Source organism: Chitinophaga hostae (assembly GCF_018224885.1).
GTDB lineage: Bacteria > Bacteroidota > Bacteroidia > Chitinophagales > Chitinophagaceae > Chitinophaga > Chitinophaga hostae.
On sequence record NZ_JAGTXB010000012.1, the window covers coordinates 1 to 57,671 of the forward strand.

General features: G+C 45.4%; 50 protein-coding genes and 1 pseudogene (1 of these 51 running past the window's edge). 23 read left to right on the plus strand and 28 right to left on the minus strand.

The genetic code is table 11. From position 1 onward, the window contains the following. The 3 genes from KE626_RS22035 to KE626_RS22045 all read right to left on the minus strand — a co-directional run. The coding region (locus KE626_RS22035) for a hypothetical protein (RefSeq protein WP_211975164.1) at positions 1-431 on the minus strand (431 nt) is incomplete at its 3' end. Between the two features lie 28 nt (positions 432-459). Next, entirely contained in the window at positions 460-735 is a 276-nt protein-coding gene (locus KE626_RS22040) for a hypothetical protein (RefSeq protein ID WP_211975165.1), read from the minus strand. Between the two features lie 344 nt (positions 736-1,079). Then, positions 1,080-1,613, minus strand: a complete 534-nt coding sequence (locus tag KE626_RS22045) for a hypothetical protein (RefSeq protein WP_211975166.1) — start codon at positions 1,611-1,613, stop codon at positions 1,080-1,082. A 1,076-nt stretch (positions 1,614-2,689) separates the two neighbouring features. Here KE626_RS22045 and KE626_RS22050 point away from each other — a divergent pair. Then, positions 2,690-2,992, plus strand: coding sequence for a helix-turn-helix domain-containing protein (locus KE626_RS22050; protein WP_346344457.1), 303 nt, complete (start codon positions 2,690-2,692; stop codon positions 2,990-2,992). Between the two features lie 50 nt (positions 2,993-3,042). Here KE626_RS22050 and KE626_RS22055 read toward each other — a convergent pair whose 3' ends face one another. The 8 genes and pseudogenes from KE626_RS22055 to KE626_RS22090 form a co-directional block, all read right to left on the minus strand. Further along, entirely contained in the window at positions 3,043-3,510 is a 468-nt protein-coding gene (locus KE626_RS22055) for a hypothetical protein (protein ID WP_211975167.1), read from the minus strand. Positions 3,511-3,513: 3 nt separating this feature from the next. Next, positions 3,514-4,494 (minus strand): RHS repeat-associated core domain-containing protein, encoded by a 981-nt coding sequence (locus KE626_RS22060; protein WP_346344458.1) that lies wholly within the window; start codon positions 4,492-4,494, stop codon positions 3,514-3,516. A gap of 22 nt (positions 4,495-4,516) precedes the next feature. After that, positions 4,517-5,017: a hypothetical protein gene (locus KE626_RS22065; protein WP_211975169.1), complete on the minus strand. Its 501-nt coding sequence runs from the start codon at positions 5,015-5,017 to the stop codon at positions 4,517-4,519. Between the two features lie 16 nt (positions 5,018-5,033). Continuing rightward, positions 5,034-5,981, minus strand: a pseudogene (locus KE626_RS22070) (RHS repeat domain-containing protein); the annotation flags it as partial. 810 nt (positions 5,982-6,791) lie between these two features. Further along, positions 6,792-7,649 (minus strand): tyrosine-type recombinase/integrase, encoded by an 858-nt coding sequence (locus KE626_RS22075; protein ID WP_211975171.1) that lies wholly within the window; start codon positions 7,647-7,649, stop codon positions 6,792-6,794. Further along, complete coding sequence (locus KE626_RS22080; protein ID WP_211975172.1) at positions 7,646-8,545, minus strand: tyrosine-type recombinase/integrase; 900 nt, start codon at positions 8,543-8,545, stop codon at positions 7,646-7,648. Before KE626_RS22080 ends, KE626_RS22075 begins: the two co-directional genes overlap by 4 nt. 142 nt (positions 8,546-8,687) lie before the next feature. Next, positions 8,688-11,369, minus strand: coding sequence for a CHC2 zinc finger domain-containing protein (locus tag KE626_RS22085; RefSeq protein WP_211975173.1), 2,682 nt, complete (start codon positions 11,367-11,369; stop codon positions 8,688-8,690). Beyond that, positions 11,350-11,568 carry a SymE family type I addiction module toxin gene (locus KE626_RS22090; RefSeq protein WP_211975174.1) on the minus strand — a complete coding sequence of 73 codons (219 nt, stop codon included), beginning with the start codon at positions 11,566-11,568 and terminating at the stop codon, positions 11,350-11,352. The genes KE626_RS22085 and KE626_RS22090 overlap by 20 nt, the downstream gene beginning before the upstream one ends. 145 nt (positions 11,569-11,713) lie before the next feature. Between KE626_RS22090 and KE626_RS22095 the strand changes: the two genes are divergently transcribed. Next, a complete protein-coding gene (locus KE626_RS22095; RefSeq protein ID WP_142688496.1) occupies positions 11,714-12,049 on the plus strand; it encodes a helix-turn-helix domain-containing protein in 336 nt (111 codons plus the stop codon). Between the two features lie 56 nt (positions 12,050-12,105). On the opposite strand, the gene KE626_RS22100 is transcribed toward KE626_RS22095, so the two are convergent. The 7 genes from KE626_RS22100 to KE626_RS22130 all read right to left on the minus strand — a co-directional run bounded on the left by KE626_RS22100 (position 12,106) and on the right by KE626_RS22130 (position 19,547). Further along, the gene (locus tag KE626_RS22100) at positions 12,106-12,531 is read right to left on the minus strand and encodes a hypothetical protein (RefSeq protein WP_211975175.1); all 426 of its coding nucleotides are present in this window, start codon (positions 12,529-12,531) and stop codon (positions 12,106-12,108) included. Between the two features lie 4 nt (positions 12,532-12,535). Beyond that, entirely contained in the window at positions 12,536-13,579 is a 1,044-nt protein-coding gene (locus KE626_RS22105; RefSeq protein ID WP_346344451.1) for an RHS repeat domain-containing protein, read from the minus strand. 173 nt (positions 13,580-13,752) lie between these two features. Beyond that, on the minus strand, positions 13,753-13,920 hold the full coding sequence (locus KE626_RS22110) for a hypothetical protein (protein ID WP_211975177.1): 168 nt from the start codon (positions 13,918-13,920) through the stop codon (positions 13,753-13,755). Positions 13,921-14,770: 850 nt separating this feature from the next. Continuing rightward, a complete protein-coding gene (locus KE626_RS22115; RefSeq protein WP_211975178.1) occupies positions 14,771-15,628 on the minus strand; it encodes a tyrosine-type recombinase/integrase in 858 nt (285 codons plus the stop codon). After that, entirely contained in the window at positions 15,625-16,524 is a 900-nt protein-coding gene (locus KE626_RS22120; RefSeq protein ID WP_211975179.1) for a tyrosine-type recombinase/integrase, read from the minus strand. Before KE626_RS22120 ends, KE626_RS22115 begins: the two co-directional genes overlap by 4 nt. A 142-nt stretch (positions 16,525-16,666) precedes the next feature. Beyond that, the gene (locus KE626_RS22125; RefSeq protein ID WP_211975180.1) at positions 16,667-19,348 is read right to left on the minus strand and encodes a CHC2 zinc finger domain-containing protein; all 2,682 of its coding nucleotides are present in this window, start codon (positions 19,346-19,348) and stop codon (positions 16,667-16,669) included. Beyond that, complete coding sequence (locus tag KE626_RS22130; RefSeq protein WP_211975181.1) at positions 19,329-19,547, minus strand: SymE family type I addiction module toxin; 219 nt, start codon at positions 19,545-19,547, stop codon at positions 19,329-19,331. Before KE626_RS22130 ends, KE626_RS22125 begins: the two co-directional genes overlap by 20 nt. 145 nt (positions 19,548-19,692) lie before the next feature. On the opposite strand from KE626_RS22130, the gene KE626_RS22135 reads away from it, so the two are divergent. Further along, entirely contained in the window at positions 19,693-20,028 is a 336-nt protein-coding gene (locus KE626_RS22135; protein WP_211975182.1) for a helix-turn-helix domain-containing protein, read from the plus strand. A 56-nt stretch (positions 20,029-20,084) separates the two neighbouring features. On the opposite strand, the gene KE626_RS22140 is transcribed toward KE626_RS22135, so the two are convergent. The 3 genes from KE626_RS22140 to KE626_RS22150 are packed head-to-tail and all read right to left on the minus strand — an operon-like array spanning position 20,085 to position 28,663. Continuing rightward, positions 20,085-20,468: a hypothetical protein gene (locus tag KE626_RS22140; protein ID WP_211975183.1), complete on the minus strand. Its 384-nt coding sequence runs from the start codon at positions 20,466-20,468 to the stop codon at positions 20,085-20,087. A gap of 12 nt (positions 20,469-20,480) precedes the next feature. Continuing rightward, positions 20,481-24,788, minus strand: a complete 4,308-nt coding sequence (locus KE626_RS22145; RefSeq protein ID WP_211975184.1) for a DUF6443 domain-containing protein — start codon at positions 24,786-24,788, stop codon at positions 20,481-20,483. 20 nt (positions 24,789-24,808) lie between these two features. Next, positions 24,809-28,663, minus strand: coding sequence for a DUF5977 domain-containing protein (locus tag KE626_RS22150; RefSeq protein WP_211975185.1), 3,855 nt, complete (start codon positions 28,661-28,663; stop codon positions 24,809-24,811). Positions 28,664-29,056: 393 nt separating this feature from the next. Between KE626_RS22150 and KE626_RS22155 the strand changes: the two genes are divergently transcribed. Continuing rightward, positions 29,057-29,686 (plus strand): hypothetical protein, encoded by a 630-nt coding sequence (locus tag KE626_RS22155; RefSeq protein ID WP_211975186.1) that lies wholly within the window; start codon positions 29,057-29,059, stop codon positions 29,684-29,686. Here KE626_RS22155 and KE626_RS22160 read toward each other — a convergent pair. Then, entirely contained in the window at positions 29,663-29,941 is a 279-nt protein-coding gene (locus tag KE626_RS22160) for a hypothetical protein (protein WP_211975187.1), read from the minus strand. The two genes, KE626_RS22155 and KE626_RS22160, sit on opposite strands and share 24 nt — an antisense overlap. 100 nt (positions 29,942-30,041) lie before the next feature. Between KE626_RS22160 and KE626_RS22165 the strand changes: the two genes are divergently transcribed. Next, entirely contained in the window at positions 30,042-30,584 is a 543-nt protein-coding gene (locus KE626_RS22165) for a hypothetical protein (RefSeq protein WP_211975188.1), read from the plus strand. A gap of 49 nt (positions 30,585-30,633) precedes the next feature. On the opposite strand, the gene KE626_RS22170 is transcribed toward KE626_RS22165, so the two are convergent. Further along, entirely contained in the window at positions 30,634-31,440 is an 807-nt protein-coding gene (locus tag KE626_RS22170) for an SDR family NAD(P)-dependent oxidoreductase (RefSeq protein ID WP_211975189.1), read from the minus strand. A gap of 170 nt (positions 31,441-31,610) precedes the next feature. Here KE626_RS22170 and KE626_RS22175 point away from each other — a divergent pair, with 170 nt between their 5' ends. Then, positions 31,611-33,419: a serine hydrolase gene (locus tag KE626_RS22175; RefSeq protein WP_211975190.1), complete on the plus strand. Its 1,809-nt coding sequence runs from the start codon at positions 31,611-31,613 to the stop codon at positions 33,417-33,419. A gap of 67 nt (positions 33,420-33,486) precedes the next feature. Here the strand turns inward: KE626_RS22175 and KE626_RS22180 are convergent, their stop codons facing one another. Both KE626_RS22180 and KE626_RS22185 read right to left on the minus strand, forming a co-directional pair. After that, positions 33,487-34,128 carry a hypothetical protein gene (locus KE626_RS22180; RefSeq protein ID WP_211975191.1) on the minus strand — a complete coding sequence of 214 codons (642 nt, stop codon included), beginning with the start codon at positions 34,126-34,128 and terminating at the stop codon, positions 33,487-33,489. 157 nt (positions 34,129-34,285) lie between these two features. Then, a complete protein-coding gene (locus KE626_RS22185; protein WP_211975192.1) occupies positions 34,286-35,218 on the minus strand; it encodes a helix-turn-helix transcriptional regulator in 933 nt (310 codons plus the stop codon). 111 nt (positions 35,219-35,329) lie between these two features. Between KE626_RS22185 and KE626_RS22190 the strand changes: the two genes are divergently transcribed. The 4 genes from KE626_RS22190 (at position 35,330) to KE626_RS22205 (ending at position 41,526) form a co-directional block, all read left to right on the plus strand. Continuing rightward, complete coding sequence (locus tag KE626_RS22190; RefSeq protein WP_211975193.1) at positions 35,330-35,947, plus strand: class I SAM-dependent methyltransferase; 618 nt, start codon at positions 35,330-35,332, stop codon at positions 35,945-35,947. A 113-nt stretch (positions 35,948-36,060) separates the two neighbouring features. Next, the gene (locus KE626_RS22195; protein ID WP_211975194.1) at positions 36,061-36,792 is read left to right on the plus strand and encodes an ImuA family protein; all 732 of its coding nucleotides are present in this window, start codon (positions 36,061-36,063) and stop codon (positions 36,790-36,792) included. 1 nt (position 36,793) lies between these two features. Then, positions 36,794-38,293: a Y-family DNA polymerase gene (locus KE626_RS22200; protein ID WP_211975195.1), complete on the plus strand. Its 1,500-nt coding sequence runs from the start codon at positions 36,794-36,796 to the stop codon at positions 38,291-38,293. Between the two features lie 11 nt (positions 38,294-38,304). Next, entirely contained in the window at positions 38,305-41,526 is a 3,222-nt protein-coding gene (locus tag KE626_RS22205; RefSeq protein WP_211975196.1) for an error-prone DNA polymerase, read from the plus strand. A 105-nt stretch (positions 41,527-41,631) separates the two neighbouring features. Here the strand turns inward: KE626_RS22205 and KE626_RS22210 are convergent, their stop codons facing one another. After that, a complete protein-coding gene (locus KE626_RS22210; protein WP_211975197.1) occupies positions 41,632-42,048 on the minus strand; it encodes a hypothetical protein in 417 nt (138 codons plus the stop codon). 248 nt (positions 42,049-42,296) lie between these two features. Here KE626_RS22210 and KE626_RS22215 point away from each other — a divergent pair, with 248 nt between their 5' ends. The 13 genes from KE626_RS22215 (at position 42,297) to KE626_RS22275 (ending at position 56,215) form a co-directional block, all read left to right on the plus strand. Beyond that, positions 42,297-43,358 (plus strand): ferredoxin--NADP reductase, encoded by a 1,062-nt coding sequence (locus KE626_RS22215; RefSeq protein ID WP_211975198.1) that lies wholly within the window; start codon positions 42,297-42,299, stop codon positions 43,356-43,358. Positions 43,359-43,439: 81 nt separating this feature from the next. After that, entirely contained in the window at positions 43,440-43,841 is a 402-nt protein-coding gene (locus KE626_RS22220) for an HYC_CC_PP family protein (protein ID WP_211975199.1), read from the plus strand. Positions 43,842-43,947: 106 nt separating this feature from the next. After that, positions 43,948-45,381: an efflux RND transporter permease subunit gene (locus KE626_RS34920; protein WP_346344452.1), complete on the plus strand. Its 1,434-nt coding sequence runs from the start codon at positions 43,948-43,950 to the stop codon at positions 45,379-45,381. A 2-nt stretch (positions 45,382-45,383) separates the two neighbouring features. Continuing rightward, positions 45,384-47,318 carry an efflux RND transporter permease subunit gene (locus KE626_RS34925; RefSeq protein ID WP_211975200.1) on the plus strand — a complete coding sequence of 645 codons (1,935 nt, stop codon included), beginning with the start codon at positions 45,384-45,386 and terminating at the stop codon, positions 47,316-47,318. After that, positions 47,302-48,555: a TolC family protein gene (locus tag KE626_RS22235; RefSeq protein WP_211975201.1), complete on the plus strand. Its 1,254-nt coding sequence runs from the start codon at positions 47,302-47,304 to the stop codon at positions 48,553-48,555. Before KE626_RS34925 ends, KE626_RS22235 begins: the two co-directional genes overlap by 17 nt. Continuing rightward, entirely contained in the window at positions 48,533-49,723 is a 1,191-nt protein-coding gene (locus KE626_RS22240) for an efflux RND transporter periplasmic adaptor subunit (RefSeq protein WP_211975202.1), read from the plus strand. The genes KE626_RS22235 and KE626_RS22240 overlap by 23 nt, the downstream gene beginning before the upstream one ends. Before the next feature lie 4 nt (positions 49,724-49,727). After that, entirely contained in the window at positions 49,728-50,948 is a 1,221-nt protein-coding gene (locus KE626_RS22245) for an efflux RND transporter periplasmic adaptor subunit (protein WP_211975203.1), read from the plus strand. A gap of 29 nt (positions 50,949-50,977) precedes the next feature. Next, positions 50,978-52,018 (plus strand): DUF3347 domain-containing protein, encoded by a 1,041-nt coding sequence (locus tag KE626_RS22250; RefSeq protein ID WP_211975204.1) that lies wholly within the window; start codon positions 50,978-50,980, stop codon positions 52,016-52,018. A 64-nt stretch (positions 52,019-52,082) separates the two neighbouring features. Further along, the gene (locus tag KE626_RS22255; RefSeq protein ID WP_249207631.1) at positions 52,083-52,535 is read left to right on the plus strand and encodes a heme-binding domain-containing protein; all 453 of its coding nucleotides are present in this window, start codon (positions 52,083-52,085) and stop codon (positions 52,533-52,535) included. A gap of 207 nt (positions 52,536-52,742) precedes the next feature. Next, the gene (locus KE626_RS22260; protein WP_249207633.1) at positions 52,743-53,591 is read left to right on the plus strand and encodes a COG1470 family protein; all 849 of its coding nucleotides are present in this window, start codon (positions 52,743-52,745) and stop codon (positions 53,589-53,591) included. Between the two features lie 6 nt (positions 53,592-53,597). Continuing rightward, complete coding sequence (locus tag KE626_RS22265; RefSeq protein ID WP_211975206.1) at positions 53,598-54,614, plus strand: ABC transporter ATP-binding protein; 1,017 nt, start codon at positions 53,598-53,600, stop codon at positions 54,612-54,614. Beyond that, positions 54,556-55,581 (plus strand): ABC transporter permease, encoded by a 1,026-nt coding sequence (locus tag KE626_RS22270; RefSeq protein ID WP_211975207.1) that lies wholly within the window; start codon positions 54,556-54,558, stop codon positions 55,579-55,581. Before KE626_RS22265 ends, KE626_RS22270 begins: the two co-directional genes overlap by 59 nt. Before the next feature lie 58 nt (positions 55,582-55,639). Then, positions 55,640-56,215: a hypothetical protein gene (locus KE626_RS22275; protein ID WP_211975208.1), complete on the plus strand. Its 576-nt coding sequence runs from the start codon at positions 55,640-55,642 to the stop codon at positions 56,213-56,215. A gap of 78 nt (positions 56,216-56,293) precedes the next feature. Here the strand turns inward: KE626_RS22275 and msrA are convergent, their stop codons facing one another. Together msrA and KE626_RS22285 are read right to left on the minus strand one after the other, a co-directional pair. Continuing rightward, positions 56,294-56,785, minus strand: a complete 492-nt coding sequence (gene msrA, locus KE626_RS22280; protein ID WP_211975209.1) for a peptide-methionine (S)-S-oxide reductase MsrA — start codon at positions 56,783-56,785, stop codon at positions 56,294-56,296. A 167-nt stretch (positions 56,786-56,952) separates the two neighbouring features. Continuing rightward, positions 56,953-57,671 carry the 3' portion of a glycoside hydrolase family 16 protein gene (locus tag KE626_RS22285; RefSeq protein WP_211975210.1) on the minus strand. 109 nt of this gene lie beyond the right edge of the window, so 719 of the gene's 828 nt are visible here — the last part of the coding sequence; its start codon lies beyond the right edge, outside the window — the gene reads right to left on this strand; it ends in the stop codon at positions 56,953-56,955.

Sequence of the window (57,671 nt, forward strand, 5' to 3'; positions counted from 1 at the left end):
GTTTCGAGCCTTTTATTTATGGAAGGAAATGGGATAATATCTTTCATGCTATTAATAGTCGTGTCAATTATTAACGGATTTGTAGGTTTAGCCTTCAAGTAATATCTAAAATCAGAATAATCGTTCAATATCATCTTATCAAAATAATAAAATCCCCTGGAGGCCATAAAATATGCATCTTTCAGATAGGCAGCTTTTTGCTTCTCATGGTAGTTGTCTATTAACTCAAGAACATGATCTTCTATTATAATATCATTTGATGATACAGGGAGTGAGCGAAAATATTTTATCATTCTCGTCAATCGCTCCTTATCTGAGGATGTGGATTCCGGCAGCAACCCGCCACCGGATGCCACGATGGCAATTTGGTTGTTACTGTCTGTAAAATACCAATCCGTATCAATACCAGGTTCAATCATTGCTTTTTCCATTTTTCAGTGCATACTATTAGCTTTTTATTTAATCATATCCCATTGGATACCAAACACCACGATATATGGGAGGTTTCATATTGGGAATCACATGACCCTGGTCAAGTTCCCGTATATCCACGTTTTCAATTACCCGCTTGAAAGCAGGGCGACCGATTGCAGTAAATACATTTTCATCCAGGATTTTAACTGCATCATCATAATCAAATACAGTTACTCCGCAACCCAATCCTATTCCAGGAGGATAGTTAGAAGCAGCATCTATCTTAAACTCGAACCAAAATCGTTTGTACAAATCACTCATAGTCATTTTAATTTTCTCTTGGTATGATAGACGGACTTGCGATCTCCCACGATTCCATTAATTTCAACTTGCTAAATTTATCTAAAAAGCAACTATTTTCAATAGCTAATTTTAATGCTCGGAGATATTCAATTTGCTTAGGGCTATTAGAAAATAGTGCTTCTTCTATGGTTGGTTCTGCATTGAAATTTTTCTTAAACAATTGGTATAATTTTGCTCTACGACACCAACACGTCCACTTGCCAAGCCAATTGGGCCTTCGTTTCCTTCGGATGTGTTTTGTGCAGGAATATCGTCAGCCCAAACGAATAATAATGTGTTACTCCACGTAATAGAATCGGTAATTACAGCTGTCTTAAATAGTTGCCATCCAACTTAAACCGTCTCTTGTTCATAACGATGTAATCTCTGATTGAGACATCAGTCAGTACAGTAAGTACTATTTTCCTGTTATTGGATTTAATAGGAATCCATTCTGATGACATGCCATTCTCAAAAACAATTTTCACACTATCTATTTTCTCATATAAGCCGTTACACTTTCCAATCATTGGGAGACACTTTATTGTATCATTATTAACTGCCACAAAGGCATCTGTCAGAAGTTCGTGCTTGGTATTTTCTACAATGGCGATATCAAAACTATCAACAAATTTTCTATTTTCTCCATAACTCACCTCCGCGGGAATATTATTCGATTGAAATGTACTTTCTAGTATTATCAGATCTTTAGATATCTTCCATTTACCCTGGCTTATTTCATGAGTCGCACAGGTATTTAAACTATAAGAAAAGGTACTGTCCCTTTTTAATATTAAGCTAACAAGATAATAGCTATCTTTGGCTGAATAACTGAACTTAAGGGAAATACCTTTCATCCTATCATTTTTAGTAGTGAGTTCCTTTTTCAATCTTTGGCAGTTGCCATATGTCGAAAAGAAAGACACTAAACTAACTATAAAAAATATTCTCATATTATTTATAGTTAAGTAATTGACCTGTGTATTACGCTGGTTTGCCATTTAACTTTTGATTACTCTTATTGAGGAAATTAATCGCCTGTATCAATGTCATCTTGCTATTGTCTTAAATCGAAGTGCAAAAGATATACTACTAGCCGAATTATATTTATCAAATCTGCTGCTGAAGTATTGGTAGTAAGCTGCACGTTGCTACCTGCCAAGAAGGTGTAAGCACCTCTGCCCACTATTAAACTCGCTGCACTGAATAAAAATATACAACTTAAACAGGTTTACTATCTGTGGTAAAGACATTATTAACACTAAATGCCGCGGTTCTCAGAAGAAATTAACTTCCATTTAGCTTCATCACAAGAGTATTCAAATACTGTTCGCGTCCCTCCTCCATTAGAGAAATCATAATTGCGATTTTTATAGGTTATATAAAAATTGATAATAGTAACTACGAACTTATTGCTATTTAATGCAGTGAGTACTTTCCAGGCATAGATGCCCTTTGATAGTACTTTCCTGTTTCGGTCATCGTAGATATTAATAAATTTAAACTTACCATTGAATGATACATAATTTAATGGTTGATCTTGTTCATTTAGCAAATACAAATTTTCAATATAATATTCATTATTCTGCTTTTTACTCGTCTCCAGAAGTTGTGTATACTTAATGATAATGGCTGAATCAACCATTGAATTATAGTCGTCCTTACTTTGCTGTGCGTGGACCGCCAAAACATAGGCTAATAGAATCATCAGAAAAAAGGCTCTTCTCATTATATTACTTCTTCGGTGTTACAAAATTAGCTGTGGAATAGTTGCAGTCACTCCAGTATTATTGTAGATGTAGACTGTTTCATTGCTTCTTGAAAATACATAATTAATTTTACTTCCGCTATTAACGACATCCGCTCCAACATTTGATGGCGCGTTATTGAAACGCCCGGTTGTTGTTCGATCTATAGTTGTCCCTCCAAGTGGATTGTTTCCACCTGGTCACAAACAGACCTGGCTGTGGAGAGCAACGTATCCAGAGAGATTATAGGCAAGTATGAGCGCGGCGATGCTACGCCATCTATCGATTTCGCAAAACGGATTGCGGATGCGCTGGGCGTATCACTGGATTACCTGGTGGGTGAAGGGATTAACGCGCACTTTGATAAAAAAAACCTGCAACGCATCCAGGACATTGAGAAGCTGGACGAGGATACTAAAGAAAAGGTGTATTTCCTTATTGATAACATTATTCAAAACACCAAAGCTAAAAAAGCCTTTAACTCATAAAAAAAGTGCAGAGGTTCCCTGCACTTTTTTATGAGTTAAAGCTTTAAAAACTAAATGCCTCGGTTCTTGGAAGTAATTAACCGCCATTTACCATCATCACAAGAATATTCAAACACTGTTGTTGACCCTCCTCCATTAGAAAAGTTATAATTATGATTTTTATACGTTATGTAAAAATCTACAATGTTGATTGTAAACTGATTCTTCCTTAATGTTGTAAATACTTTCCAGGCATAAATGCCTTTTGAGAGTACCTTCCTGTTTTGAGCATCATAAACATTCATAAGTTTGAACTTATCACTGGACGGCACATAATTTAATGGCAGATTTTGTTCATTTAATAAGTACAAGTTATTAAGATAATAATCAGTATTCTGCTTTTTAATTACATCCGAATACTGAGTATACATAATACTAATGGCTGAGTCTACCATTAATTTATATTCATCTTTATTCTGTTGTGCATCTGCCTTAAAACAATAAGCCAATATACTAACGATAAAAAATATCTTCTTCATATTTTACTTCTTGGGTGTTACAAAATTAGCTTGTGGAATAGTCGCAATCACTCCGGTATTATTATAAATATAAACAGTCCCGTTCCCCCTTGAAAACACATAATTAACCTTATTTCCACTATTCCCTACATCACCACCGACATTGGAAGGCGCATTCCTAAATGCTCCAGAGGTAACTGAGCCACCTAATGTAGTTCCCCCCAATGGATTTCCCCCTGTTGATGACTCTGATTTTGTTCCGCTTGGATGTGAGTGAAAAGTTGATTGGAAGTCAAAACTGGCTATTTCAATATGGGCATCTTTATTCACCGTGGGGTCAGAAACTGGTCCGGCCGGAGATTGAGTCACCGTCCCATCGGTTTTAATAACACCTCCATATTCTCTATTATTTGCAGGATCTGTTCCCCCTTTGCCATTGTCTTGATTAACTATATCAACCATGGCTTGTCTTGTGTCTTTAGATCCCTCTATTTCAACGAAGTTCTCATAAATAGTCGGATTAAAATCAAAAAATGCGTAAGATCCGCTATGCACTTCAATAGATTTCTCCACTTGCTTTTGTTCGTCTTTGCTCATCCCTGCAGAAGGCGCCCCACTATCAAAATTTTTCTGACTGGTTTTGATCACATATACTTTCCCATCATCTTTCCCATCGTCACCAATCTTTCGTCCCTTTTCATTAAGAAAGTCGCCCGGCACCATTCCATCAGGATCAGTAAAACGTATAGGATTATTATATGAATAGACATAAGGAGACCAACGCCGCGACACTTCAGAAAGAGGATCCACTACATGCCATCTCCCAATCTGTGCATCATACATCCTTGCCCCATAGTCATACCATTCAAGCCCTGATCCATCCCCGAACTCTTTCGATTGAAGTTCCTTATCATTGTATTTCAGGCGATTTTCAGCATAGTTACTTCCCTTCAACGCATTGGAAGATATCCCACTCATTGTGAGTCCAAACGGGTAATAATATATCTCCTCCTAAAAGCATGGCTCTCTATTGGTTCATTCTGTACCAGTTCCCCTTTACTTTCGACCATCCTTCTTTATAGAATCCAGTCCGGTATTTCTCATCAGAAAACCGTATTAAATCTGGCTTTTCTTCATTTAAAAGGCCAATAAATACATTTCCATTAGTATCAACTTTCAGGCTTCTAACATGATAAGATAAAAAATGTATTGCCAGACGCTCCAATGATGTCTTGTTAATATTAATTGTATCCTTCATAAGAACAGTACTAGTCTTAACTACCTTCTTCGAATCTTCATCAACATATACTATAAATGGGCCGTCATTCTTTTCTTCCGAAAGATCATTATCTACAAATAATATAAGTAACTGTTCTTTATCCCTTCCCCGAAAGTATACGCATTTATTAATAAATGCCGTAAAATCAGCATCAGCATATTTATCAACAAATTGTTCCTGCCGTCTTGTCCCGCATGAACATAACGCCAAAAAAAGTATCGCTATTTGAAATTGTTTAAGCAACTGCATCTTTATCTTTTTATGCTTAAAAAACAGATATAGGTAACAAAGGTCCAAATTCAACCTTACCTGAATACTCTATCTCTTTATAGTAATTAATATAGCCATGTTCAAACCCTTTCATTATGGAATATTGGTCATCCATAGAATCTGGTTGAGAGCTATAGTTATTCTCTTTTGTATTTACGAGACTGTTGTAGTGCCCACCTCCCAACAGCTCAGGAAGACTTAATCCTAAAGCTGCACCGGCAGCTCCAAAGAGGAAGTTTCCAAAATTCATATGATTATGCGCAACACCATCCACGAGGAAAATCATCGATGATGGTTTATTAACAGGGCTTGCGCTTGCTTCAGGAAATTGCCTGTGAATTCCTCTATAAGAAAAGTCCAAGCCTCCGCCTCCTTGTCCTTGTTCGCGAATATATTCATATCGACTGTTTCGATTTTCCAGTTTATTCTCACTATCAAATACACCTGCACGAGACATCATATCTCTAATATCACTTTCCTTTACAAATTCTACCCGTTTAATAACTCCACTCTGAATATCTTTAACATCGTTCTTAGGATCAGCAAAGCTAAACTTCTGAGTAACTTGTCCCTGGTTATCCACTATACGCCCTTTACTGCCATGCCACAGGTTATGCCACCAATTATCTTTAGTTGTACCTGTATAGTTGCCCGCAGCATCGAAATTGATGAATTTCTTACCATTCGGATCTAAATAGCGAATCGGATTATTTCCCATTGCGACATATGGAGATAGGGGATAAAATTTAACTGCCAATGGATCTATTGATGCCCAACGACCTATTTGCGGATCGAGTGCCCGTGCTCCAAAGTCATACATCTCTAACCCACTTCCATCTCCGAACTCCTTATTCTGCAACTCTTTCCCGTTATACTTCATCCTATTCTCTGGATAATTCGCACCTTTGAGCGCATTCGAAGATATCCCCGCCATGGTCAACCCAAACGGATAATAATAGCGTCGCCTCCAGCACCGGTCTCAAAGAACTCCTACCACTAAAAATAACGGATTTTATTTTTTCATATGAAAGAAAAAAATCTAACCGGTCATAAAACGCGGTCACCGTCCGGGGGTAGATGATGTGTTACTGCTGCTGATTTTATATTCTCATGCTGATCATGGATTTATCGTCCAGCCTATGTTCTGCCGTCCCCCACATCATCTATCCCCGGACGGAAGCGCGATAGTCAAAAGCTGATCAGGGTACTAGCGCAGGTGTTCGCGCAGCTTATTCTACTCATCGCCGGGCCAGCGGTATAACGCTGATGGCTATATTCTATCGCCCGTGCAAAACGTCCTCCGCCCCACACCGCCATTCCCCCCTGGCCGCTGCGGCGGCAGCCAGAGCGCAGGCCCTGTAGCGCAGCGGAAGGGCCCAGCGAGGGCGAGCCGCAGCAGGCCGCGCCTTCGTCCTATATCTGGCCGGGAGCGCCAGCGGACGGCAAAATCAAAAATGGAAGGCCAGGGGGGAGAGCGGGGGGCGGACAAAAATGGACAGCGAAGGGATGGCGGGCATTAAGGCAACCACGATTAAAAGCAGCCCTTAGCCAGACCGGGAGCTGGACGAACGGAGGGCGCAGGAGCGCAAAAAGCGTGACAGGCCGCAGCGCAGCCCCTGAAGCGCAGCGGAAGGGGCAAGCGTAGGACTGGCGCGTCTTTTTGCCGACTAAGCCCGCAGTGAGACCGCTTTTCCTTTAACATAAAGGCTTTACGTTAACGGGAAGGGATATATTATTTTTGATAGCATCGGCATTATTTCAACGGATGGTACTGTCGCAGGGCATTTTGAAGATCATCTATGTTATTTAGTTTATAACGCTGCGTACTACTCACATACCGGTGGCCAGCCATATACTGCACCTGCCGCAGGTTGTACTGCTTTAACCAGTGGGTTATTACACTGCTTCTGATCTGTGTTGCATCGATCACTTTAACATTGAGCTGCCGTAGCTGCCGCATCATTACGCCCACCTGGTTAACGATGTTATTAGCACTGACTTTGCGTTTCTTATTTTCCTGCAGCAATGGACCGGTTTTAAACCTATTGGCTTTTATATAGGCTTGTAGTTCCAGCACCTGCGCAGCTTCCAGCCTTAACCACCTTTCATTACTATGAGTGCTGCCACTAATAAAAACCTTCCCCTCTTTTAAGTAAATATCTTTTACAAATAACCGTTTCAGTTCCTCCACTGTTACTCCCTGCTGGACAAGCAGACCAAGCATTATTTTCTTTGATGCATCTACCTGTAATTGTAGCTGGTAACATTCATACAGCTGGAGCATTTCATCCTGGCTTAACAGGTTATTAGGCAAACGTCGGGTAATACCTTTCATAAACAAGCCTGTAGCGGGGTTGTCGGTACGTTTTCCTTCCGCCACCAGGTAGTTAAAGTAATGCCGCACCGGGCATAGTATAGCATTTATCAGGGCTTTACTTTTATTCATGGATTGCAGCCACCGGATAAAGTCCAGCAGCTCCGTATAAGTGATAACATCGGCTGATAACTGTTCCTGCTGTAGCCATGCTGTAAAGTAGTCCAGGTACTTGCTGTAAGTGCTGATAGTGCTACCGCTGTGTTGTTTCTGTTTTAAATAATCAGTGAACATCATATCATGTCATTTACAAGGTGAGTATAAATCTGCGTACTGTCTAATACCTCATGTCCTAAAAGCTCCTGGATTTGTTCAAGGCTCATACCTGATGCCAACAGGTGCGTAGCAATACTGTGCCTCAGCGTATGTGTGCCAATATTTTTTATTAATCCTGCCTTTTTAGCCAGTCCCTTAATGCGGATGTATAAACTTTGCTTTGTGAGTCCTTTGCCCTTATTTGCGCCTATAAACAGCATTTGTGAAGATGTTTGCAACAACTGAGGCCGGGCGTGATCTATATATAATCGCAGTTGCTCGTAACTGCCGCCAGCTATAGGCACATACCTTTCCTTGTACCCCTTGCCTTTACGTACATAGAGTAACCTGCGATCAGTAATAATATCGCTTATCTCAAGACTGGCGCCCTCATTGAGCCGCAGACCACAACCATAAAACACCGCCAGCATAGCCTGGTCACGCAGCCCCAATACACTATCGTCCGTAGCTTCGTATAGTTGCCGGATTTCCTGCACGGTTAGCCATACAGGTTTATTTCTGCTATCCTCCATCCACTCCAGATTAAAGCCTATACCACTCTTACCGGTTTCACGCAGGTAACGACTGAACAACTGTAATGCCTGAACATACTTATTAATATGACCTGCACTATAACCGCGACCAGTACGGATACCGGTTTGTAATTTCAGATGATCTATATAACTGCTGGCATCGGCTGCCGTAAGCTGTTGTAACCCCATTTTACCGTGCCGCTCCTGATAGTGCAGGAACTCACCCACGTGACGCGGCAGGTTATATACGCTACTATCCGCATAATTCAACGTTTCAAGCCACTGCTTAAAACCTGCACATAGTAACACATGCTCACTACTGCGCAGTACGTACATTGTTTCCATAAACAATAAATTTTAATAATAAGAGAGGGGCTAAACGGAGTAAAAGAGAAGATAAATTTTTACTACTATAGTCTTTTTCACTGTCGCAGTTGTCGCAGTAGCCTAAAGCCTTTACTGTGGCACCTCTTACTGCGACAGTAACTCACTGTCGCAGTACTGTCGTAGTAGACGCAGTAGATTTTAATCCGGAGAGTATTACCTGTAATTGATCATCTATAAGGCGGGTAAGTTCCTTATATTCATTACCATCTAAGATAACATATTCAAAACCCTGACGGTGCTTATAACCGCTTACCTGACGGATATAACCGTATTGATGTAACTCCCTGATGTAACGCTGTACGGTACGGGGTTGTAGCCTGAACTGTTTCCGTACCTGCTGTGGAGTAAAACTACCCTCCCCATTATTATGCAGGTAATCCCTCAGCTGTTCTAAAAAGATCCTCGTAGCCTTTGCCAGTTCATCACCCTTACTAAACATCACCTCCTTTAACAACCCGAACGCTGCCGCAATATCATCCGGCGTAGTTTCAATATAGGGATGACCGTTACTATCACGCTTTACTTCCCGCTGATACTGATGATAAAAGGTAATCGTTTCTATAAACGACAATAACAACGTCATAGTTCTGCGCGGCTTAAAAATTTGTTCCGGTAACTGGATACAACCAGCGTAGGGATTCACTACCCGTACAGGTTGCAGCACCTGTTGCACATTCCTAAAAAGCTGTTTAATAGCCTGTTCCTGGCTGTAGTTAACCGCTCCCGCACTCTGGCGGGTTTGATATTCCATAATACGCCTGTCCTGTTCCTTACTGGCATCCACGTACAACAGCAGGCAACGGTTGGCGTTATCTTCGTATAGCTTTTCCCGTGTGGTGCAGCCACTCACACTTACCGGGCCATCCACTGTAACGGTAACCGTTTTCAGGTTGCCTTTATTATCTTTTAGTGTAACCGTTTTAGTGATACGCTTTTTACTTTGCAGTTCCCGCAAGGGATACAGGGACGTTTCCGCACCGTCCAGATCCTCGATCAGCAGCAGCTTATGTTTTAACTCGTCCTGCTTAAAGTAATAAAACGCATTCTCTGTTATCTGGGTAATCTCTATTTTATCTCCTGCAGGGATCAGGTCTGATACCCGTTCCTGCAGATAAGTTTTACCGCTGCCACTGCTGCCTAAAAACATAATATGCAGCGGGGTGTGTTGTTTGCGGCTGCTGTACACCAGGTAAGCAATCATCCGGTTAACTTCTTCCCCTACAAGCCCCGACCTGCCTATATCTTCACCGGTACGGCTTAACAAGCCAGGTGCTTTCAGGTAATTAATAGCCGCTTCACGCTGTGAGGGTGATAGCTCCGGTTTAGCCGCTGGCTTAGGTTGCATACTTTCCATACGTTGCACCCGGTAACCTTCCAGCGTATTTGTAAGCTGCGCAATAATAGCTATAACCACTTGCTGGCTCATATCATAGGACGCCGATACCTGGCTGATCAACCCTTGTGTATGGCTATGGTTATAAAGGTCCAGATGATGGCGCAGCGGCAATAACTGTTTCTGTTTATGTTCTATTTTCAGCGTTACCCGCAACCGGTCTAAACCGGTTATTTTGATGCCACCTAAAACAGTAATAAGCAATACACCACCATCATAAATTAACAACTCCGGATTAACTGTATTCAGCCTGGCATCACTCTCCACTAATACAGGTGTAGTAAGACTTTCAGCAGGTACGGCTTCTGGTGCAGTATAAAAAACTACTGGTTGCCTGCCTTCGATCACCTCCACCAGGACACGGCTATCATCATGGGATTGCAACACACTGTTTATATCTTCCCCATCAGGAAGCAGTACTGTAGTGATCTTTACACGGGGAAGTAACTGTAGCAATGTATTACTATGCTTTATAGTAGCTGCTTTCCCTGCATCATCACCATCCAGCATAAAGATGATTTCCTGTAAACCGGTGCTGGCAATGATGGCCTGCTGATGCTCTGTAGTTAGCCCATTAGTGCCATACAAGGCTAATACTTCATACGCTGTACTGATTTCCGCCTGCTGTAACAGGCTGGCAGCATCAATCACGCTTTCTGTTAGTATTAACCCTGTGGCAGCGGGTGTAGGATAACAGGGATATAGGCCAGACCGTCCGGTTAAATAAAAATGCCGCTGATCCTCATTATTACTGATACTACGGCCGTACAGGGATACTATTTTATTTTCATGATTACGTAAAGGGAAGATCACACACTCCTTTGCCCATACGCTGTAACCATGCACTGCATTAGCTTTCAGCAGCCCATACTTTACCATACTGTTAATCAGGTGGTGGTTTTTACTTTCAGTATGCAGCCCGCCACTGTTATAACCCATATCATGCAGACTGTAATCTATACTGCGCCCTTGCAGGTACTGGATCGCCTTTTTACTGGCAGGTAATGCCTTTTTAAAATAGCTGAACACCTTTGCCATTAATGCCTCCCGTTCTAACAGATCCGCTTCATTGCTTATTGGTCGCGAGGTTTCAGGCACTTGCTTTTGAGGTACTGCATTACCTCCACCTAATAAGGATTTAGCTTTCATGATGGCCTCATGTGTACTGCACTTTTCCATCAGCTGTATAAACCTGATTACGTCACCGGTACCAGCATTACAGTTACTACTAAAACAATGATAGGTGTCTGTTTTAGGGTAAAGTTGTAATGAAGGTGTTTTATCAGGATGGAACGGACATAGTACCCGCTGGTGCTTATCAGGCTGTAAGCCATAATGGGTAACAACTTCGCTGATAGATAGCTGCAGCTTAATGTCCTTTATCTCCATGACCAGGCTTTCTTTTTATCGTCAACGTTTCGTCCCCGACTGTGATCTCTACCTGATCCCCTACATTAAAACCTGCTTTCTCTAACCATAGCCCACTGATGTTGAGCCACGCAACATAGCGCCCGCCTGGATTGCGACATTCCTTTAATTCCTGATATTTGCCGTGTAACTTGACTAGTCGGATTTGTTTTGTTCCCATGTGGAAAAATATTTTATAGTACCAATTGGTAACAAAAGTAATGGATTGGTTTTAATTAACCAATACTTATTTATTTTGACTAGCATAAATAAGTAACTAAATTTGTTAACCCCCTGCTTTTACAGGGTATTTAAAGTACCTTTTTATGACTTTTGGTGAACACATTGCTACGCAGCGCAAGCAGCTTAAAATATCCCAGGACGAACTGGCTAAAAGAGTGGGAACTTCAGCGCCCATTATTGGCCGCTATGAACGTGGGGAGATAAAGCCCTCTATCGAGATGGCTAAAAAAATTGCAGATGAACTGGGCGTGACCGTGGATTACCTGATTGGTGGCTCTACCAGCATGGTACTGGACAAAAAATTACTTAAACGCATTGAAGATATTGAAGCCCTACCGGAAGAAGAGAAAGAAAAAATTTATTACTTCATCGATATGGCCATTACATATAACAAAACTAAAAAAGCATATTCACGATAAACAGAGAAGCCGCAGGCATCGCCTGCGGCTTCTCTGTTTATAATTCAAAAACCTTATTAGATTTGCTGATTACCACTCGATATAAAATGCAATACCTGGTAGAAGCCCTCATATGCATTCCCCATCTCTAAACTCAAGATATAAGTTCTATTATTTTTATCTTTCACTCGCAATCTTGTAAATCTACTTTTATCAGTTACCATATCCCTAAATTCCTCTTGTAAGGCAGGTGATACATCAATAATATCAGAGTTAAGAATAATAATATTTGAAGAGGTTAAAACTCTCCTGTTTGTTAATAGTACCCAATCTAAGGCATCTTTATAATATACTATTAATCCCTTTTCTCCTTGTTCCAAAGACGACAATAAATCGTTATACTGAGATTTACTATTTTCATCTACAATCTTTGTAAACTGCCCTTCAGAGCCTTTTCTCCTAAATATTGATAGCAATATCGATGATTTATCTTTCTCTTCCATTATATTAAGGTGTTAATACTTTTTGCATAAAAACTCCGCTTCCGGATTGTTCAAATGAATATCCAAAACGTTCTGCTATTTTCGGATTTAAAAATCCTTTATTTATTACAGATGAACCATAAATAGATATCTTGTTGGCACCAGCTCCAATGGCCTCAGCCTCCATATTATTTATTAACACCCGTAATCCTGATACGCTTTTTTTGGTCGCGTCTAGTAAAAAAATATTTCTATTAAAAGTATTTCCTACTAAACCTTTCGTACCCCAGATTTCATAATTCCCCATTTTCTCAGCACCTTTAAATAAGGCTTGCCCAAACGTTTCTTCTGTCATTGAGACTAAAGCCCCACCTCTAATAACCTTAGCTGCGCCTCCAAACAAACTAGCTATCGGGGGTAGTGGAACTAATAGTGACTCTACAGGAACATAATCCGCTCTGCCTGATGCTCGCATAAACTGAATATTCCCATGCTCATCAACCCTATGACTAGACCAAAAAGCAGCTTGTTGATCAATGTAAGCATTAGCTACAGCACTTCCTCCGTCAACCCTTCCATTAGACCTAAAATTCACCGTATGACCAATAGCCGTATTTATCGCTGCACCAGCAGCCTCACTATAGGTCTTCTCTATCGTAGTATAATTTACATGGATATTGCGGGAGGTCTTATTTACTACTTCTCCTCCGGTTTGCTCAGCAACTTCCCTTGCAGCTCTTCTTTGGGCAGATGTTGAACCAAACAATCCAAAAAAGTAATCACCAAGAGGGTCTATATTCTTTGCAGGGTCATTACCCATACTTACGTATGGACTCTCACTTAAAGAAGATTCCGTTTTAGGATCAATTTGCCACCATCTACCTATTTGAGGATCAAGGGTTCTAAAAAACGCATCATACTGATTCATATCTAAATCAGTGGTATGCTCTATCCCGTTGTATTCTTTCCGGTTCTTCGAGTATTGTGTCCCCTTCAACGCATTGGAACTTATCCCCGCCATGGTCAACCCAAACGGATAATAATGCGTCTCCTCCAGCAACCGACTCAAAGAACTCCTACCACCTAAAAATAACGGATTTTATTTTTTCATATGAAAGAAAAAATCCGGGAGCTGTTTATCCGTTGGGGTTACCGCGGTCACGAGGCCACCAGGCATAGTTTGCTCCACGATACGATTCCATAGGTTATAAAAAATCCGGAGCGTAAGCCCCGGATCTTTTCTTAATTACGCTTCATCAGCTCTCCAAACTTGATAATTACCTCCTGTATACTACTCCCACATGCTACAATACTATCCTCGTAAGCAGCCAGGAACGCGCTTTCCTGTTCTGGTTTCACCTGCATGATGGTAAGTTCTCCTGTTGCCTCTTTAACAATGTAATTTTTCATAATGATAATTTTTTGATGGTTAAAAAACGCCTGCCGGGTGGCAGCTTTTAAAAGAAAAAAGAGAAAAAAAGAAAGCCATCTCCCAGCACCCGGTGATTATCGAACCAAAAGGAAACGGAATAAATGCGTGGTATTCTAAAGCTGACGGCTTGATGGCGCTGGTGCAGGATATAAAGCTGATGGCTTATTCTGCCGCTTTATGCCGTAGTCTTTTGGTGAGATAATCTTCCGGGGGCTATCTTCGCTTTCTTCTTTTTCTTTTTTTCTTTTAAAGGGTGATCTACTAACCCGATCGCCTATACTAATCTCATCTACCGATCTTCTCCACCGATCTACCAGGTGGGCATCAGGGTACTAACGTCGGGCAGCTATAATCTCCCGCTTAACCGACGCACTGCCGCCCCCACCGCCATTCCACCCTGGCTGCTGTGGCGGCAGCCAGAGCGCAGGCCCTGTAGCGCAGCGGAAGGGCCAAGCGAGGGCGAGCCACAGCTAGCCGCGCCTTCGTCCTTTATCTCGCCGGGAGCGCCAGCGGACGGCAAAATCAAAAATGGAAGGCCAGGGTGGACGGCGGGGGGCGGACAAAAATGAACAGCGAAGGGATGGCAGGCATAAAAACGACCAATATTTAAAACAGCCCTTAGCCAGACCGGGAGCTGGACGAACGGAGGGCGCAGGAGCGCAAAAAGCGTGACAGGCCGCAGCGCAGCCCCTGGAGCGATAGCGGAAGGGGCAAGCGTAGGACTGGCGCGTCTTTTTGCCGACTAAGCCCGCAGTGAGACCGCTTTTCCTTCAACATAAAGGCTTTATACTAACAGGAAGGAATATATTATTTTAGAGCGGATCAGCACTATTTTAATGGATGGTACTGCTGCAGGGCATTTTGAAGATCATCTATGTTATTGAGTTTATAACGCTGCGTACTGCTCACATACCGATGGCCAGCCATATACTGCACCTGCCGCAGGTTGTACTGCTTTAACCAGTGTGTTATTACGCTGCTCCTGAACTGCGTTGCATCGATCACTTTAGCGTTAAGCTGCCGTAATTGCCGCATCATTACACCCACCTGGTTAACGATATTATTTGCACTGGCCTTGCGTTTCTTATTTTTCTGTAGTAACGGACCGGTTTTAAACTTACCAGCTTTCATATAAGCTTGCAGGTCCAGTACCTGCGCAGCTTCCAGCCTTAGCCACCTTTCATTACTATGACTGCTACCACTAATAAAAACCTTTCCTTCCTTTAAGTAAATATCTGTTGCATATAGCCGTTTCAGTTCTTCCGTTGTTACTCCCTGATAGATGAACAGACCTAATATAATTTTCTTTGATGCATCTACCTGTAACTGCAACTGATAACATTCATACAGATGCACCAGCTCATCATAACTTAACAGGTTATTAGGCAACCTCCGGATAATTCCCTTCATAAACAAGCCTGCCGCTGGGTTATCAGTACGTTGCCCCTCCGCCACCAGGTAATTAAAGTAATGCCGCACCGGGCATAAGATAGCATTAATCAGCGCTTTACTTTTGTTCAAGGATTGCAGCAACCGGATAAAATCCAGCAGCTCCGTATAGGTGATAACATCGGCTGATAATTGTTCCTGCTGTAGCCACTCCGTAAAGCAGGCCAGGTACTTGCTGTAAGTACTGATAGTGCTACCGCTATGCTTTTTCTGTTTTAAATAATCAGTGAACATCATATCATGTCATTTACAAGGTGAGTATAAATCTGCGTACTGTCTAATACCTCATGGCCTAAAAATTCCTGTATCTGTTCAAGGCTCATACCTGATTGTAATAAGTGGGTGGCTATACTATGACGCAACGTATGCGTACCGATATTCTTTATTAAACCTGCCTTTTTAGCCAGTCCTTTAATGCGAACGTATAAACTCTGCTTCGTGAGCCCTTTGCCCTTATTTGCGCCTATAAACAGCATTTGTGAAGATGTTTGCAGCAACTGAGGGCGGCCATGTTCTATATATAACCGCAACTGCTCATAACTGCCACTGGCTATAGGTACATACCTTTCCTTGTAACCCTTGCCTTTACGCACATACAATAATCTACGATCTGTAATAATATCGCCTACCTCAAGACTGGCGCCTTCATTGAGCCGCAGACCGCAGCCATAAAACACCGCCAGTATAACCTGGTCACGCAGACCTAATACACTATCGTCCGTAGCTTCGTATAGCTGGCCGATTTCCTGCACCGTTAACCATACTGGCTTATTCCTGTTATCCTCCAGCCATTCCAGATTAAAGCCTATACCACTTTTACCGGTTTCACGTAAGTAACGGCTGAAGAGCTGTAACGCCTGCACATACTTATTAATATGCCCTGCACTATACCCGCGACCTGTACGGATACCAGTTTTTACTTTCAGATGATCTATGTAACTAACAGCATCGGCTGCCACTAGCTGCTGTAGCCCGCTTTTACCTTGCTGTTCCTGGTAATAGAGGAACTCTCCCACATGACGCGGCAGATAATATACGCTACATGCCGCGTAATCCAACGTCACAAGCCACTGCTTAAAGCCTGCACATAGTAATACATGCTCACTACTGTGCAGTACGTAAACTGTTTCCATAAACAATAAATTTTAATAATAAGGGAGGGGCTAACAGGGTAAAAGAGAAGATAAAAAATTTACTACTATAGTCTTTTTCACTGTCGCAGTTGTCGCAGTAGCTTAAAGCCTTATCTGTGGCACCTCTTACTGCGACAGCAACTCACTGTCGTAGTACTGTCGCAGTAGGCGTAGTAGATTTCAACGTAGTAAGTATGGACTGTATTTGTGCATCTATCAGGCTGGTAAGCTCCTTATATTCATTACCATCTAAGATAACATATTCAAAACCCTGGCGATGCTTATAGCCGCTTACCTGACGGATATAGCCATATTGATGTAATTCCCTGATGTAACGCTGTACCGTACGGGGTTGTAACCGGAACTGCTTTCTTACCTGCTGAGGAGTAAAACCATCTTCCCCATTATTATGAAGGTAATCTTTTAGCTGCTCTAAAAAGATTCTTGTTGCCTTTGCCAGTTCATCCCCTTTACTAAACATCACCTCCTTTAACAACTCGAACGCTGACGCAATATCACCCGGGGTAGTTTCAATATAAGCCTGCCCGTTAGTATCCCGCTTTACCTCCCGCTGGTACTGATGATAAAAGGTAATCGTTTCTATAAACGATAATAACAGCGTCATGGTTCTGCGTGGCTTAAAAATTTGTTCTGGTAGCTGGATGCAGCCTGCGTAAGGATTCACCACCCGTACCGGTTGCAACACCTGCTGTACGTTCCTAAAAAGCTGCTTAATACCTTGTTCCTCGCTGTAGTTAACCATCCCTGCACTCTGGCGGGTTTGATACTCCATAATACGCCGGTCCTGCTCTTTGCTGGCATCCACATATAATAACAGGCAGCGGTTAGCATTATCTTCGTATAGCTTTTCCCGTGTGGTGCAACCGCTCACACTTACCGGGCCATCTACCGTAACTGTAACCGTTTTCAGGTTGCCTTTATTATCTTTCAGGGTAACCGTTTTGGTGATACGCTTTTTACTTTGCAGCTCCCGCAAGGGATACAGGGACGTTTCCGCTCCGTCCAGATCCTCTATCAGCAGCAGCTTATGTTTTAACTCGTCCTGCTTAAAGTAATAAAACGCATTTTCCGTGACTTGAGTAATCTCTATTTTATCCCCTGCAGGGATCAGGTCTGATACTCTTTCCTGCAGATAGGTTTTACCGCTACCGCTGCTGCCTAAAAACATAATATGCAGTGGCGTATGTTGTTTACGGCTACTGTACACCAGGTAAGCAATCATCCGATTTACTTCCTCTCCTACAAGCCCCGACCTCCCTATATCAACACCCGTACGTTTTAACAAGTCAGGCGCATTCAGGTAGTTAATAGCCGCTTCACGCTGTACCGGTAACAACTCCGGTTTAGCCGCTGGCTTAGGTTGCAGGCTTTCCATACGCTGCACCCGGTAACCCTCCAGCGCACCCGTAAGCTGCGCAATAATAGCCGTAACTACCTGCTGGCTCATATCATAAGACGCTGACACCTGGCTGATCAACCCCTGTGTATGACTATGATTATACAGGTCCAGATGATGACGCAGCGGTAATAACTGTTTCTGCTTATGCTCTATTTTCAACGTCACCCGCAGCCGATCCAGTCCGGTTACTTTAATACCACCTAAAACAATAATAAGCAATACACCTCCATCATAAATTAACAACTCCGCGTTAGCTGTATTTAGCCTGGCATCACCCTCTGATAACGCAGATGTAGTAAGGGTTTCAGTAGGTATATTTTCAGACGCTGCATAAAAAGACACGGGCTGCCTGCCTTCAATCAGCTCCACCAGGACACGGCTATCATCATGCGATTGTAAAACGCTGTTTATATCCTCACCATCAGGAAGCGCTACTGTAGTAATCTTTACACGGGGCAGCAATTGTAACAAGGTGTTACTATGCTTTATGGTAGCAGCTTTCCCTGCTTCATCACCATCCAGCATAAAGATAATTTCCTGTAGCTTGGTACTGGCAATGATTGCCTGCTGATGTTCTATAGTTAGCCCATTAGTGCCATACAAGGCTAATACTTCGTACGATGTACTGATTTCCGCCTGCTGTAGTAAGCTGGCTGCATCTATTACACTTTCTGTAAGTATTAACCTTATGGCACCTGAGGTGGGGTAACAAGGATATAGACCAGACCGTCCGGTTAAATAAAAATGCCGCTGATCTTCATTATTACTGATACTACGGCCGTATAGGGATACTATCTTATTTTCATGATTACGTAAAGGGAAGATCACACATTCTTTTGCCCATACACTGTAACCATGTACTGCATTAGCTTTCAACAGCCCAGACTTTACCATGCTGTTAACCAGGTGGTGGTTTTTACTTTCAGTATGAAGCCCACCACTGTTATAACCCATATCATGCAGCCCGTAATCTATACTGCGCCCTTGCAGGTACTGCATAGCTTTTTTACTGGCGGGTAGTGCTTTTTTAAAATAGCTGAACACCTTTGTCATCAACGACTCCCGTTCTAACAGATCCGCTTCATTACTTAATGGTGGCGAGGTTTCAGATACTTGTATTTTAGACATCGTATTACCTGCGCCCAGCAACGATTTAGCCTTCATAATTGCTTCATGTGTGCTACACCTTTCTATCAGCTGTATAAATTTTATCACATCACCGGTACCAGCATTACAGTTACTACTAAAGCAATGATAGGTATCTGTTTTAGGGTAAAGTTGCAAAGAAGGCGTTTTATCAGGATGGAACGGGCACAATACCCGCTGATGCTTATCAAGCTGTAAACCATAGTGGCTGGCCACTTCGCCGATAGACAACTGCTGCTTAATGTCCTTTATCTCCATGATCAGTCTTTCTTTTTATCATCAGCGTTTCTTCTCCTACTGTAATCTCCACCTGATCCCCTACATTAAAACCTGCTTTCTCTAGCCATAGCCCACTGATGTTGAGCCACGCAACATAGCGCCCGCCCGGATTGCGGCATTCTTTTAATTCCTGATATTTGCCGTGTAACTTGACTAGTCGGATTTGTTTTGTTCCCATGTGGAAAAATATTTTATAGTACCAATTGGTAACAAAAGTAATGGATTGGTTTTAATCTACCAATACTTATTTATTTTGACTAGCATAAATAAGTAACTAAATTTGTTAACCCCCTGCTTTTACAGGGTATTTAAAGTACCTTTTTATGACTTTTGGTGAACACATTGCTACGCAGCGTAAGCAGCTTAAAATATCCCAGGACGAACTGGCTAAAAGAGTGGGAACATCAGCGCCCATTATTGGCCGCTATGAACGTGGAGAGATCAAGCCTTCTATCGAGATGGCTAAAAAAATAGCCGATGAACTAGGCGTTACCGTGGATTACCTCATTGGTGGCTCTACCAGCATGGTGCTGGATAAAAAATTACTTAAACGCATTGAAGATATTGAAGCCCTGCCTGACGAGGAGAAAGAAAAAATTTATTACTTCATCGATATGGCTATTACTTACAACAAAACTAAAAAAGCATACTCCCGATAAAATAGAAAAACCGCAGGCAATTGCCTGCGGCTGCCTTATAATAAATTTCACCTATTTTAATCACTAAAAGCTCCTCTTAAAGTCCGGCCTATAGACTTAATGTTTATAATGATAAATAGCAGAAAAACCCATAAAGAAAAAGGTTGCACTTTTAGATCTAATCCAGCTTTATTTAAACTGAACCCAAAAGAATAGGCCTCTATAACAGGGGTAAACGCAATTAAATTAAGCGTACCAAACAATAGGGTAATAAAAGTAATGACTTTACCAATCTTAGGCCTCAATACTATTGCAACCATGCTTGCCAATACAAAAAACACACCCCAATAATGCTTATTAACCAATAATATATTGGTAGTTAACGTTGTGTAAATACTATACCCTAAAGCTATAATCAATATTGCAAGTGGTATATATTGTAGGATCCTTCTAAAATTCATAACCATATAATATTAAAACTTACGTTCGTATGATATACTTCCTCCAATCCTCGTTTGTGTTGCTGAATTAACTTTTACATTGTCGGTACTAATAATAGGTATTGTCTTAATTACCATAGTAGCATCAACAGCAACCTTTACACCAGCGGACTGTTGTCCTGCATTTGCTCCTGTCAACTGGCTTGTGTAATAAGCATCTGCGGCTACACTTGCTGTCGCATTTCCTGTTCCTGCAGTCTGCTTTACTCCCACAGATACAGTAGCACTAGTGCCATTCGCATCAGTGGAAGTTTTTCCCGCCGCAGATAACGGAACTCCACCAACATTACCACTTACAGCAATTTTCTCTTCAACTTTATTTACAACATTACTGGACGCTTTTACCTCAACAGGACTAACCTGGCCTGCTGTCTTAAAATATTCTCCCAAATTCAACTTTGCTTCCACTTTATTCTCACTTATTGTGGTTGTAGTAGTAGATTGGACCGGTCCTGCCTTGACCGTTACTACCTGTTCCTTATTTGCATGCACTTCTCCTTTAAACGATAATAAACTTCCAGCCGCCGCAAAATACTGTCTAAAAGCATCATTTATATATGCCAATGGATTGGAGTTCTGATTAATCGGAACACTTTCCAACCCTTCCAACTCAATATGACTTGTTACTTTATTCTCCGAAAAGGCATAAGGAGAATTATACTCATACTTGCTTGCTAATGGATCTATTTCCGTAAATCTACCTATTTGCGGATCGTGGTTCCTCCATTTAAATTGATACCAATCCAAATCTAATTCGTTATCAAAATCCTGTCCCTGGAACTTCTTGCGGTTCTCAGGATAATTACCCCCCTTCAACGCATTAGTACTTATCCCCGCCATCGTCAGCCCAAATGGATAATAATGCGTCTCCTCCAGCACCGGACTCGCCGCCTTCGCTACCACAATGTTATCAAAGAACACATCCTGCTGCGTTTCATTACTCGTGTAAACATACAGGAACCCATTCCGTGTAACAGGCATTTTATCTACGGCCAATGTCTGCAACTCATCAGGTGTACCTTTTACCTGTCGTACGCCGCTATTGGCATCCACTAATTTAAACTGATCGTCGAACAATACAAAATTTAGATAGGCTTTGGGTCTGTTTTGATTATTCTGATCCGGATCTTTTTCTTTGAGCTGCTGGTAGTTATTGTTGTAAAAATCCGTATTAAAAGGAGTATTGTTTTCTGTGGTTACACCATGTTGTGCATCGCCGGGATTGGAGCTGCCAAAAGCCTGGATCAGGCCTGCTACCATATCTTCCACTGGTGGAGGGGTATTGCTGGTAACCGGGGCCTGCGATTTGTAAAACGCCCTGGCGCCAATTTGGATAGTATCACCCGCCATAACTCTTAATACCAGCGAAGGACCGATCTTTTTACCGCCCGATTGAGCGTTGAGTTTAGCTACTGAGGCATTTTTACCGGCGCTTTCGTCCTGGGGATAGCCTATCGGTTTGGGTACCCGGCTTTCATCAATGTTGCTGAACAGGGCTGTCTCCACAGGGGCTTTGTCGGCTTCCATGGTGGCGGTATAAATGCTTAGGTCCTGTTGTTCGGTAAGTACCAGCCTGACATTACCCAGGTGATCTTTCTCAAAGTAGTCGTAGGTATAATCTATAGGCTGACCGGTGACGTACAGGGGGCGGATACGGCCTTCTTCATGACTGATGAATTCCAGTGTATCATTTTCAAAGACAAAGTTATCCATATAGTCTGTGGTGGTTACGCGCCCGGCTCCGGTAATATCTGTTACTTTCTTTCGTAGTTTATTCCCTGCGGCGTCATAAACATAAGTGATGTTCCCTTTACCCGCTATTGTGATACTATCAGGGAGGTTCAGATGATTATACCTGTTTATGGTCAGTTGTTTATTATTGTCCTGTTTCAGATTACCGTTTGCGTCATAGGCATAATCGGCGCTTTCGTTATTGGTAGTTTCCCTGAAGTCTCCGAGTTTACTCTGGGAGTCATTACGCCGGTCGGTGACAGCAGACAGTTTATTGCTGTTTGTAGGATAAATATACTTCAGGCTATCAATCATTTGACTGGCACCTGCTTTTAACCCCTTTTGATTCATGAATAGTATGTTACCATTCTGGTCATAGCTGAGTCCACTTACGGAGAAATCAACCTGGTTGTTGGCCCAGGTGGTACTGCCCTGCGGTTGTTGAAGAAAATCGGCGGCAGTAAGTCTGTTTACATTATCGTATGCAAAATCATATTTTCGGCTTGCCTGGTCGCCTTTACTACGCCATATGGTACCGCTGATGTTACCGTTGAACTGGGGTCGTGTATAAGTAGCGGAGGGAATAATCGCTGCCGCCTGGTCATAACCCAGATCGAATCCAAAGAAATTACTGGCGCCTGTTTTTACAAAATTCCGGTTGGCGCCGAGTACCCATCCCCGGATATTGTAATCGTATTTCATACTGTCCAGGCTGGCCCCCAGTGTTTTAGTCAGTAGTTGCCCCAGCGCATTATACCTACTCTGCGCAATTACTTTTAAACTGCCGGTCTCATTGATTTGTTTCGCAATAGTCAATACATGATCTGCATGGTCATAAGTAAGCACGGTTAGGAATCGTGTTTCAGGAGTTGTCCCGCTGCGAGGGTTTTTCTTTCGTTGAAAAGTACTTAATACTTTACCTTCAAAATCGTATAAGTTGCTGACGATATCTTTCCCATTATTCAAGTTATCGGATACTACCTGTATCTTCCTGCCTTTATCGTCATAATAAATAGTGGTTGTTAAATATTGTTTTGTTCCCAGTACCAGTGTTTTAGTCCCGGTCACGAGTCCTTTGGTCATGGTGCTGTTGGTGGTAGCTGGTTCAGCGGTTGTACTGCCCCCGGTTTGCAGTTTTGAGAGATCTGCAGCTACAAGCGGCTGGGCGTCATTGAAACTATAGTCATCGTAATAGTTATAGGTTAATGGAGTGAGCGCAGCTGGATCAATGGCAGGCATGGTATAAGTAGCAGCTATGACCGTACTCCCATTATTCCCCGTTGGATTGATGACGATCTCCGTTTCACCTCCCGCGCCGCTGTCAAACCCGTCGCTCAATGTAACACTGTTGGTTGCTTCGTATTTGCTGCTGCCATCATAATTGGCAACGGTCAGCTCTGCAATACCCGGAAAGGTAAATGGAATAGAGGTGGTACTCCTGGAGCTATTGAGTGTTGTTTGCAACGCACTGCGCGTTGCAGGATTTTTATATAGCGCTGTCATGGTAACGCGGTTCTGACTGTCATAGAAGGTGGCCAGCCACTGATCGCTGACTTTCAGATTCCCATCCTGCGAAAACGCCAGTCTGTCACGCAGATCATATACCATTTCGATGAAAGCAGCGCCGGGTACTTTTTTCCGGATTAATCTACCCCGTTCATCATATTCATAGATAAAACAAAGTTCGTTAACAACATCCGGCAGTGCGTTGAATGACCAGCCTGCCATCACCGCAGTCACTGCCTTGGGTGGAATTACAAAGCGCAGGTTATTAAAGTCGTCGTATACATAGTAGGTGCAAAGCCAATCTTTATGAGGATCCTGTATAGTGTTGCTAAGCTGAGATTTCTTCAAAATTAGCTTCCCTTCCTTGTCTTTGAATTCAATCTGTTGTTTGCCCTGTTCGTCCGTAGCAATGGTTTTATACAAATCGGCTGCCGGATAGTTCCCTGCTACAGGAATAGCGCCGGATACCGTGCTGATAGTCCATTTTTTTACAGAATCTGCGCCGGTGTTGACGGCATTAACAAGTTTAATGACATGTCCGCTACCTGGCTGCCAGCTTTGACCTGCTGCGCCTTTTTCTACCACGCGGTTAAGTGGGGAAAACTCGACCAGGCTTTGTTCATAAGGCTTAGTGTCCTTGGCAATATCGGTAACAGTGCTGTTGGAGGGATTGTAGAAATTGATCTGTTTGGCATAGGCGTCTACCCTGAAACTTCCATATGAGGTGCTGGTCAGGTCCGAATATGGGAGGAGTTTTTTTACGGTTCGTCCATACACATCATATTCAATAGGAGTCACCAGGTCTTTTTGGCTGGTAGCTCCTTTGATAATAATATTTTGGACCGGGCGTCCCAGTCCATCGAAGTAAGTGACGGTTTTATTGCTTTTTTCAGGCGTTAATGCATCCACCTGCGCCTGTGTAGTAACGCCGGCGGTATTGACAACTGTTTTGAAAACAAAGTTATTCCCGGTACTTACCTGCGCCTGCGTGGTAATGGCATTTAACAGGATACAACTCAGTAATATATTTATAATAGACCTCATGGGGAAACTATTTGAATGGATTAATCGATAGGGCATGGAGATGGTTGACGTTCTGAATAGGTTTCAGTATGGCTGCCGTCACTCCATATATAAACAAACAGACACTTATAACCTCCCTGCGGATCTGGCAATGACGAAACATATTGTTTGACCCCTGTTTCGCAGATGCCTTTTATAATCTTTGTATGCAGTCCTTCACAAAAGCAATGACCATGAGCATTGGCTTCCCACTGACCATTATTGAGAATATCCTGCTGGGCCAGGTAATTGGCCGACGCCTGACTTATGGTGCTGCGGTGCTTCCTGGCTTCAACAATGTAGTCATATGGTAATCCATCACCTCTGTCCGGAGGGCAATCAGTCTTGGTAAACACTCTCGACACCCTCACATTGTAAAACCAGCACGGCGCATTGGCATTGGCATATGCCTGTCCGTTAGTATTAAGATCCTGTTGGGCCTTTGCATTTGCATCTGCCTGGCTGATGGCTGAAGAGTATCTGCCATAAGGAACCGAATAAGTGATGATGCCTGCTTCCCCACTGTCGCAGGAAGCCCTGGTGAAATTAGCCTGCAATGCGGCGTTATAGTAAAGCGATGTATCGGGCGCTGTCATTGCCAGGCCCGGTCCATAGTTGTACCGGTAGTTTTGAACAATCTGCCCTTTGAAGTCTTTCGCATTTACCAGTCTCCCCAAACCATCATACTCAAAATAACTGCTAAGATCAGCGGGACCGGTTTTACTGGTAAGACCAACAAATGGAGCATAAGAGTACGTTTGCATCTGGGCATCGGCAGGGTATAACCTCAGTTCGTCAATGGTTGCGTTGGCAGCAGTTAATTTCACCTGCTGGGTTCCCGCGGGTAAAAGGTGTTTATACAATGTCCAGCCATTAAAGGTGGGGCCAGTGACTTTTACAGGGATGGCTGTACCGGCGTTTTGTGTAACGGTAATAGCCCCATTTCTGGACCAGTAAGTGACCATCAATGGCCTGGTGATAGCGATACTGTTTATTTTGCTGATCAGCCCACCGGTTTTAAGATTATAAGACCTTGCGCCAGTGAAGGCATTGACGGTATCCTTAGCGCCTCCCGTTACAGTCCAGTATGCATCGGGATTGGCGTCTGTTTCAAAGCCAGTGTAGGCGATTACGTTAGTATCCGCGTTGGATACTTCTGCTACAGGAAATAGTGATTTATAATCCCATATATAACTTGTGGTAATATCATCCGTTTTAGTCTGTTCAGTCAGGTTACCGGAAGTATTGTATTTAAACGTAGCCATCGGTTTATACCGGCTGTCTGCAGAAAACACACCGGCAGCACTCACCTTTGTTTCCTGGAAGTTAGTTAAAGGAGTAGCGGTTTCAAGACGGAATAACGATAACGGAGCAGGGATAATATTTGAATATACGGTGTAGCTGCCACTCAGGTACCGGGTATTGCTGCCATCAGCATTTTGCCGGTATTGAGCAGATTCAATTTCTGCACCATTGATATTTTTAGATTGTAGCAAACCAATACCCTTCGAAATGATGTCTGCGGTGCCTGGAATTACGTAGTCTGCCGCATACTTTTTCTGGGTAAATGCCTTATCTCCACTGGTGGTCAGCTGTTCTATAAGGGAAGGATAGGTATGTTTGAGGCTCGTGTAAGTATTCCGGGTAGAAGTAGTGATATAAGCGTTGGTTGTCTTATCAAATTCCTTCACTGTTACCAGTGCGAGGTCCTTTGCCTGGCAAGGGAACTGTGTTAAACCCGCCAGCAGATCAATGCTGTAATTGCGGGTGGCGACACAGCCTGTAACAGTTTCTGAAGGCGAATAGCGTTGATAGGTATAGCCGCCGTTGGGATTTACTTTTTTACAATAAATTGTTTTGCTGGACTGTGCCGATGATGGTGTTGTTTTGAGCATATCCAGCCACTCCACATCGGTATAATTGTAGCTGTTCGTCGTTTCCTGTAATAGTTTCCCGCTGTTGTCATATATCGACTTCCGTTCCAGGTCGCCGCTGCTGATATCATCAAAAAACCAGTTTCCAATATGATATTCGTATACCGTTTTCCCTAAAGACTGACTACTTACCGGATCGGTGACATATTCCGTCACGGTTTCATAACCGATATGACTGCCCTGTACCGTTCCCAATCCAAAAATAGAGGTGGCCGAAACAGTGAATTTACCTGACGATGCCGTTTCAGTGTGCCCAACGGAGAGTTCATAATCTATATAACCGGTTGTTTTGGTATAATCCGGGAATCGCGGGCTGACGCGGCCGCTGGAGCTTCCATCGGAAGAAAGATACTCGTAGGTCCTGGTAACTGCTTTGCTATTGGCGGTTGGCATGTCGGTCATCGATTTTATCCTCAGTCCGCCAATGTCTCCTGACGGGAGATCCGCGGAAGTAGTAGTTGCCTTGTTACCTTCATACTCAAAAACAGTAAATCCTCCGGTTGGATATTTTATTTTTGTCAGCAATCCAAATTTGGCTGCGTTGGATGGCGTGCGATTTGCACCTTTTCCAACCGTTACTTCGCCATATGGTCTGTTAGGCACCAGGCTATTATTGCCGTATCCGTTATAAAACCCCCAGTGATCAATGCCACCGGTGGAAATGTCGGGCATCTGATAATCCTGGTTATAGCTAAATTCATAAGGAGGAACAGTCGCTGTTCCACTTACCGCTATTTCCTTTAAGCTGTCCAGCCGGAGCCTGTTCTTTGATAATTGGTTACCGGGATTGGTAAAGTATCCGCTATAGAAAATGTATTTTTTGATCAGAATACTATTGTTATTTACGTTGTTGTAAATATTGATGCCCTGTACCAGCCGGTCCTCCGGGAAGCTGGCATCACTTCTTGTATTCGAGGAGATGATATCTGCGTAAGCAACTACCTGCCCTTTGCGGATAAGGCTGATACGTTTCAGGAATTTCCGTAGTATATGTATCTCGGGAGGAACAGCTTTATAGCTCTCGGTACTTTTTGTTACTTGTGCCCCCCTGGTGGTAACGGTATAAGTAACTGATTCATTCTGTAAAATGTTCTGGTAAACGGGTTGTTCGCCAGTGGTGCTATAATATTCAAAAGTCAATTGCTCATTGCCGTCAGCAGAGGTGACAGCAGACAGGAACCAACTGGACGGAAACGTATAACTCAGTACGGTAGGACCTTCCGGTTCAGCGTCATCATTTAATACCATCCGGGTGGTTTCCTCGTCAGAGAAAGTATAAACATTTCCCTGTTCATCGGTAATAGTGGGGGAGGTACGGTCATTATGGTTAATGGCCAGGTTGTTTTTTGTTTTTTTGAGCACCACACCATTGGGCCGGATCAGGTATTTTCCTGAATTATTCCCGAAGTTGTAATAGTAATAATCAGGTTGTGCATCTTTCTCCGCCACTTGTGTACTCCGCTGGTAATCAAAGAGGGCGAAAAGATCATTGAGCGGTGGAATGCCAAGTGTAGAATCATTCCTATAGTAGTTATTGTCGTTATCCGGATTCCCCATTACAGCGCGGGTAACCACGCCTCCGGCATTTAACGACCAGTTTTGCCCGACCCAGGAGGCCAGTTCCTCGGGCTTAAACCCGGTCGCGTTAAAACTGAGCGAAATTGGCAAAGAAAGACTTTGTCCTTTAAGTTCGTACAGGGGAATGTTGATATTAGGCGTACCGGTAAAGAGATTCATTGGTAAATTACCATATTTCCCCAACTCGGAAGCTTCGGGACTCGGAGGTATTACTTGCCTGGCTTTGAATTCGGCCCGGGCAATATTTACATTCAGATCATGCTGTATATCCTGTGCAGAAACAAACCCGGGTAAACAAAACAGTAAAAACAACAACAATACAGGTAGGGTAAAATAGATTCTCATTATATGTTATTATTTATTTAATTCAGATAGAAAAGGAACAAACTTGTTCCTGCCTAGTATATCTATACCGGGAATGGAGTTGAGACAGCTAAGAATCTTACCGGCAAGTTTTCAAGTGCATATATGTTCTGCGGAGAGCCATATTTACATGATAGGTAAAAGGAACGGCTATAGGGATATTGGATCATGGGTATTTGGATGAAGTTTTTAAGGTATAACAAATAGTTTTCAGGTTAAACAATCGCACAAATTTACAGGAATAATTAATTGGAAAGTACTCCTTACAAAAAATTATTTCCGGTGACACATCTTTATAGTTAACCGATATTTGCGTAATGATATCAAGATTTTAACGATGATATTCATCACCCATCTCCCAAAACAACTACTCCCATGTTACAAAACAGGGTAAACCCATTTGGCCAAATCATCAAAACCAGCGCACGCGGCGCCTGGATGGGCAATCGCGGCGTTTTACACGACGATCAGCAACAGATCCGGCGGACTTATAAAACGATCGCGTGGATTACCTGCTTGCTGCAGTTTAAAAACTGGAAACGAACGGTGATGACTCCACGTCGTTATACGGAGCTATTTTTTATGGATGAAGCTACTGCCTTTTCCGCCGGTCACCGCCTATGTTTTGAATGTCGCAGAAAGGATTATGATCGCTTTAAATCCTGTTGGCTAAAAGGGAATGCAGCTTACGGCTTTGATGACTCAGCGTCGATAAAGGAAATAGATAAAATATTGCAGCAGGAAAGAATAGACCCACAGGGAAATAAAGTTAGTTATATGGATGGTGTTGGTAACTTACCGGATGGAAGCTTCATTGTATACCATGATCAACCGTATGTGATAGTGAAACCCGCGATGTATGCCTGGTCGCCTGCCGGTTATACCGCCCGGGAAGCGCTGCCGCCGCCGGAAGAAACGGTGAAGGTATTAACGCCGCTGTCAATTGTAAATACCTTTCGCGCGGGTTATGTACCGGAGATACTACTTCCGGAAGTATTGCAGTAATCTTAAGATGATATAGGTAAAGACAAATATCAGCAACATATCTGCTACGAGGAGCAGCCATTTGAAGCGGGTGTTTGTTTGCATTGACTGGCTGTTGATATTGAAACCAGCATGTTGATTATAGAACTGAAAAGGAAAGCCCATAACGGTAGCGCCATCATACGCCATGCCATCATGATAGGAGATGCCGGTAACGACACAGCAAACAATCACAGAAAGGATCAGCCAGGTGAAAGTGAAATTTTTTTTGAGCATGTTGTCATTTAAACGGATGAAACAAGGACTTCCGCAACAATATCCGGAAGCGGGATGTTACCATTGTAGCATCCAAGGTAAACAGAAAATATAAGCTGATATGAAAAAGATACTATTTTTTTTATTGATCCTGCCGCTTTTCAGCGCTGCGCAAAGCAACAAGCTGCTGAGTGGTTATGTATACGGCATGGTGCACGATGGTACAGGGGGCGGAGGTGTTATTGGAAATGTATCGTTGCTGCATAATACTATCGCAGTAGGGCCTGGGGTGGAAATAACCTCCTACAGCGATCATGTGCTGATCCCTGTGTTTGCGGATCTTAAGATCAAACATCGCTTTGAGAATATTGAACCCTGGATCACGGGGCAGTTTGGGAGGAATGCGTACAATGTAAGCCGTACCGCGGAGGTGAATGCTGCCGCCGGCGGACAACAACAGATCACGTTTAATGAATCAGGGAAATACTTTTATGGTGTTGGCGCAGGCGTGGCCTGGCATTTTGCTAAAGTAGGCGTTTTTGTTTCCTATATCTACCGCGGATATAAGTACCGGTATCCCAGCCAGGTGGAAACAGACGGGCAGGTGAGTTTTGGCGACAAGCCCGTAAATGCCAGCCTGTTTGTGGCAGGTATTGTATTCTAGGGCATTAGCCAACGGCAGAAAAAAGGGCGCGCTTACTTTAAGCAGCGCCTTATTTCAGAGGAATGGTCATCATGTTGTAATTCAATGCAGCCGTGGTGCCGGCAGTAACGTCCAGCGTAATACCGGTTATTTTTCCAGCCATCTCTGACGACAGGAACACAGCCGTGTTGGCGATGTCGGCCATAGCAGGAAGTGTTTTGAGCATCGTATCGTTTTTTAACTTGTCGAGGAATAGCGGTACTTCCGGTGCATTGGAGTTGATGGCATCCAGGAAAGGATGTGAGTCGGGTGAACCGGCAGATCGGATGTTGACTACCCGGACGCCATATGGTCCCAGTTCTGATGCCAGTCCGCGCGAAAAACTTTCTATCGCACAGCAGGAGGGACCAAAACCGCCCACCAGCGGGTATCCTATGCCACCTGGTGTAGCGGTCAGCGACAAAATAACTCCTGAGCGTTGCTTTACCATTTGCCGGCCCGCAGCCGTGGCAGTGATAAAATGTGTTTCCATGTACGTTTTTACCGGTACTACAAAATCATCCAGGGTCATGTCTATCAGCGGGATATTTTGTTGCACTTCCACACCAATCAGGTTGAAGGAAATGTCTACCGATCCTGCATTATCTACTACCTGGCGGAGATGTGCCTCCACAGCCTCAGGATCCAGCGCATCTACGATGGCAGCTTCCGCAATGCCGCCGGCTGCAACAATATCTGCTGCCACTTTTTGTACCGGCTCCATCCGGCGGCCAGTCACAAATACCCGGGCGCCCGCGCGGGCAAATGCATGGGCAACAGCGCCGCCAAGAGAATCACTTGCTCCATATACGATGGCATTTTTATGTTGTAGCATCATAATCGTTTTTTATACAAACAAACCTAACATATAATCACTGGTTTTATGGTGGGTGAAAGAGACAATAAGGGTGGTGTATTGCGCCAGAATCGTCTTCACAGAAAATTCCGGATACGCTGTTTGCTTAATCCGGTAATTTGCCGTAAACTTAGGCCTGGTAAATTAGCCCGATGATACAATCCTTACACCGCAGATGGCTTAGCAGCCTGTTTTGCCTGAATATAATGGCCATAGGAGCCACCGCCCAGACTTCCAACAACAAACTGGAAAAAATAGATGCCACTTTATCGGAAATTCTCCGTGATGCCCACGGCGCCGGTTTTGCCGTAGCCGTAGTGCAGAAAGACAAAGTAATCTTCTCAAAAGGTTTTGGCTACCGCGATTATGCACGTCAGTTGCCTGTCACCCCGCATACGCAGTTTGCCATCGGCTCCTGCACCAAAGCATTTACCAGCGCCTTACTGGGCAACCTGCGTAAAGAGGGAAAAGTGGATTTCGACAAACCTGCTGTTACCTATATCCCCGCATTGGACTTTTCAGATCCCGCGCTCAATACACAGATCACCCTGCGTGATATGATGTGTCATCGTACCGGTTTTTCCCGCTACGACCTGGCCTGGTACCTGTTTGCGACTAGCTCCCGCGATACGTTGCTGGCGCGGATGCACTATATGAAGCCTACTGCTCCTTTACGTGCCCGCTGGCAATACAATAACTTTATGTTTATGGTACAGGGAATGGTAGTGGAACGCTTAACCGGCAAATCCTGGGAGCAGAACATCACCAGTCAACTCCTGCAGCCGATGGAGATGAGCGAGTCGTCCATCGGTACCATTGCACTGGCCGCGGCCGCCGAGCCATCACGGGGTTACGGGGTAAACGATAAAATGGAGATCGAAGAAAGAAAATACCATCCCATTGTAGCAATGGGGCCCGCCGGCGCTATCAACAGCACGGTAACGGATATGTCGAAATGGTTGGTTACCTGGATCTATGGAGGCCGTTATCATCAACAGGAAATTATACCTGCTGATTATGCAAATGAGGCGATCTCCTCGCAAATGATTATGGAAAAGGGAATTCCCGGAAAGGATAAGCCGGAGGAACAGTTTGGCAACTACGGCTTTGGCTGGATGATGTCTTCCTACCACGGGCATTACCGGGTAGAACATGGCGGTAATGTAGATGGTTTTACCGCCTTAACTACTTTTTATCCGACTGATAGTATAGGGGTGGTGGTGCTCAGCAACCAGACTAATTCCCATATTCCTTCCAGGGTAATTGATGCGATATCTAACCGGCTTTTTGGTGTGCCGGAAGTGAAGACAAAGAAATCGGCGGAGAAACCCGATGATAGTGAACCGGTAAGGGATTCTTCATTTAAAGCCCATCCTGCTACGCATCCGCTGTCAGCATTTGCAGGGGTATTTAAAAATGAAGCCTATGGTAATTTTGATATTTCCATTAAAAAGGATTCGCTGTTTGCTACATTCCCGGATACGAAATGGTACCTGTATCATGAAGACTATAACATTTTCTCTCCCTTTGATGCAGCGGATACAGTAATCGATGTAAAATACAAGTCCAATATGAGGTTGCAGTTCCTGATGAATAATTCAGGAGATATTGACCGCCTTAGTTTCTTCTATGATCCGTCCGGCGACCCGGTGATATTTGAACGGATACAACCGGCTGTAGCTATAGCTGCGGCAGCGTTGGAACAGTTTACAGGTACCTACCGGATTGCTTCCATGGATGCGGTGATTAAACTTTCTGATGCCAGGGTTCTAACGCTAAGTGTTGCCGGTCAACCGCCATATACACTGGAAGCTATTGATGAGGAAACATTCGGTTTGAAAGGCCTGAAAGGATATAAGTTGAAATTTGTAAAGGATGCAGGTGGGAAGGTGATTGCTTTAATATCGATGCAACCCGATGGTAATTTCAGAGCAGAAAAAGAAGGAAAGAAAACCCCTTAACTATAGTGCAGATATTTTTTGATAAGCAACCCTCCGGCCCGATACCGGAGGGTTTGTTTTTGCATCGTTATTTGCCACGGCTGAAGAGCAGCCAGTTAGAACAGGCCACAGCGCAGATATTGATCACACCAAGGTATAACACCCAAAAGTTAAAACCAAACAGGTAAATAACCGGTATCCAATAACTAAACGTACTCCAGTAGGAAGCCATGCAGATAGGGCATCCGATCACCGGCTTTCTCAAGTATTTGTTAAACCTGAATTTTTCATACACTTTGTAAAAGCGTACCCCTTCGTCGTCAATAGCTACCTGTACCTGGTTATCTACCTGGGATAAGGTATTGTTTAACGCCTGTAAGATGGCTACGCGCCGGGGATCCTGCCTGTCCAGTCTCAGGGCGTTACCGCTTACCTGCAGGTCGAAGCCCGGCAACAGTATCCGTAATCTGCGGATAAGATTTTCAAATTGATCGCCTTCAAAATATACGGATCTTTTGGTGGACTGATGCAGGTATTTGAATACCGGGAATAGTATCATCTCGCTATCATCATCTTTGCCATCAGGCATTTTTTCCGTGACGCCTTTTGCGGCAATGCGTACACCGAGAATAAAGAGGGACTGTAATAATACGTAACCGAGTGCGCCAAATACGGCATAAAAAAGATAATGAACATCCGGATAGATGTTGTTTAAAAAGAAATCTTTCATTAGTATATATTAGTTTTTACGCTTAAAATGTTTGCCTGTCTTTCAGAGGTGGCAATTACCTGTTACAAAATTACGGGCAGCGGAGGAGAGCATTGTTTTACTTATCGTAGGAATAATGTGACATTATGCAGATAAGGGAATAATCAGCGTAACGGTGTTAAGAATTGTGCTGGTGTTGTTGTCTGAATTGCCGGGGAGTAACGCCGGTATGCTTTTTAAAGAAGCGGCAGAAATAGGACTGGTCTGTAAAGTTAAGCGTGGCGGCTACTTCGGAAACGGGATCATCGGTTTGTATAAGTTGCGCTTTGGCGCCGAGCACCAGTTGATCGTAAATGAATTTACTGGCGGGTCTGCCGGTTAATTCTTTCACTGTATCATTCAGATAATGGGCGTTTACATACAACATGCGGGCGTAATCTGTTACCTGCTTGTATTCCACATAATGCTTCGCTACCAGTTTCCTGAAACCGGTAGCCAGTTTCTCCCGTCGCGGTACGATGGCAGCTGCTTTGGGGTGTTGCTGCTGATGTATTCTTTCTGCTTCAATAAAGAGAATGTTCAGGTATAAGCGCACCAGGAGATCGTCGTTATGACTTTTTCGCGCCGCATACTCCACGCTCATTTTTTCGAACAGCTGCTGCAGCTGGGGCCTGGCGGGGCCGGAAAGTTGTATAAATGGTTTTGCCTCCGGTTGAAAAAAAGGAAATTCATTGAGCTTTACCTGGTTCTTGAGACATAATAGGAAATAATCGGCGTCAAAAATGCAGTGGTATCCTTTGATATCGTTGCTCCATTGGTGGATGCTATGCCATTGGTTTTCGCCGATAAAATACAATGTGCCGGATTTAAATGTATAGGTACTGTCGTTGATTGTTTCGGTTATACTTCCGGAGGTGATGAATACAATCGTATAGAAATTTCTTTTAGTGGTATCAAAGGATGCGTGTTTGTGCCGGGATCTTAATGTTTCCAGGCTGGTTACTTCGAGGAAACTGGCGGTTGTTTCCTCTTCAGGGATTACACCCGTATCACAGGCGCTGTTTTGGGTGAGGTAGTGGTGTTTAAATTCAGCCGGGTTGCTTATTTCCATACATGCTATTTAAATTATCAGGGCAAAGATAGGCAATATTTATTAAATGCAACAATGTTGCATTTAATAAATATTGAAGATGGAATATGGCTAATCACTTAATATTGTGTTATGAGCAGTAACAAGGAACATTGGGAACATATTTATCTCCATAAAAATTCGGATGAAATGAGCTGGACGCAGGACATGCCTGCTGCCTCACTTGATTTTATAAATAGTTTTGATATACCCCGGGATGCGGCTATTATTGATATAGGCGGAGGCGAGAGCCGGTTGGTGGATTACCTGCTGGAGCAGGGGTATACTGATATTACAGTGCTGGATATTTCTGAAGCGGCGTTGGAACGCGCTAAAAAAAGGCTGGGTGATAAAGCAGCCGGAGTAACCTGGCTGGTGCAGGATATTACCGCTTTCCGGCCTTCACGGAAGTATACTGTTTGGCACGACAGGGCCACCTTTCATTTTCTGACGCAGCCGGAACAAATTGATACCTACCTGGCTATTGCCGCTGCTGCTGTTGATGGTTATATGGCCATTGGTACTTTTTCAGATAAGGGACCTGACAAATGCAGCGGACTAACTATCCGGAAGTATACGGAGCAGGAGCTGGTAACGCAGCTGGAACAGTCGTTTGAAAAGATTCGTTGTATCACCGAAAACCATACCACGCCCTTCAATACAGTACAAAACTTCCTGTTTTGCAGTTTTCGTAAAAGAGCTACTGCCTGATTTTCAGGCAGTAGCTGACGATAAATTTTCCCTTTTTTTCTTTCCGGATTTTCAGGTAAATGTCAATAAATTTAGTATTTTTGCTAAAAATATTAGCATTTAAATATCCTGTTATGTTAAGTGAGAAAAGTGAGATTATAGCACAGTTGAAAAAGGATATGCTGCTTTTGCAGGGATGCAGGCCGCCATCTGCGGCTACAGTGAGTGTTAACCTGGGAGCAGTAAATGCGGCCTTCCCAAATGCTGTTTTTCCCACCGGCACTATACATGAATTTCAAAGTAATGCCATAGAAAGTACAGCCGCCACCGGAGGCTTTATTGCTGGTTTGCTTTCCACACTGATGCAGCAGGGCGGCGTATGTGTGTGGATCAGCACTGCAAGAACGCTTTTTCCGCCGGCATTAAAAAATTTTGGGATAGAACCGGACCAGGTGTTATTTGTAGACCTGCAGCGGAAAAAGGAAGTACTCTGGACCATGGAGGAAGCATTGAAGTGCGAGGGGATATCTGCTGTTATAGGAGAACTGAATGATATAGATTTTACTACTTCCCGTCGCCTGCAACTGGCCGTAGAAAAAAGCAGGGTGACGGGCTTTATTATCCGTCAGCATCCGCGGGATAACAACGCTATTGCAGCGGCGGCACGCTGGAAAATCAGCCCGCTGCCCAGTCAATTGAGTAATGGTATGCCAGGTATCGGTGCGCCGAGGTGGGCTGTAACGTTAACAAAGGTGCGCAACGGTCAGCCGGGTACCTGGCAGCTCGAATGGCTGGATGGCCGGTTTAATACGATTACAACCGAAGTGGTATTACAGCCACTCATTGCCGAAAGAAAAATTGGGTAATATGAGGAAGCGGTTTGTGGCCATATGGTTTCGGCATCTTATTACGGATTGGTTCATCATCCGCCAGCCTGCACTTAAAAATCAGCCCTTCGTAATAGCTGCACCCGATCATGGTCGTATGCTGATCACTGCGGTGAGTGCGGCTGCGCAGGCACAGGGCCTGGAAACAGGCATGGCGCTGGCTGATGCCAGGGCGATGGTGCCTGGTTTGCAGGTATTTGACGACCAGCCGGAACTGGCGCAGAAACTGTTGCTTGGATTAGGAAAATGGACCATCCGCTATACCCCTTCGGCCGCAGTGGATTTGCCCGACGGCCTGCTCCTGGATGTAACCGGTTGTGCTCATTTATGGGGCGGAGAATTGCCTTACTTACAGGAAATTATCGCCAGGCTGAATGCCTTTGGTTATGGCGTAGGCGCTGCCATGGCAGACAGCATCGGTGCTGCATGGGCTATCGCAAGATATGGTAAAACAGGCGCCGTTGTTGGCAGCGAGGAACAAACCGCCGTGATATTGTCTTTACCACCGGCCGCCCTCCGTCTTGAAATGCAGGTACTCAGTTTATTACAAAAGCTGGGACTGCACCAGGTCAGCAGCTTTGCCGCCATGCCGCGTTCCGCGCTGCGCCGGCGTTTTGGCCCCGCTTTGCTCAACCGCCTCGACCAGGCCTTAGGCAGGGAAGAAGAAATGATCCTGCCAATTGAAGTGATTCCGCCATACCAGGAAAGACTGCCTTGCCTGGAGCCTATATTAACAGCTACAGGTATTGAAATTGCGCTGCAACGTTTGCTGGAAACACTTTGTAAACGACTGCAACAGGAAGGTAAAGGTTTTCGTACAGCATTGCTGAAAGCCTACCGGGTAGATGGTAAAGTGGAAGAAGTAAGCATCGGCACCAACCGCGCTTCTCATAACGAAGTACATCTATTCCGGTTGTTTGAAGACAAGCTGCGCAGCATTGAACCGGCTTTGGGCATTGAACTGTTTGTACTGGAAGCCACCAAAGCGGATGATGTGGCAGCAGCCCAGGAAACGCTGTGGACCAGCGGTTGCAGGATGGACAGCATTTCTTTTGCAGAACTGGTAGACCGGCTGACCAATAAAATAGGCGCCAACGCTATTCGCCGCTACCTGCCGGAGCAACATTACTGGCCGGAACGTTCCTTTAAAGCAGCTGCATGCCTGCAGGAGAAAACAACCACAGCATGGCGTAACGAAAAACCCCGGCCCATGCAACTGTTGCCCGTACCCGAGCCTATAGAAGTCAGTGCGCCTATACCGGATTATCCGCCTATGCTTTTCCGCTACCAGGGGAAACTGCACCGCATCAAAAAAGCAGATGGCCCCGAGCGTATAGAACGGGAATGGTGGCTGGATGAAGGCCTGCACCGGGACTATTATGCGGTGGAAGATGAAGCCGGGCAACGGTACTGGCTTTTCAGATCCGGGCATTATGATGAGGATAACTACCGCTGGTTTATTCATGGTTTTTTTGCCTAAACAGATGTGCTATGAGTTATGTTGAATTACAGGTGACCAGCAACTTTAGCTTTCTGCGCGGCGCTTCACATCCTGAAGAACTGGTAGAACAGGCACTACTGTACGGGTATAAGAAGATCGCGATAACAGACCGAAATACATTAGCAGGTATCGTACGTGCACATGCTGCCGCAAAAAATAAAGATATCAGTATTATTCCTGCCTGTCGCCTCGACCTGCTCGATGGGCCCAGCCTGCTGGCTTATCCTGTCAATAAAGAAGCTTATGGCCGTCTTTCCGGTTTGCTCACCACAGGTAACCTCCGCGCGGAAAAAGGAGATTGCCACCTCTATAAAGCAGACGTGTACCAGCATGCAAAAGACATTAAATTTATCGTAGTGCCACCGGATGCCTTAAACGCCGCATTTGATTTTGAGCCGGCATTTAAAAATACCGTGGCAGAATACCGGGAAGCACTGGGTACACAACTATACCTGGCCGCCAGCAAATCCTACCTGGGGGATGACGGGAAAAAATTATTCAGAATTGCTGAACTGGCAGAACAGCTGAACATCCCGATGGTGGCCACCAATGATGTGCATTATCATAACCTGGCCCGCCGGCAACTACAGGATATCTTAACCTGTATCCGCGAAAAATGCACTATTCATAACGCCGGCTTCCGGCTGCATCCCAATGCGGAAAGACACCTGAAACCGATCGCGGAAATGCAGCGTTTATTCAGACAATACCCGGACGCCATCCGGCGTACCACCGAAATCGCCGATGCCTGTGAGTTTTCGCTGAATATGCTGCAGTATGTTTATCCCCGGGAAATAACAACGGAAGGCCGTAGCCCGCAGGAAGAATTAACCATGCTGGTATGGGAAGGTGCAAAACAACAGTTCGGGGAAGCGATTTCTGAAAAAGCAATAAAGACGATCAATCATGAACTGGCATTCATCGAAGAAAAGAATTATGCGGCCTATTTTCTGACTGTACATGATATTGTACGCTATGCCAGGTCACAGGAGATATTATGCCAGGGAAGGGGCTCCGCAGCTAATTCTACGGTATGCTATTGTTTGGGCATCACCTCCATTGACCCGGTAAAGTTCGACCTGCTCTTTGAACGCTTCCTTTCTGCTGCCCGTGATGAACCACCGGATATTGATGTCGATTTTGAACATGAACGGAGAGAGGAAGTAATTCAATACATTTACCGGAAATACGGACGGGATCGGGCAGCGATTGTAGCCACCGTAACCCAGCAGCATCACCGCGGCGCCGTTCGCGATGTGGGCAAGGCCATGGGCCTTTCCGAAGATACCATAAAATGCCTCTCCGGCTCCGCACTGTGGGAGTTCAGGGATGAAGGAGTTGATAAAGCGATGATTGCAGAACAGGGTCTCAACCCGGAAGATAAACATCTGCAAAAAGTATTACAGCTCACAGCAGCATACATCGGTTTTCCCCGGCAACTCGGACAACATACCGGCGGCTTTGTTATTACGGAAGGAAAATTATCAGAGCTCTGTCCCATCCTTAATGCACGCATGGAAGACAGAACCTGCATAGAATGGAATAAAGACGATATCGATGCATTAGGCTTCCTGAAAATAGATGTACTGGCGCTTGGCATGCTTACCTGTATCCGTAAAGCTTTTGATCTCGCTAAAAAACATCACGGCCTCGCACTTACATTGGCAAATGTACCCCAGGATGATAAGGCAGTATATGAAATGATCAGCCATGCCGATACCATCGGCGTTTTCCAGATAGAAAGCCGCGCACAGCAGTCCATGCTGCCACGATTAAGACCCAGTTGTTTTTATGACCTGGTGATTGAAATCGCCATCGTAAGACCCGGCCCCATACAGGGCGATATGGTGCATCCTTACCTGCGCAGGCGGAATAAGGAAGAACCGGTGGAATATCCCTCACCGGAGCTCGAACAGATTTTAAGTCGTACACTGGGCGTTCCCTTATTCCAGGAGCAGGCTATGAAAATCGCTATCGTGGCAGCCGGATTTACTGCTACCGAGGCCGACGAACTTCGTCGCAGCATGGCCACTTTTAAAGCAAAAGGAATGGTGAGCGGTTTCCGGAAAAAACTGATCGATGGCATGGTAGGCAATGGCTATGAGGCTGACTATGCAGAAAGGGTGTTTAAACAACTGGAAGGCTTTGGCTCTTATGGCTTCCCGGAAAGTCATGCCGCCAGCTTCGCTTTGCTGGTATATGTATCTGCCTGGATCAAATGTCACTACCCCGACGTGTTTGCCACCGCATTGTTAAACAGTATGCCCATGGGCTTTTATCAACCGGCGCAAATAGTGATCGATGCCAGGAAACATGGCGTGGACGTGCGCCCGGTAGATATCAATTATTCAGACTGGGATAACACATTGGAAGAACGATCAGGAAAATATTGCGCGGTTCGCCTGGGATTCCGGCAGGTAAAAGGGATCCGGGAAGAAGAGATACAACTGCTCGTAACTGCACGTACCACTCCCTATACAAATATTCACTCCCTCCGGGAAGCTGGCGTGCCGCAAACCACCCTGGAAAAACTGGCCGATGCAGATGCGTTCCGTTCACTGGGACTCGACCGGCGACAGGCACTATGGGAAGTAGCCGCATTGCACGACCGGCCTATTGCATTGTTTACCGGCACACCCGCTGAAAGTGTAAACGAAACATCCATCACCCTGCCGCAGATGTCTGCTTCCGAACACGTGGTACATGACTATGCCGCTATGGCATTGTCACTGAAAGCACACCCGGTGAGCTTTGTGCGGGATAAACTGGCGATGTTGCATATTGTTCCTAACAGTGAGCTGACTAATCTCTGTGACGGGATGCCCGTAAAAGTAGCCGGACTGGTACTGGTTCGGCAAAGACCCGGAACTGCCGGCGGTGTTTGTTTTATTACTATTGAAGATGAAACCGGGTGCGCCAACCTGGTTGTTTTCAGAAACATATTCGGCCAATACCTGAAAGAAGTACTGCAGTCCAAACTTTTAATGGTACAGGGAAAACTGCAACGGGAAGGAGAGGTGATCCATGTAGTGGTAGAAAGCTGTTATAATCTCTCAAAGTTATTACGACACCTTACGGCAACCAAAGCCGCAGACCCACCCGTGCTTACATTATCACGCGCAGATGAGAACACGCCATTTTTTAGTGAGCCTAAGAAAATACGGGAGAGTGAACAAACCAGCATGTTCCCGAAATCAAGAGATTTTAAATAGCACCATGATAATTTAAACATTATTATGCTGAATAAATAGCAGGATCCCGCAGCCATTAGCGGCGGGATCCCGATGTGTTGCAGCGGCAATGCTGATCAGCGAAGCTTAGTTATGCCCGGTGATCACACACTGACTGTAGCCATTTCCCGGCCAGTAGAAATAATAACTTACACCACCGATGTTCATCGTATAGCTGGTGTTAGCCGTCAGCGTATAACTGGTACCCGCCCAGTAAACATAATTCACCGCAGTAGGCGTAACGGTTTGTGTAACGCCCATGAATGTAAATTGAACAGGCCCGAGTCCGGGTAAACTGAAAGAAGGCCAGTTCAGCGATACCAGGGGCAGGTCTTTCATGTAGCTGATACTCCAGTTGATATCCCGCGGAAAAGACAACCGTTTACTCACTGCAGGAGCAGCGGCAGCAGATGGCTGTTTTTTAACAGGCGGTTCCGAAGGCGTGGCGAATGACAGGCAGATGGCGGCGGCCGTGAGGGTCACTAGTGTTTTCATTGTTCGCATGAGGATAATTTTTAGGTACAGTGAACTTAAATAATAAGTGCCGCCTGTGCAATAGCAAAATCGATTTTACGCAAACGCTTGTGTGATCCTGATAACTTCAGGAAAGCCTCGTTGTGTGTCGCCAATAATTATATAAATCATTCCCTGAATTCTGTAACGGTGTACCCGGTGCTATCATTCACCTTTGCGCAGGCTTATGCCGGCAGCTGCACAGCGCCGGAAGCCGGGTTCAAAAAACAACTGATTACATGCACAACACCTATATATGGAACACCCGCGCAATAATAAAAGAAACCAACGATGCCGTTACCATCGTTTTTGATACGAAAGGAATGCCGTTTCTCTATTTGCCGGGCCAGTTTGTAAATGTTACACTTACTATCGCCGGCGAACCGGTAACAAGATCCTATTCATTGAGCACCGTACCGGGAATAGATGCACATCCGGCCATCACCGTAAAAAGAGTACGGGGTGGAATAATGAGTAATTATATCGCAGACCGGGTGAACGAAATAACCAGCTGGAATATAAGCGGGCCTTATGGATCCTTTGTATTCCCGGATCATGCAACGGATACAAAGCACCTGGTATTGCTGACAGGCGGCAGCGGGATAACGCCATTGTTTTCAATTGCCCGTTCATTTATAAGCCGTTTCCCCGAGGCCATTGTAACGCTTGTTTATTCCAGTCGTACCGCAGCAGATATTATTTTTAAGGAACGTATTATGGAATGGGCAGCGCAATATCCCGGAAGAATTCATGTTCATCATGCGCTATCTGAACCAGGCGATGATACTGCAATAGGCAACGCCACACTGATCCGCGGCAGGATGAACAAACTGGTAGCCAGGAAGCTGATCAAAATGCCGGCAGTGGATCCCCTGGTGGATACCTGCTATTTTATTTGCGGTCCTTCCGGGTTAATGACAATGCACCAGGAAATGTTGGAAGCGATGCAGGTGCCGGCGGAAAATGTGTACCTGGAATGGTTTGCACCATTGAACGACGCCGCGGCAGCTGTCTTACCGGAAAATCAACAGGATGTGTTGCTGCATTTTTATGAACAATCCAATTTACTGGAAGTGCTACCGGGGAAAAGCATCCTCGATGCTGCGCTGGAAGACCGCATTCCGCTTCCGTATTCCTGTAAGGCAGGTACCTGCGGCATTTGCGCCGCCAGGCTTATTGCCGGGAAGGTAACGATGGCCAATAATTATGCGTTACGGCAATCCGACCTGGACGATGGGCTGGTACTGCTTTGCCAGAGTTACCCGCTTACAGACGATGTTACCGTGGAAATAGCTGAGTAGTGAATACTTATATTGCCATATAACATCTAACCAAAATTATGTAACAATTTATCGGGGAAGTACTTTTACTTTTGTATCGAAATGAAAAAGATCCTTACGCTTTTACTGGCTGTTCTCTACATGAGTTCGTCTACCGGCGCTACTTTTCACATGCATTACTGCATGGGAAAACTGATGCAGGTAGAACTGTGGCATGCAGATGATAACAAGTGCAGTAAATGCGTGGCAGGCCATAGTAAAACCTGTGGGAAGAAATGCTGTAAGGATGAGCATAAAATGGTGAAGCTGGAAAAAGACCAGCGCCAAAGTGCAGAAAACGCTATACATTTTATGCAGCTGCCGGTATCAGCGGCTCCCTTTACCTGGGGAGAGCTTCCGCAGGTACACATTTCCTCGCTGGCAGCCGCCTATCCCGTCAGCAACGCGCCGTCACGAAGTCACAAAATACCCGTTCATATTTTGCATTGCATATTCCGTATCTGATTCCCTGACCTTCCCGCGTATTTCCTCTTATCACTCCGCAGCACTTATACGCGGGCTACGCTGCCACATCAATACCTGATTTCTCAGCACAACAATTATGATCTCCGTGACCGGAGCCCAGGCTGCTATTACCTGTAACGCAGGAAGAAGACTGGCTGCATATCACTGTTCACGGACGTCTGCACAGCATCATCACTCATTAACAGCAGGTGCAGTAGTACAGCAGCACCTGTTGCTGAAAAGAACAGATATGGTACATCGTATTATTGAATGGTCATTACGCAACCGGTTTATCGTATTGGTTATGTCGGCCGCATTATTTGCATGGGGGATCTTTGCGGTAAAGAAGAACCCCATTGATGCCATTCCCGATCTGTCGGAAAACCAGGTGATTGTATTCACCGAATGGATGGGACGTGGTCCCCAGCTTATAGAAGACCAGGTGACATACCCGCTGGTCACCAATCTGCAAGGCCTTCCCCGTATTAAATATGTGCGCGGCGCTTCCATGTTCGGCATGAGCTTTATCTACGTCATTTTTAATGATGATGTAGATATATACTGGGCACGGGAAAGGGTGTTGGAAAGACTCAGCACGGTTGCCAGAACATTACCCACGGGTGTAACGCCGCAGCTGGGGCCGGACGGCACTGGCGTAGGACATATTTTGTGGTACACCCTCGACGCACCCGGTATGGATTTGGGCGAGCAGCGCGCGCTGCAGGACTGGTATATAAAATTTGCCCTGCAAAATGTAGAAGGCGTAAGTGAGATAGCTTCCTTTGGCGGGTTTCAGAAACAATACCAGATTACCGTAGATCCTAACAAACTCCTGTATTACCGCTTGTCGGTGGCAGAAGTGATGAGCGCCATCCGTACCAATAACAATGAATCCGGTGGCCGCAAGTTTGAACTCAGCGATATCGGCTATATCATTAAAACCTCCGGTTACCTGAAGTCGGTGGCAGAAATAGAGAATATCCCCGTTAAAACCCAGAACAGTATTCCCATCCGCATAGCAGATGTAGCGGCGGTTCAAATGACCGGTGAAACCCGTCTCGGTATATTCGACCAGGATGGCCGCGGAGAAAGGGTGGGAGGTATTGTAGTGATGCGCTACGGAGAAAACGCCGATGCCGTGATCGATAAGGTAAAAGCCAAAATGAAAGAGGTGTCGAAAGGTTTCCCGGAGGGCGTAAAATTCGACATCGTTTACGACAGGGGGGCACTTATCAAAGAATCGGTGGATTCCATCCGGCATACTCTGATAGAAGAAATGATCGTGGTATCTGTGGTGGTCATCATTTTCCTGTTCCACTGGCGCAGCGCGCTGAGTATCATTATACAGATCCCCATTACGCTGGCGGCCAGCTTTATTCTGCTGAATGCCTTTGGCATTTCTTCCAATATTATGTCACTAACGGGCATTGCGCTGGCAATAGGCGTGATCGTGGACAATGGCATCATCATGAGTGAAAATGCCTATAAACATCTTGCCGAGAGATACGCCTTGTGGGAAGCACAACAAAAAAGAAAGTAAATATGAAATGGCTGAAAAATATTTTTAAAAAACCAACGCAATGGATCAGCGAAGAAGAAAGGCTGAAGGTGATAGAACAATCCAGCAAACAGGTTTCCCGCGGGGTGTTCTTTGCCACCATTATCATCATCACTTCTTTCCTGCCCGTTTTTATGCTCACCGGCCAGGAGGGAAAATTATTTCACCCGCTCGCCTATACGAAAACATTTATCATGATCGTAGATGCGTTACTGGTAATTACGCTGGCGCCGGTACTGATTTCCTTTTTTATGAAAGGAAAATTCCGGCCGGATCATGATAATCCTGTAAATCGTGTACTGGAGCGCATTTATGAGCCTATTATAAAAGGTGTGCTGAAGTGGCGTAAAACCACCATCGCCATCAACGTGATCGCATTGGTGATCACCATCCCTTTGCTGAAAAGCCTGGGCAGTGAATTTATGCCGCCGCTCGATGAACAAAGTATTTTGTTCATGCCTGTTACGCTCCCGGATATTTCCAATGCTGAAGCAAAACGTATCCTGCAGGTGCAGGACAAGATCATCAAAAGCGTACCGGAAGTGGAAAAGGTATTGGGTAAAGCCGGCCGGGCCAGCACAGCTACAGATAATTCTCCCATCAGCATGATTGAAACCATTATTATGCTGAAGCCAAAATCGAAGTGGCGGGAGGGAAAAACAAAGAAAGATATCATCAACGAACTGGATGCCAAATTACAGATACCTGGTGTGGTAAATGGCTGGACACAGCCCATTATCAACCGTATCAATATGCTGGCAACGGGCATCCGCACCGATGTGGGGGTGAAGGTATACGGGCAGAGTCTCGACTCCATCGCTATCGTATCCGACCGGGTGAAGCGGGTGCTGGAAGGCACGCCGGGCATCGCGGATCTGTATGTAGAGCCGGTTACCGGCGGTAAATACCTCAGCATCGATGTACGCAGGGGCGACCTGGCCCGTTACGGGTTGAGCGTAGATGACGTAAATCAAACCGTGGAAACGGCATTGGGTGGCGCGCCTGTGGGCAATACCATCGAAGGGCGTCAGCGTTTTTCGATCAGTGTGCGGCTGGCACAGGACTACCGTAACAGTGTGGAACATATCCGGCGTATTCCGCTGATGTCGGCTGCGATGGGAGAGGTGCCCCTATCCGCAGTAGCAGATGTGAAATTTGAAGATGGCCCTCCGATGATTTCCTCGGAGAACGCCATGTTGCGCGGCGCAGTGCTGTTCAATGTGCGCGACCGTGACCTGGGCAGCACGGTGAAGGAAGCCATCAGCAAAATGAATGAAGCGAATGGGGTATTACCCGCAGGATATTACCTGGAGTGGAGCGGGCAATATGAAAACCTGATCCGTGGCGAGCAAACGTTAAGATGGATTGCACCCATAGTACTCGTCATTATTTTCTTCTCCCTTTATTTCGCTTTTAACTCCATCAGGGAAGCTTTCCTCAGCCTGATCACCGTGCCGTTTGCACTGATCGGCGGCGCTTACATGATTTATTTCTGGGGCGTCAATCTATCGGTGGCAGTGGCGGTGGGCTTTATCGCATTGTTTGGTATAGCGGTGGAAACGGGTATTGTGATGGTGATTTACCTGAATGATGCAATGCAGCAGCTGGTAAAGGAAAAAGGAAATAGTGCGGACACCATCAGCCGGGAGGATCTGCGTGGTGCGGTAATTCATGGCGCTGCTAAAAGGCTGCGGCCCAAACTGATGACAGTTTGTGTTTCGCTGTTCGGACTGGTGCCGGTGTTATGGGCAACCGGCGTAGGCACCGATGTAATGCAGCCGATTGTATTACCCATGATAGGTGGTGTGCTCACTTCCTCCACGCATATTTTGCTGGTAACACCACTGATCTTTTTAATGTCGAAAGAATACGAATTGCGTAAGTACGGAAAACTGGAAATTCATGAAGTACATCACTAAATATATAGCGTGGATACTGCTGTGGGCGCCTGTTCAGCTGTTTGCGCAGCAAACGCCGGTGTTGCCATTGGATAGTATACTACAACGGGTAGACAGGAATAATATATTGCTGCAATCCTACGCGCTCAAGGCCGATGCATTTAAATACAGCGCGGATGCGGCCACAGCATGGATGGCGCCTATGGTGGGCGTGGGCACATTTATGACACCCTATCCAGGGCAAATGATTATGGACGACCGCGATAAAGGAAGTTTTATGCTGCAGATAGAACAGGATATTCCCAATCCTGCGAAACTGAATGCGAAAAAGCGTTTTATCGCTTCGCAGGGAAATGTGGAACGGGCCGGCAGGGATATTACCCTGAATGATTTCAAGGCGCAGGCCCGTCGCCTGTATTTCAACTGGCTGGTGGCAAAGAAGCGGATTGCGGTATTGCAGGAGAATGAAAAGATCATGATCACCATGAAAAAAATTGAAGAGGTACGATACCCTTACAATCAATCCCAGTTAAGTGGGGTGTTTAAAGCCAGCGCCAAAATTGAGGAAAACCAGAACATGATCCGTATGCAGGAAGGGGCTATCGCCAAAGCCAGATCCTGGCTGAACAGCCTGATGAATGCACCCGGCAACCAGCTTTTTGATATTGACACTGCTTTCCGGCCGGTATTTGCACCTGCTGCTTCCTACGATACAGCTGCGCTGGCGCTGGCCCGGAAAGATGTATTTAAAATGAATGAAAGCATCCGGTCAATGCAGTTGGATATAGAAAGCATGAAGCGGGAAAAGAAGCCTGATTTCAGGGTACGTTTCGATCATATGTCGCCGCTGGGCGCCGGCATGCCAAAAGCTTTCAGCGCCATGGGCATGATCAGCATTCCCATTGCGCCCTGGTCTTCCAGGATGTATAAATCAGGCATCAAAGCTATGCAGTACAATATACAGGCCATGGAAAAGGAGCGGTCGGCCATGTTACAGGAAACACAGGGTATGCTGTATGGTATGCAATATGAAATACAGTCTATGCAGCAACGGATTACAGCAATGGAAGATAAAATTATTCCATCGCTGCGGCAAACGCTGGATGCCAATTTCCTGAACTACCAGGAAAATAAACTGGCCTTGTCAGCTGTAATCGATTCCTGGGAAGCACTCACCATGATGCAGTCAAATGTACTGGATGAGCAACTAAAACTCTATGAAATGATAGCGGATTATGAGAAACAGTTATATCGTTAAAATCATTACCGGCGTATTCATCGCCGCAGTGGGGCTGGCGGCTTGTAAGACGAAGGGAGGCGTGGCCCCGCATAACAGTATGGAGCTGGTGGCCGACAGCAGCATCACCCATCTTACACAACCGGTAAATGCACAGGTGGTAGCTACTATTCCGGTTATCTCCCCTGAAACCGGTTCCCGCATTTATTCAGCTGCGGCGAATGGCGTTATCACCTATGATACGCGTCAGCAAACGGCTGTTGCCAGCAGGGTAGGCGGGCGTATCGAGCGCCTCCTGATAAAATATAACTATCAACCGGTAAAAAAAGGGCAGCTGATCATGGAAATATATTCGCCGGATCTGGCGGCGGCACAGCGGGAGCTGATATATGTAGCGCAAAGCAGTAAGGAGCTGTTGGCCGGCGCCCGGCAACGTTTACAGTTGCTGGGAATGCAACCGGGGCAGATCGACCAGGTTCTGAAAACAGGTAATATCCTGTACCGCATTCCTGTATACAGCAACAGCGATGGATATATACTGGAGAAGTCGGCTGCCGTGGCAACCGCTTCCGCAGCACCACCAGTGGCCACCTCCGCGGGGGATGGTATGAGCGGAATGGGAAGTGCAGCGGCGCCGGTAACAAGCGCCCCGGCTGCACCCGCTGCTACCCCCGTGTTACTGCGGGAAGGGCAGTATGTTACTGCGGGGCAACCCCTGTTCACCATTTACCAGGCCGATGCCCTCGTGGCCGTATTTTCTTTTCCCCCGCAACTGGCGGCTACCATCAGGAAAGGACAGCGGTTGTTGTTTTATCCTACGGAAGATAACACCGCTATGCAAACAGGTATCATTGGTTTGATAGAACCGGTTTTTCGTAACGGTGAGAACTTTACGCTCGCGCGGATATATCTCAACAAGCATCATTTCCGGGCCGGTCAGTTGCTCACGGCCAGTATCCCGGTGATGTATTCCAATGGATCCTGGCTGCCTAAGAAAGCGGTATGGCGCCTGGGCAATAAGGCCGTGGTGTTTAAAAAGGAAAAAGAGGTGTATGTGCCGCAGGTAGTACAAACAGGTGTGGAAGAAAAGGATATGATACAGGTAATAACGGATATCGCCGACTGGAAAGTGGCGTCTAATGCGGCCTACCTGGTAGATAGTGAAAGCTTTATTAAAACAAAACAATAGCCATATGGAACGCAAAAAGTTTATAAAAGCCATTGCAGTTGTTTCACTGCTGCCGGCAGTATTCCTGGCAGCCTGTAAAGAAACCGGTAAAAAGAAAACGGTAGTCGCCGCGAAACAAACATATACCTGTCCGATGCATCCGCAGATCATACAGGATAAACCAGGTACCTGTCCTATATGTGGAATGGACCTGGTGCAGTTCGACAAAAACAATAAAGAAACATCGCTTACCCTGGGGGAAAGCCAGGTGGCCCTGGCTAATATTACCACACTGGTAGTGGGAGCAGGCGCACTGTCGAACTTTAAGCAATTGAACGGGCGATTGGTAACAGATCCGCAACACACTACCATCATTTCAAGTCGCGTGGCCGGCCGCATCGAAGTACTGTTTGTAAAGGAAACCGGTGTGAAAGTGAGCAAAGGGCAGGCGCTGTATAAAATTTATTCCGAACAACTGGCTGCGTTGCAGCAGGAATACCTGCTGTCGGCCGCCCAGGTAAAGCAATTCCCCGATGACGCCCGCTTTCAGCAAATTGAAAAAGCCGCGCGTCAGAAGCTATTGTTATACGATCAGTCACCTGCACAAATCAGCCAGTTACTACAGTCGCAGCAGGTAAATCCCTATGTTACCTATCCCGCTACGGAGAGCGGTATGGTGGCCGGGTTATCCGTGTCCGAAGGTCAGTACATCGCTGAGGGGGGCGCCGTCATGAACGTGGAAGCTTATCAGCAGCTATGGGTGGAAGCAGATGTTTACCCTGCGGAGGCCGCCGCTGTTAAGGTAGGCGAGTCTGTGAAGGTGATAGTGGCAGGCTGGGAAAATGAACCACAAACCATGACCGTGCAATTCATCAGTCCTGCTTTGCAGAATGGGAGTCAGCTGTTACAGATACGCGGAACGGTACCCAATCCCGGTAATCGCTGGCAGCCCGGATTACAGGCCAATATCCTGTTGCCCCTACAAAGTAAAGGCGATGTATTGCGTTTGCCTGCCGACGCGGTTATCCGCGATGGGAAAGGTGCACACGTTTGGGTGGAGCGCAGCAAAGGAAAATTTGAGCCGCGTATGGTGCAAACAGGAATGGAGAGTTTCGACGCGGTGGAAATCACAAAGGGGTTAACAGCAGGAGATACCGTGGTTGTTTCAGGTGCTTATTTATTGTATTCCGAATACCTGTTGAAAAAGGGCTCAGACCCGATGGCGGGGATGGCGATGCCGCATTAATTTCTTTTTATAAAAATAAAATCAAAAACATGACAACGTTATTAAAAGCCGTATTGCCTGTGCTGGCAGTTATTTTTCTTACCGCATGCGGTAGTGGTAATGCAGACAAAAGCCATCCTCCCCACGAATCCGACAGCAGTGCCACGGCTGCTCCTGTGGCAGCCGGCGTACATCTTCGTGATGACAAGCTGAATGCCGTATACCCGCATTATGTGCAGTTAACCACCGCATTAACGAATGGAGATATGGCGGCCGCTAAAATCGCCGCCAGTGCTATTGCCGCCGGAGCGGGTGAAATTACAGGCGGTGCGGCGCTGGGAGCTGCTGCCGCCAATATTATGGCAGCAACAGATATCGACGCCCAAAGAACCCTGTATGCAGGATTAAGTACCGCGTTTATTGCACTGGTTAAACAATCCGGTTTGAGCAGTGGCGCTTTGTATGTTGACTTTTGCCCGATGGCAATGCATGATAAAGGAGCATCCTGGTTGAGTGCCGGCAAGGAAATTAAGAATCCGTATTTCGGTGAAAAAATGATGACCTGTGGCGATGTAAAGGAAACCATTCTTCCTGCAACCGCTGCCGCCGGTACAGGCAGTGTAAAACCACAGTTTACCAACGTGGATGCAAAAGTAGCGGCTTCATTAAAGGCAGTGGTAGCGCAATATTTACAGATTAAAAATGGTTTGGCGGAAGATAATTCAGCAGGGGCCGCCAACGGTGGAAAAGCCATGGCTGCGGCTATGGAGAAAGCGGATAAAACAGCGATGACACCGGAACAACAACAGCTTTACAAGGAAAATGAAGATGACCTGAAAGAACATGCGGAGCATATAGGGAAAAATGAAGGCAATATCGAACATCAGCGGGAGCACTTTGCACAAATGAGCGAAGATGTATATGCCCTGGTGAAAGCCTTTGGCGGTGGTCAAACCCTGTATCATGATTATTGCCCGATGTATAACGACAATAAAGGCGCACGCTGGATAAGTGAAACCGAGGTGGTGAAGAATCCTTATTTCGGCAGCAAAATGGCCACCTGTGGGTCTGTAAAAGAAGTGATGCAGTAACCGTTTTTCTGTGCCTTTCCGCACCCTTGGTGCGGGAGGGCTTTTATCTTGATAATGATGTTTTATGCGAACCATCCGGATTATGGCAGTGGCGGCATTGGCCATGTTTGTAGGGATACAATTTATTCAACCGGTAAAGAATCGAAGCAGCCAAATGGATACTGCGAATGATATCTCCCGGCTATATCCCATACCTGCTGGTATACAGGATATATTGCAGCGGGCATGTTATGACTGCCACAGTAACACTACCCGGTATCCCTGGTATGCACATATTCAGCCCGCAGGCTGGTGGATGGCCTCACATGTAAAAACGGGAAAGGAGGCGTTGAACTTCAGCGAGTACGGCCGCTATTCCCTGAAAAGAAGACGGAATAAGTTGGAAAGAATGAAAGAAGAGATATTGGAAGACAGGATGCCGCTTGGTTCCTATACCATGATACACACGGATGCCAGGCTGACGGCGGAAGAAAAGGCGCTGCTGGTAAACTGGATGGCAGAGGCGGGGGAAAAGTGAATCAGCGGCGGGATCACAACACTGATCCCGCCGCTGGGCCTGCCATCACGCATAAATTTTCACATTTCTTTTGCAATTCCATTAATTTTTTCTTTTTAATTTGTTGCCCGTTCAAAATACCATTACCTGTATTACTACTGTATAGAAAAGTAAATAGCTATTATTTCATCAAGAATATAATTATTATTTATTAATCTTATGTTAGCAATGTCAGCCAGTTATCAAGGACGGATGAAGTTAAATCCGCATGCTCTTCTCAGTGTTGTTTTCTTAATTTTTTTATTCACTAACACATCGGCGACCCGTGCAGAAGGGCGTGCTGCGCCTCCTTTTACAGCCCGGCTTATAAACATCGAGGCCGCTGCCAATACTACATTTACTTACAATACACAGTTGCATAACACTGCGCCGATGGCGCGCATTTATCAGCTATCGGCCAGCATACCTCCCGGGTGGAACCTCTCTTTTAAGGTAGAGGGAGTGCAGGTAACATCTCTCAATATCGATTCAGGAAAAACCCAGGATATTACGGTGGAGATTAATCCTGCTGTTGAAGTAAAGCCAGGGAAATATACTATTCCCGTGCTCGCCATGACCGGGACAGACTCTCTGAAACTACAGCTGGAGGCTGTTGTAAAAGGTACCTACAGCGTCATACTCACTACCCCAACCGGGCGGTTGAGTGATGATCTGACTGAAGGAAAACGGAAAGAAATTCAACTGCTGGTGAAAAACACCGGCACCATTACACTCGATAACCTCGACCTCTCCGGTCAAACGCCGCCGCAATGGGAAGCTTCTTTTGTGCCTTCCACCATCACCCGTCTGGAACCGGGTAAGGACGCCGCAGTTACGGCCACACTGCATGTCCCGGATAAAACCATTGCGGGCGACTATGTAACTACCTTTTCCGTAAAAAACAATAGTACTTCTTCCAACGCAGCCTTTCGCATGACCGTTAAAACATCGGTGCTCACCGGCTGGATGGGAGTATTGGTGATACTATTGGCATTGGGCACTGTTTATTATCTTATCCGTAAATATGGCAGGAGATAGTACGTTATGGAACAACCAATTATTGAGATCAATGGGCTGACCAAATATTATGGCCGTTTGAAAGCTGTAGACAACCTGCATCTGACCATTAACAAAGGCGAGATATTCGGTTTACTGGGACCCAACGGCGCAGGTAAATCCACCACCATCTTAATGCTGCTGGGATTAACGGAACCTTCATCAGGAGAAGCACATATCTGCGGGTTCAACGCATCGCGCCACCCGATACCGGTGAAACGTAAGGTAGGGTATATGCCCGACAGCGTAGGATTTTACAATGAACTCACTGCATTGGAGAACCTCACCTATATGGGACGGCTAAACGGTATCCCGGAGGCAACCGTGAAAGCGCTTGCCCGTGATATGCTTGCAGAGGTAGGGCTGGAATCGGCCATGAATAAAAAAACCGGCACGTTCTCCCGCGGCATGAAACAACGGCTTGGCCTGGCAGATGTGCTGATCAAACAGCCGGAAATCATCATCCTGGATGAACCTACCCTGGGCATTGATCCGGCGGGTGTTCGCGATTTCCTGGAGTTGATCCGGCAATTGAGTCAGCAACAGGGTCTTACCATCTTACTGTCTTCCCATCATCTTCACCAGGTGCAGCAGGTGTGTAATCGTGTAGGCATATTCGTGGGAGGGCAGTTGCTGGCAGAAGGTAATATGCAAACACTGGCTGCCGGTCTCTTTAGGTCTGCGCCCTATATGGTGCAGGTTACCCTGAAAACAATACAGGATCCTGCTGCGCTGGAAAGAGCATTACTGCAGCTGCCTGCTATTGAAAAAGTAGTCATAACAGGCGTACTGGCGGAGATTTACGGTCAGGAAGATATTACTCCGGACATCGTCCGTTTTTTTGCAGGTAATGGTTTTGATGTTACCGGCGTGCAGAAAAAAACATATGGACTCGATGAAATTTATCAACAATACTTCGAAAATAATTTAAAGGAAAATGCATTCAATGAAAAGTCAAGTGGCCTATTTCAACGATCTTTTTTCGGCAGGTTCAAAAAGCACTAGAACTGGCTCACTCAAACCGGCTAATCCCTTTTGGGTAATGGTACGAAAGGAGGTCGCCGACCAGGTGCATAGCTGGCGTTTTATTATTTTGGCCGGATTGGTACTGCTTACTTTCGTCGGCTCCATGTACGTATCGTTGTCGAATATTAGCAAGGCGGTGGCCGACGCACGTGACCCGGACAGGTTATTTTTATACCTGAAGCTATTGACCATTACTGATGGCACCTTGCCGCCCTTTCACGTATTTATTGGCTTCCTGGGCCCGTTGCTGGGCATCAGTATGGGTTTTGATGCCATTAATTCAGAACAATCCAACGGCACGCTGATCCGGCTGATGGCGCAACCGGTATACCGCGACACGGTGATCAATGCAAAATTTGTGGCTTCCCTCATCGTGATCAGTACCCTTTTCCTGTCGCTCGGTTTACTGATGATAGGCGGGGGACTGATCATTACCGGCGTAAAGATAGAGCCCTCTGAATTTATACGTATCCTTTGCTTTGTGGCGTTAAGCATTATCTACGTAGCATTCTGGCTAAACCTGTCTATATTGTTGTCAGTGAAATTTCGTCAAACTGCCACGTCAGCGCTGACAGCAATTGCCATCTGGTTATTTTTCACCGTCTTTTACCAGATACTGCTTAATATCATCATAAAGGCATTGCTGCCAGACCCTGGTCTGTTGTCGCAGGATCAGCTGCAGTCCTACAATGGTATCATTTTAACTTTCCTGCGTTTTGTACCAAGCCAGTTGTATACGGATGCTACCTCCACCTTACTGATGCCTTCTGTTCGAAGTCTTGGGCCGCTGACCATGGAACAGATGGCTGGCGCCATCCCCTCACCATTGTCCGTGCGTGAAAGTCTCCTTGTGGTATGGCCACAGGTGAGCGGGTTGATTGCCGCTACGGTGTCATGTTTCGCACTTTCGTACTATTGGTTTATGAGAAGAGAAATACGAACCTGATTTAATTTTTAATATCTGCAGGATTTCTCTAAATTAAGGCCTGATAAAAACAACTATGATGCGCCACCTATTCAGTCTATGCCTGTTACTTTTTATTTCCTGTTCGGCTATGAGCCAGCAGTCGGCCAACGAACTACATTTTACCAGCAGCCAGCGCCAGCTGATTACGGTATATAAAGGCACCATTTTCGTAAACGGGAATAAGGCTTTTATATTTAACCAGGATATCATTAACTATAAAAGCAGGCGTAACCGGCTGATAGAAGACGGCAGGTCCGTATTTCTTTTCCTGGAGGTAAACGGCAGTCCCAATAAAAACAGGCTGTATGTGTTTAATATTGATCACTCGCTGGCGGATTCTGTAGTGAATGCCATCAGTTCGGATGTGAAAGACTGGGATCACGACGGCAACCTGGAGTTTGGCGGCAGTGAGGTGCGGGTACCGCATCCTTCGGCAGATTCACTATATTATCTTCCTTCAAAATTTTATGAGATAAGAAAGGGTAAGATATCCTACGATGCTGAGCTCACTGAAACCACCGATAAAAAAACCAACGGCGTTTATCTCGCTGATCCGTTGACTGGTGACGGAAAATGCTGTAAAGGTATTCCGAAGTCAAAGAAACGTATATAGCAGTATTTATCTCCCTGAAATGGTATAAAAAAAGACCCTGAGTTTTACTCAGGGTCTTTTGATTTTAAGGTATACCAATTATTTTAAGGTCCATTCGGGCCGCTCAAAGTGGCAGGTATAGCCGTAGGGATGTTTTTGCAGATAATCCTGGTGTTCCTCTTCCGCGTTCCAGAAGTCGCCGGCAGGCACTACTTCGGTAATGATCTTACCTGGCCATTTTCCCGATGCCGTCATTTCCTCAATTAATTTAACGGCGGTAGCCTGTTGAGTTTCGTCCAGGTAGAAGATAGCAGAGCGGTAGGAAGTACCTACGTCATTTCCCTGCCTGTTCCGGGTGGTAGGATCGTGGATCTGGAAGAAATATTCCAGTAGCTTCCTATATGATAATACAGCCGGATCAAACGTAATTTCAATACCCTCTGCATGTGTGCCATGATGGCGGTATGTGGCGTTGGGAACATCCCCGCCCGTATATCCGACAACGGTAGTAAGCACACCGGGCTGATGACGGATCAGCTCTTCCACACCCCAGAAACAACCTCCCGCAAGAATCGCTTTTTCAGTACTCATGTCTTTCTCTTTTATCTGATGAAGATAATGATACTTTATCTAAATCTCCGCTGCATTCCCTAACAGTTGTCTCCGCCACATTCCCCAACAATTATCTCCGCCGTATTCTCAAACAATTATCCCCGCTGCATTTCCTAAAAGCTAAAAGCTAATGGCTAACAGCTTTTTTACTGATATACCTTTACCCAATCAACAATCATTTGTACCGGCAGGGTACCCGGATTTACTTTCCCTACCCAGTCGCCAGCCAGTTGCTGATCTATGAGCAGGTAAAACGGCTGATCGTAGGGCCATTGGGACGGGTCCACTCCCTGTACCCGTGGATAGGTGAACGTTGGTTTTCCATTAAGGTGGAATACAATTTTATCGGGATACCAGCTGATGCCGAAGGTGTTGAAATCAAGCGGATTTAACGCCGCCGTTCCATAATGTGGCGGATGGTCTGTTTGTTTCAGGTTGAGCGTGTAATAAGAGTGGGTGGTTTGATAGAAGATGCTGTCGTAATTCAGATGTTCCATGATATCAATTTCCCCGTTCTTAGGGTAGTGCCCGTATCTATCTGTTTCCGCCAGCATCCACATCGCGGGCCAGGCTCCCTGGGCACATTCCAGTTTGGCGCGGATCTCTATTTTCCCGTACTGAAATGCGAATTTACCTTTGGAGTAAATGCCGCCAGTGAGGAAAGGTCTCGGATCTTTTAGCGTATCGGGGTTATTGATACCCCTGAGGTACAATTTGCCGCTGTCGAGCTGGTAGCACCGGTCATCGGAGGTCATATGCCTGCCCCAGGCTGCGTTATTGGGCGGAATGCGGGTCCATTTGCCGGTGTCGAGGCGGGGGCCGTCGAAATTATCCTGCCATACGAGCTTCCATTGTTTTTCGGCCC

Coding starts and splice junctions, on each gene's coding strand:
- KE626_RS22040 (WP_211975165.1), bottom strand. CDS start 735: ATGAGTGATTTGTACAAACGATTTTGGTTCGAGTTTAAGATAGATGCT.
- KE626_RS22045 (WP_211975166.1), bottom strand. CDS start 1,613: ATGAAAGGTATTTCCCTTAAGTTCAGTTATTCAGCCAAAGATAGCTAT.
- KE626_RS22055 (WP_211975167.1), bottom strand. CDS start 3,510: ATGAAGAAGATATTTTTTATCGTTAGTATATTGGCTTATTGTTTTAAG.
- KE626_RS22065 (WP_211975169.1), bottom strand. CDS start 5,017: ATGCAGTTGCTTAAACAATTTCAAATAGCGATACTTTTTTTGGCGTTA.
- KE626_RS22075 (WP_211975171.1), bottom strand. CDS start 7,649: ATGATGTTCACTGATTATTTAAAACAGAAACAACACAGCGGTAGCACT.
- KE626_RS22080 (WP_211975172.1), bottom strand. CDS start 8,545: ATGGAAACAATGTACGTACTGCGCAGTAGTGAGCATGTGTTACTATGT.
- KE626_RS22085 (WP_211975173.1), bottom strand. CDS start 11,369: ATGGAGATAAAGGACATTAAGCTGCAGCTATCTATCAGCGAAGTTGTT.
- KE626_RS22090 (WP_211975174.1), bottom strand. CDS start 11,568: ATGGGAACAAAACAAATCCGACTAGTCAAGTTACACGGCAAATATCAG.
- KE626_RS22095 (WP_142688496.1), top strand. CDS start 11,714: ATGACTTTTGGTGAACACATTGCTACGCAGCGCAAGCAGCTTAAAATA.
- KE626_RS22100 (WP_211975175.1), bottom strand. CDS start 12,531: ATGGAAGAGAAAGATAAATCATCGATATTGCTATCAATATTTAGGAGA.
- KE626_RS22110 (WP_211975177.1), bottom strand. CDS start 13,920: ATGAAAAATTACATTGTTAAAGAGGCAACAGGAGAACTTACCATCATG.
- KE626_RS22115 (WP_211975178.1), bottom strand. CDS start 15,628: ATGATGTTCACTGATTATTTAAAACAGAAAAAGCATAGCGGTAGCACT.
- KE626_RS22120 (WP_211975179.1), bottom strand. CDS start 16,524: ATGGAAACAGTTTACGTACTGCACAGTAGTGAGCATGTATTACTATGT.
- KE626_RS22125 (WP_211975180.1), bottom strand. CDS start 19,348: ATGGAGATAAAGGACATTAAGCAGCAGTTGTCTATCGGCGAAGTGGCC.
- KE626_RS22130 (WP_211975181.1), bottom strand. CDS start 19,547: ATGGGAACAAAACAAATCCGACTAGTCAAGTTACACGGCAAATATCAG.
- KE626_RS22135 (WP_211975182.1), top strand. CDS start 19,693: ATGACTTTTGGTGAACACATTGCTACGCAGCGTAAGCAGCTTAAAATA.
- KE626_RS22140 (WP_211975183.1), bottom strand. CDS start 20,468: ATGAATTTTAGAAGGATCCTACAATATATACCACTTGCAATATTGATT.
- KE626_RS22145 (WP_211975184.1), bottom strand. CDS start 24,788: ATGAGGTCTATTATAAATATATTACTGAGTTGTATCCTGTTAAATGCC.
- KE626_RS22150 (WP_211975185.1), bottom strand. CDS start 28,663: ATGAGAATCTATTTTACCCTACCTGTATTGTTGTTGTTTTTACTGTTT.
- KE626_RS22155 (WP_211975186.1), top strand. CDS start 29,057: ATGTTACAAAACAGGGTAAACCCATTTGGCCAAATCATCAAAACCAGC.
- KE626_RS22160 (WP_211975187.1), bottom strand. CDS start 29,941: ATGCTCAAAAAAAATTTCACTTTCACCTGGCTGATCCTTTCTGTGATT.
- KE626_RS22165 (WP_211975188.1), top strand. CDS start 30,042: ATGAAAAAGATACTATTTTTTTTATTGATCCTGCCGCTTTTCAGCGCT.
- KE626_RS22170 (WP_211975189.1), bottom strand. CDS start 31,440: ATGATGCTACAACATAAAAATGCCATCGTATATGGAGCAAGTGATTCT.
- KE626_RS22175 (WP_211975190.1), top strand. CDS start 31,611: ATGATACAATCCTTACACCGCAGATGGCTTAGCAGCCTGTTTTGCCTG.
- KE626_RS22180 (WP_211975191.1), bottom strand. CDS start 34,128: ATGAAAGATTTCTTTTTAAACAACATCTATCCGGATGTTCATTATCTT.
- KE626_RS22185 (WP_211975192.1), bottom strand. CDS start 35,218: ATGGAAATAAGCAACCCGGCTGAATTTAAACACCACTACCTCACCCAA.
- KE626_RS22190 (WP_211975193.1), top strand. CDS start 35,330: ATGAGCAGTAACAAGGAACATTGGGAACATATTTATCTCCATAAAAAT.
- KE626_RS22195 (WP_211975194.1), top strand. CDS start 36,061: ATGTTAAGTGAGAAAAGTGAGATTATAGCACAGTTGAAAAAGGATATG.
- KE626_RS22200 (WP_211975195.1), top strand. CDS start 36,794: ATGAGGAAGCGGTTTGTGGCCATATGGTTTCGGCATCTTATTACGGAT.
- KE626_RS22205 (WP_211975196.1), top strand. CDS start 38,305: ATGAGTTATGTTGAATTACAGGTGACCAGCAACTTTAGCTTTCTGCGC.
- KE626_RS22210 (WP_211975197.1), bottom strand. CDS start 42,048: ATGCGAACAATGAAAACACTAGTGACCCTCACGGCCGCCGCCATCTGC.
- KE626_RS22215 (WP_211975198.1), top strand. CDS start 42,297: ATGCACAACACCTATATATGGAACACCCGCGCAATAATAAAAGAAACC.
- KE626_RS22220 (WP_211975199.1), top strand. CDS start 43,440: ATGAAAAAGATCCTTACGCTTTTACTGGCTGTTCTCTACATGAGTTCG.
- KE626_RS34925 (WP_211975200.1), top strand. CDS start 45,384: ATGAAATGGCTGAAAAATATTTTTAAAAAACCAACGCAATGGATCAGC.
- KE626_RS22235 (WP_211975201.1), top strand. CDS start 47,302: ATGAAGTACATCACTAAATATATAGCGTGGATACTGCTGTGGGCGCCT.
- KE626_RS22240 (WP_211975202.1), top strand. CDS start 48,533: ATGAGAAACAGTTATATCGTTAAAATCATTACCGGCGTATTCATCGCC.
- KE626_RS22245 (WP_211975203.1), top strand. CDS start 49,728: ATGGAACGCAAAAAGTTTATAAAAGCCATTGCAGTTGTTTCACTGCTG.
- KE626_RS22250 (WP_211975204.1), top strand. CDS start 50,978: ATGACAACGTTATTAAAAGCCGTATTGCCTGTGCTGGCAGTTATTTTT.
- KE626_RS22255 (WP_249207631.1), top strand. CDS start 52,083: ATGCGAACCATCCGGATTATGGCAGTGGCGGCATTGGCCATGTTTGTA.
- KE626_RS22260 (WP_249207633.1), top strand. CDS start 52,743: ATGTCAGCCAGTTATCAAGGACGGATGAAGTTAAATCCGCATGCTCTT.
- KE626_RS22265 (WP_211975206.1), top strand. CDS start 53,598: ATGGAACAACCAATTATTGAGATCAATGGGCTGACCAAATATTATGGC.
- KE626_RS22270 (WP_211975207.1), top strand. CDS start 54,556: ATGAAAAGTCAAGTGGCCTATTTCAACGATCTTTTTTCGGCAGGTTCA.
- KE626_RS22275 (WP_211975208.1), top strand. CDS start 55,640: ATGCGCCACCTATTCAGTCTATGCCTGTTACTTTTTATTTCCTGTTCG.
- msrA (WP_211975209.1), bottom strand. CDS start 56,785: ATGAGTACTGAAAAAGCGATTCTTGCGGGAGGTTGTTTCTGGGGTGTG.